Source organism: Streptomyces sp. NPDC049040, from assembly GCF_043197715.1.
GTDB lineage: Bacteria > Actinomycetota > Actinomycetes > Streptomycetales > Streptomycetaceae > Actinacidiphila.
In genome coordinates, this window is sequence record NZ_JBICTO010000015.1 from 110,950 (window position 1) to 157,098 (window position 46,149).

General features: G+C 73.1%; 38 protein-coding genes and 1 riboswitch (1 of these 39 only partly in view). Of the genes, 18 read left to right on the top strand and 20 right to left on the bottom strand.

The features are described 5' to 3' along the window. From ACGFMP_RS29115 to ACGFMP_RS29155, 9 genes are all read right to left on the bottom strand, one after another. A protein-coding gene (locus tag ACGFMP_RS29115; protein ID WP_393676008.1) for a PHP domain-containing protein crosses the window boundary here: on the bottom strand, positions 1-95 show its start. The gene continues 940 nt to the left of window position 1, outside the view; 95 of the gene's 1,035 nt are visible here — the first part of the coding sequence; it begins with the start codon at positions 93-95; the stop codon falls past the left edge of the window. Between the two features lie 51 nt (positions 96-146). Beyond that, on the bottom strand, positions 147-977 hold the full coding sequence (locus ACGFMP_RS29120) for a GH25 family lysozyme (RefSeq protein ID WP_393676009.1): 831 nt from the start codon (positions 975-977) through the stop codon (positions 147-149). Positions 978-987: 10 nt separating this feature from the next. After that, positions 988-1,692 (bottom strand): DUF4232 domain-containing protein, encoded by a 705-nt coding sequence (locus ACGFMP_RS29125; protein WP_393676010.1) that lies wholly within the window; start codon positions 1,690-1,692, stop codon positions 988-990. Between the two features lie 130 nt (positions 1,693-1,822). Further along, the gene (locus tag ACGFMP_RS29130) at positions 1,823-2,554 is read right to left on the bottom strand and encodes a DedA family protein (protein ID WP_393676011.1); all 732 of its coding nucleotides are present in this window, start codon (positions 2,552-2,554) and stop codon (positions 1,823-1,825) included. A gap of 113 nt (positions 2,555-2,667) precedes the next feature. Then, positions 2,668-3,789 (bottom strand): P1 family peptidase, encoded by a 1,122-nt coding sequence (locus ACGFMP_RS29135; protein ID WP_393676012.1) that lies wholly within the window; start codon positions 3,787-3,789, stop codon positions 2,668-2,670. A gap of 172 nt (positions 3,790-3,961) precedes the next feature. Further along, positions 3,962-4,879, bottom strand: coding sequence for a polyphosphate kinase 2 (ppk2, locus tag ACGFMP_RS29140; RefSeq protein WP_393676013.1), 918 nt, complete (start codon positions 4,877-4,879; stop codon positions 3,962-3,964). Positions 4,880-4,905: 26 nt separating this feature from the next. Further along, positions 4,906-5,136: a hypothetical protein gene (locus ACGFMP_RS29145; protein WP_393676014.1), complete on the bottom strand. Its 231-nt coding sequence runs from the start codon at positions 5,134-5,136 to the stop codon at positions 4,906-4,908. Positions 5,137-5,191: 55 nt separating this feature from the next. Further along, positions 5,192-6,340: an anion permease gene (locus ACGFMP_RS29150; protein WP_393676015.1), complete on the bottom strand. Its 1,149-nt coding sequence runs from the start codon at positions 6,338-6,340 to the stop codon at positions 5,192-5,194. A 240-nt stretch (positions 6,341-6,580) separates the two neighbouring features. Beyond that, the gene (locus ACGFMP_RS29155) at positions 6,581-6,901 is read right to left on the bottom strand and encodes a DMT family transporter (protein WP_393676016.1); all 321 of its coding nucleotides are present in this window, start codon (positions 6,899-6,901) and stop codon (positions 6,581-6,583) included. Between the two features lie 32 nt (positions 6,902-6,933). Continuing rightward, positions 6,934-7,000, bottom strand: a riboswitch (guanidine-III (ykkC-III) riboswitch). A gap of 237 nt (positions 7,001-7,237) precedes the next feature. On the opposite strand from ACGFMP_RS29155, the gene ACGFMP_RS29160 reads away from it, so the two are divergent. Continuing rightward, positions 7,238-8,932: a GDSL-type esterase/lipase family protein gene (locus tag ACGFMP_RS29160; RefSeq protein ID WP_393676017.1), complete on the top strand. Its 1,695-nt coding sequence runs from the start codon at positions 7,238-7,240 to the stop codon at positions 8,930-8,932. Positions 8,933-8,965: 33 nt separating this feature from the next. Here ACGFMP_RS29160 and ACGFMP_RS29165 read toward each other — a convergent pair whose 3' ends face one another. The 3 genes from ACGFMP_RS29165 to ACGFMP_RS29175 all read right to left on the bottom strand — a co-directional run bounded on the left by ACGFMP_RS29165 (position 8,966) and on the right by ACGFMP_RS29175 (position 15,084). Continuing rightward, entirely contained in the window at positions 8,966-10,576 is a 1,611-nt protein-coding gene (locus ACGFMP_RS29165; RefSeq protein WP_393676018.1) for a CocE/NonD family hydrolase, read from the bottom strand. A gap of 81 nt (positions 10,577-10,657) precedes the next feature. Further along, positions 10,658-13,528 (bottom strand): hypothetical protein, encoded by a 2,871-nt coding sequence (locus tag ACGFMP_RS29170; RefSeq protein ID WP_393676019.1) that lies wholly within the window; start codon positions 13,526-13,528, stop codon positions 10,658-10,660. A 491-nt stretch (positions 13,529-14,019) separates the two neighbouring features. Then, on the bottom strand, positions 14,020-15,084 hold the full coding sequence (locus ACGFMP_RS29175; RefSeq protein WP_393676020.1) for a LacI family DNA-binding transcriptional regulator: 1,065 nt from the start codon (positions 15,082-15,084) through the stop codon (positions 14,020-14,022). Between the two features lie 206 nt (positions 15,085-15,290). Between ACGFMP_RS29175 and ACGFMP_RS29180 the strand changes: the two genes are divergently transcribed. The 10 genes from ACGFMP_RS29180 (at position 15,291) to ACGFMP_RS29225 (ending at position 30,164) form a co-directional block, all read left to right on the top strand. Then, the gene (locus ACGFMP_RS29180) at positions 15,291-16,583 is read left to right on the top strand and encodes an ABC transporter substrate-binding protein (protein ID WP_393676021.1); all 1,293 of its coding nucleotides are present in this window, start codon (positions 15,291-15,293) and stop codon (positions 16,581-16,583) included. Between the two features lie 28 nt (positions 16,584-16,611). Continuing rightward, a complete protein-coding gene (locus ACGFMP_RS29185; protein ID WP_393676022.1) occupies positions 16,612-17,511 on the top strand; it encodes a carbohydrate ABC transporter permease in 900 nt (299 codons plus the stop codon). Then, positions 17,508-18,440 (top strand): carbohydrate ABC transporter permease, encoded by a 933-nt coding sequence (locus ACGFMP_RS29190; RefSeq protein ID WP_393676023.1) that lies wholly within the window; start codon positions 17,508-17,510, stop codon positions 18,438-18,440. Before ACGFMP_RS29185 ends, ACGFMP_RS29190 begins: the two co-directional genes overlap by 4 nt. Then, positions 18,437-21,199, top strand: coding sequence for a hypothetical protein (locus tag ACGFMP_RS29195; protein ID WP_393676024.1), 2,763 nt, complete (start codon positions 18,437-18,439; stop codon positions 21,197-21,199). The genes ACGFMP_RS29190 and ACGFMP_RS29195 overlap by 4 nt, the downstream gene beginning before the upstream one ends. 378 nt (positions 21,200-21,577) lie before the next feature. Beyond that, a complete protein-coding gene (locus tag ACGFMP_RS29200; protein ID WP_393676025.1) occupies positions 21,578-23,008 on the top strand; it encodes an MFS transporter in 1,431 nt (476 codons plus the stop codon). 276 nt (positions 23,009-23,284) lie between these two features. Beyond that, entirely contained in the window at positions 23,285-25,330 is a 2,046-nt protein-coding gene (locus ACGFMP_RS29205) for a DNRLRE domain-containing protein (protein WP_393676026.1), read from the top strand. Further along, a complete protein-coding gene (locus ACGFMP_RS29210; protein WP_393676027.1) occupies positions 25,327-25,812 on the top strand; it encodes a hypothetical protein in 486 nt (161 codons plus the stop codon). The genes ACGFMP_RS29205 and ACGFMP_RS29210 overlap by 4 nt, the downstream gene beginning before the upstream one ends. A gap of 200 nt (positions 25,813-26,012) precedes the next feature. Further along, positions 26,013-27,287, top strand: coding sequence for a benzoate/H(+) symporter BenE family transporter (locus ACGFMP_RS29215; protein WP_393676028.1), 1,275 nt, complete (start codon positions 26,013-26,015; stop codon positions 27,285-27,287). 177 nt (positions 27,288-27,464) lie between these two features. Beyond that, the gene (locus ACGFMP_RS29220; protein ID WP_393676029.1) at positions 27,465-28,514 is read left to right on the top strand and encodes a LacI family DNA-binding transcriptional regulator; all 1,050 of its coding nucleotides are present in this window, start codon (positions 27,465-27,467) and stop codon (positions 28,512-28,514) included. Positions 28,515-28,715: 201 nt separating this feature from the next. Beyond that, entirely contained in the window at positions 28,716-30,164 is a 1,449-nt protein-coding gene (locus tag ACGFMP_RS29225; RefSeq protein ID WP_393676030.1) for an MFS transporter, read from the top strand. 92 nt (positions 30,165-30,256) lie between these two features. Here the strand turns inward: ACGFMP_RS29225 and ACGFMP_RS29230 are convergent, their stop codons facing one another. The 8 genes from ACGFMP_RS29230 to ACGFMP_RS29265 form a co-directional block, all read right to left on the bottom strand. Beyond that, complete coding sequence (locus tag ACGFMP_RS29230; RefSeq protein ID WP_393676031.1) at positions 30,257-30,859, bottom strand: TIGR03086 family metal-binding protein; 603 nt, start codon at positions 30,857-30,859, stop codon at positions 30,257-30,259. Beyond that, positions 30,856-31,917 carry a sigma-70 family RNA polymerase sigma factor gene (locus ACGFMP_RS29235; protein ID WP_393676032.1) on the bottom strand — a complete coding sequence of 354 codons (1,062 nt, stop codon included), beginning with the start codon at positions 31,915-31,917 and terminating at the stop codon, positions 30,856-30,858. The genes ACGFMP_RS29230 and ACGFMP_RS29235 overlap by 4 nt, the downstream gene beginning before the upstream one ends. 99 nt (positions 31,918-32,016) lie before the next feature. Next, a complete protein-coding gene (locus ACGFMP_RS29240; protein WP_393676033.1) occupies positions 32,017-32,778 on the bottom strand; it encodes an SDR family oxidoreductase in 762 nt (253 codons plus the stop codon). A gap of 107 nt (positions 32,779-32,885) precedes the next feature. Next, positions 32,886-33,254, bottom strand: a complete 369-nt coding sequence (locus ACGFMP_RS29245) for a DUF427 domain-containing protein (RefSeq protein ID WP_393676034.1) — start codon at positions 33,252-33,254, stop codon at positions 32,886-32,888. Between the two features lie 59 nt (positions 33,255-33,313). Then, a complete protein-coding gene (locus ACGFMP_RS29250; protein WP_393676035.1) occupies positions 33,314-35,356 on the bottom strand; it encodes a GTP-binding protein in 2,043 nt (680 codons plus the stop codon). 273 nt (positions 35,357-35,629) lie between these two features. Beyond that, the gene (locus ACGFMP_RS29255) at positions 35,630-36,379 is read right to left on the bottom strand and encodes a succinate dehydrogenase/fumarate reductase iron-sulfur subunit (protein ID WP_393676036.1); all 750 of its coding nucleotides are present in this window, start codon (positions 36,377-36,379) and stop codon (positions 35,630-35,632) included. Beyond that, on the bottom strand, positions 36,376-38,325 hold the full coding sequence (locus tag ACGFMP_RS29260; protein WP_393676037.1) for a fumarate reductase/succinate dehydrogenase flavoprotein subunit: 1,950 nt from the start codon (positions 38,323-38,325) through the stop codon (positions 36,376-36,378). Before ACGFMP_RS29260 ends, ACGFMP_RS29255 begins: the two co-directional genes overlap by 4 nt. Before the next feature lie 30 nt (positions 38,326-38,355). Further along, a complete protein-coding gene (locus ACGFMP_RS29265; RefSeq protein ID WP_393676038.1) occupies positions 38,356-39,060 on the bottom strand; it encodes a succinate dehydrogenase cytochrome b subunit in 705 nt (234 codons plus the stop codon). Positions 39,061-39,154: 94 nt separating this feature from the next. Between ACGFMP_RS29265 and ACGFMP_RS29270 the strand changes: the two genes are divergently transcribed. The 7 genes from ACGFMP_RS29270 to ACGFMP_RS29300 all read left to right on the top strand — a co-directional run bounded on the left by ACGFMP_RS29270 (position 39,155) and on the right by ACGFMP_RS29300 (position 46,006). Next, positions 39,155-40,075 (top strand): LysR family transcriptional regulator, encoded by a 921-nt coding sequence (locus ACGFMP_RS29270; protein WP_393676039.1) that lies wholly within the window; start codon positions 39,155-39,157, stop codon positions 40,073-40,075. A 691-nt stretch (positions 40,076-40,766) separates the two neighbouring features. Beyond that, positions 40,767-42,134: a histidine kinase gene (locus tag ACGFMP_RS29275; RefSeq protein ID WP_393676040.1), complete on the top strand. Its 1,368-nt coding sequence runs from the start codon at positions 40,767-40,769 to the stop codon at positions 42,132-42,134. After that, entirely contained in the window at positions 42,127-42,576 is a 450-nt protein-coding gene (locus tag ACGFMP_RS29280) for a roadblock/LC7 domain-containing protein (RefSeq protein ID WP_393676041.1), read from the top strand. Before ACGFMP_RS29275 ends, ACGFMP_RS29280 begins: the two co-directional genes overlap by 8 nt. Then, positions 42,573-42,929 (top strand): DUF742 domain-containing protein, encoded by a 357-nt coding sequence (locus tag ACGFMP_RS29285; protein WP_393676042.1) that lies wholly within the window; start codon positions 42,573-42,575, stop codon positions 42,927-42,929. The genes ACGFMP_RS29280 and ACGFMP_RS29285 overlap by 4 nt, the downstream gene beginning before the upstream one ends. Then, entirely contained in the window at positions 42,910-43,506 is a 597-nt protein-coding gene (locus tag ACGFMP_RS29290) for an ATP/GTP-binding protein (protein WP_393676043.1), read from the top strand. Before ACGFMP_RS29285 ends, ACGFMP_RS29290 begins: the two co-directional genes overlap by 20 nt. Next, a complete protein-coding gene (locus tag ACGFMP_RS29295) occupies positions 43,503-44,762 on the top strand; it encodes a cytochrome P450 (RefSeq protein ID WP_393676044.1) in 1,260 nt (419 codons plus the stop codon). Before ACGFMP_RS29290 ends, ACGFMP_RS29295 begins: the two co-directional genes overlap by 4 nt. Then, positions 44,759-46,006, top strand: a complete 1,248-nt coding sequence (locus tag ACGFMP_RS29300; RefSeq protein ID WP_393676045.1) for a cytochrome P450 — start codon at positions 44,759-44,761, stop codon at positions 46,004-46,006. Before ACGFMP_RS29295 ends, ACGFMP_RS29300 begins: the two co-directional genes overlap by 4 nt. Positions 46,007-46,149 lie beyond the last annotated feature (143 nt).

Sequence of the window (46,149 nt, forward strand, 5' to 3'; positions counted from 1 at the left end):
GCGGCCGCGTTGCGGAACGCCCTGATGCGGTGGACGGGCGCGTCGGCGCGTTCCAGCAGGAAGGCGATCCGCTCCAGTGCCTCGATCGGCTGCATGCAGACCCGGTTCCCGGTCGGGCGGCCCGCGTAACGGCGCTGCCGCGCGGGTCACACGTTCGGGACGTGCAGCGCGTCCCAGGTCTCCTTGCCGGGCGGCCACTTCAGGGCGGAACCGGTCCAGCCCTTGTGGTGGTCGGTGTTGTACTTGCGCTGCCACGCCTCGTAGGAGGCCACGTCGCCCGAGCCGATGACGTCCTTGTTCGCGGAGCCGGCGTAGTGGTTGCAGCCGACCGCGACCAGCCGGTCGTGCATGGCGGCCACGACCGGTGAGCGGCGCCCCTTGGTGAACCAGCCGGCACCGGGGAAGGGCTCGTAGCGGGGGGCGGCGCCCTTGTTCGCCCAGGCGCGCAGCGTGCCGAGCCCGGCGAAATTCCCGACGTTGCGGTCCAGCCCGCCGGCCGAGCTGTACTGGTGGAACAGCCAGGGGTGCTCGACCCTCGGGTGGCCCGCGGGCGCGGAGGGGTCGGCGATCCACAGCCCGTCGGCGCACAGGGAGGTGCTGTCGCGGTTCAGCCAGAAGTCCCGGTTGCAGTAGAGGATCACCCGGTGGTCGGGCGCCTTGGCCTGGACGTGCCGCAGCCAGGCGTCCTTGTCGGCGCCGGACACGCCGGTGTCCTCCCAGTCGAAGGCGAGCACGTCGCCGGCCCGGGCACCGGCGTGCGCGAGGAAGTAGTCGGCCTGCGCGGTCATCGAGCCGGGCCGGGCGAAGTGGTAGTGGCCGACGACCAGGCCGTGGGCCCGGCCGTGGGCGATCTGCGCCGCGTGCCGGGGGTTGAGGTAGCTGGATCCCTCGCTGGCCTTGACCATCACGAAGTCAAGGCCGCTGGTGCTGTAGTCGTCGGCCTGGTAGGAGGCGACATCGATTCCGTTGACCGTCACGGCGGTCCTCTCAGTGCACGGGGCCGACGTCGAAGGTGTCGCCGCAGACGACCGGGTTCGACGTGGCGAGCGTCATGGAGTCGGTGGATCCCGGGGGGTAGACCATGATCAGGGTGGGCTTGCGCCAGCAGCTGTCGCCCTTCACGCCCTGGTTGAGCGTGTGGATGTCGGCCTGCACGGTCTGCCCCGGTCCGATGCGTACGGCGGCCGGCGCGCCGCCCTGGCGGCCGGCGGGCTTGCCGATGACGCTGCCGTCGCCGCGCAGCAGCGAGACACCGGGAAAGCCGTTGAGGGTGCAGGCGTGCGAGGTGGTGTTGGTGAAGTCGAGCGGATAGTAGACGCTACCCGCTCCAGGGTCGCCGCGTCCCAGGGTCAGCTTGAGCCCGGTGACCGTGCATCTGGCGGCCGCCTGCGGCTTGGCGTCCCCCGGGGTCGCGCCGGACGGCGTGGTGGCGGCGGGTGCGGACGGCCGGGTGGCCTCGGGTGCGCCGGTGGTCGTGCCGCCTGCGGTGTCGCCCGGGGTGCCGGACGTCGCCGCCTGGGACGAGGACGCCGGTGCGCCCGTGGTACCGGCAGGCGATCCGGAGGCGGCTTTGTCGCCGCAGCCGACGGCCGCGGCGGCGAGCAGCGTCACGGTCGCCGCGACGAGGACGGTCCTGCGGCGCGGGACCCGCTGCGGGTCGGCGGTCGCGGAACGCTGTGACGAGATAGGCATACTGCACGATTGCTCACAGTCAGCCCGTTTCGAACCTCCGGGGCCCTGATTGTTGCCGTCTCGGCACATTGTCACCGCACGGAACTCCGGAATCAGTACACACACACGCCTCACGAACACCCGTGCGGCATCAGTGGCGGCGGTCGCCGTTCCTGCCGCCGTCCCCGTCCGCGTCCGGGGACCTTTCCGCGCTGCCGCCTTCGCTTTGGCCCTCCTGCGCGCCGTCGCCGCCGCCCTTGTCCGCTCCGTCGCCCTTGCCGCGCCCGCGACGCCGCTTGCGGATCTGCCAGACCACCACCGCGACCACCACGACCGCCGCCACCACGACCGCGACCGCCGTGCCCGCCGTCTTCTCGACCTGCTTGTAGGCGGTGCCCGCGAAGTACCCCAGCAGGGTGAAGCCGACGCCCCAGATCAGCCCGCCCAGTGCGTTGAACAGCAGGAACGTCCGGTATGGCATCCGCGACATGCCGGCGAGCGCGGGCATCATGGCGCGGAAGAAGGCGATGAAGCGGCCGAGGAAGACCGCGACGGGCCCACGCCTGCGGATGAAGTCCCTGGCCTGGTCGATCCGCTCCTGGTGCCCGCGCAGCGGCTTGGTCTCCAGGATGCGCGGGCCGAAGCGCCTGCCGACCTCGTAGCCGACCGAGTCCCCCGCGATCGCGGCCAGCACGACCACGGCAGCCAGCCAGTAGACCGACACCCGCCCCTGCCCCGCGACCACCCCGCCGAGCACCACAGCGGTCTCGCCTGGCAGTACGAAGCCGAAGAAGAGCGCGTCCTCGCAGAAGACCAGTGCGGCCACCAGCGCGTAGACCGCGGGACCCGAGGAATGGCCGAGCCAGTCGGTGATGGAGTCCATGAGCCGAGCCTTCCCGCTGCGCCGCGTCCCTCACGGCAAACCGGCCGGTGACGCGCCCGCAAGTCCGCGCAATGGGCGCGGGACGGGGTGTGGCGCGCTCCGGGGAGCGGGGACTACCTCCGGTAGGCGTCCCGGTAGCAGGGGAACACGCCGCCCGGTCCCTCGACCGTCTCGGCGGCCAGTACGGCGTGCCGGACCGCACGGGTCAGGGCGTCGGCGCCCGCTGCCAGTACCGCGTCCAGCGCGCCCGCCTCGATGTGGACCCCGAAGGCCGGCTCGCCGGCGGCGGCCTCGCCGGGCGGCACGAGCGGGCGGCGGCAGGTGGCCATCGCGAAGACGGTGTCGCCGTCGGACAGCAGGTGCACCGGGCGGACCGCGCGGGCCAGCCCGTCATGCGCGGTGCCGGCGAGTCTGTGCGCCTGGGCGCGGGTCAGCACGGCGTCGGTGGCGACCACCGCGAGCGTGGTGTGCAGCGGCGGTCGCTGCCGGTCCGCGGTGGCCGCGGCCGCCGCCGCGAGCCGCCGCCCGGCCCGCGCCCGCACGCCGGGCGGCACGGGGCTGCCGGCGACGGCGGCGTCAGGGCCGGGCCCGCCCGACCTGCCAGGGCCGGCCCACAGGGCGCCGATGTCCGGGTCGACGACGGAACCCGAGGCGTTGACCACCGCGAGCGCCGCCACCGTGACGCCCGACGGCAGGACCAGGCTCGCGCTGCCCACGCCGCCCTTGAGGTCGCCCGCCACGGCGCCCGTACCGGCGCCGACGTTCCCCTGCGGGACCGGCGCGCCCTCGGCTGTCGCAGCCGCCGCCTCGACCGCGGCGCGGCCCATGGCCGGTCCTGGGCGGGCGCCCCAGTCGCCGCCGCGGCCGAGGTCGAACAGTGCGGCGGCGGGCACCACCGGCACCACCTGCCCGGGACCGCCGGCCAGGAAGCCGCGGCCCTGCTCCTCCAGCCAGGCCACCACCCCGGAGGCGGCGTCGAGGCCGTAGGCGCTGCCGCCGGTCAGCACGACCGCTTCGACGTGCTGGACCAGGTTGCGCGGGTCGAGCGCGTCGGTCTCCCGGGTGCCGGGGCCGCCGCCGCGTACGTCGACCGCGGCCACCGCGCCGCCGTCGGGGGCCAGGACGACGGTGGTCCCGGTCAGCCAGCCGTCCGAGGCCCGTCCCGCGTGCCCGACCCGCAGCCCCGCCACATCGGTCAGCGCGTCCGCCGCGCCCCGCCGTTCCCCGTCGCCCACTGGCCGCCCGCCTCCGTACCGCCGCCGCTGCCCCGGCCCGGCAGGTGTCCGGGCGGGGCCCCGGGTCACACCCTGCCACCGGGGGCGGCGCCGGGCGGCGAGCCCGGCACGGCGTGGCGGCCCGCACCGGGTACGGCGGCTTCCGAGCGCGGGGGGCGGCGCCCGGCGGCGGTCAGGGCTGGAGCCGGGAGTGGGCGGCGGCGTCCTCGCCGGCCTCCAGCAGGTTGGCGGCGGCGCCGACGATCAGCGGGTCGGGGGTGCCGACGACCTCGTCGTCGCGGTCGGTGTAGTCGAAGCGGGCCAGGACGCTGCGCATGGCCTCGACCCTGGCGCGCTTCTTGTCGTTGCTCTTGACCACCGTCCAGGGCGCGTACTCGGTGTCGGTCTCCTGGAACATCGCGACCTTCGCGCGGGTGTAGTCGTCCCACCGGTCGAGGGAGGCGAGGTCCATCGGGCTGAGCTTCCACTGCCGCACCGGGTCCACCTGGCGGATGGTGAAGCGGGTGCGCTGCTCGTCGTGCGAGACGGAGAACCAGAACTTCACCAGGGCGATGCCCTCGTCGACCAGCATCCGTTCGAAGCGGGGCGCCTGCCGCATGAAGCGGTGGTATTCGTCGTCTGTGCAGAAGCCCATGACCCGCTCGACACCAGCCCGGTTGTACCAGGACCGGTCGAACAGCACGATCTCGCCCGCGGTGGGCAGGTGGGCGACGTAGCGCTGGAAGTACCACTGCCCGCTCTCCCGCTCGGTGGGCTTCTCCAGCGCCACCACCCGGGCGCCGCGCGGGTTGAGGTGTTCGATGAAGCGCTTGATGGTGCCGCCCTTGCCCGCCGCGTCCCGGCCCTCGAAGACGATGACGATGCGCTGGCCGGTCTCCTTGACCCAGCTCTGCAGCTTGAGCAGCTCTATCTGCTGGAGCCGCTTGTGCACCTCGTACTCGGGACGCTCCATGCGCGCGTCGTAGGGGTAGTTCTCCCGCCAGGTGTCCACCACGGTGCCGTCGGGGCGCACCAGGACCGGGTCGTCCTGGTCGGTGTAGTCGACCCGCATCCCCGCGAGGAGTTCCGCGCCGGTGTCCGTGCTCGTCATGGTGCCGCCTCTCGTCCGCCGGGCCGTCAGTGGAACTGCGGGATGATCAGGTACAGCCCGTAGAGCACCGCGCCCGCGCACACCGCGAAGCACGCGCCCGCCGCGGTGGCCCGCGCCGTACCGCCCTGGCCCGCGGAGCGGGCCGCGTCGCGGCCGGCGAGTGCCTGCACACCCAGGGCGAAGATCAGCACCACCCCGACGGTGGCACCGAAGCTCACCAGGGCGACCTCGCCCAGGGATCCCCATTTCACGTCCATACGCTTCTCCCGGTCCTCTGCGTTCCCTTGTGCCCGCGAATGCTCGTTTCGGTCGTCATGCGGCGGCGCCGGCGTGCGCGGGCGGGCGGACGGAGGTGCTGGTGGCGTTGTTCACATTGTCGGCGTGCACCGGGTTGCGGCGCGACAGCACCACGATGACGGCGGCGACGGCGACCGCGGCCAGGGCGATCAGCACGGTGCCTGTGGTGCCCCCGTGCACGACGGCGCCCGCGGCCACCGCGCCGACCGCGGCGGCGGCGGGCAGCGTCACCAGCCAGGCCAGTGCCATCCGGCCCGCGGTGTTCCAGCGGACCTCAGCGAGCCGGCGGCCCACTCCCGCGCCCAGGATGCCGCCCGAGCAGACCTGGGTGGTGGACAGCGCGAAGCCGAGGTTCGCCGAGCTGAGGATGACCGCGGTCGCCGCCGACTCGGCGGCGAAGCCCTGCGGGGATTCGATGTCGACGATCCCCTTGCCCATGGTGCGGATGATCCGCCAGCCGCCCAGGTAGGTGCCCGTCGCGATGGCCAGCCCCGCGGTGAGGATCACCCACACCGGCGGCCCTGCGTCGTGGCCAAGCGCGCCGCAGGAGATCAGCGCGAGCGTGATGACGCCCATGGTCTTCTGGGCGTCGTTGGTGCCGTGTGCGAGCGAGACCAGCGAGGCGGAGGCGATCTGCCCCGCCCTGAAGCCCTTGGAGACCCCGTCCTTCGGCGCCCGGGCGGTGATCCGGTAGGCCAGGTAGGTCGCCGCGAGGGCGGCCAGGCCCGCCACCACGGGGGAGGCGAGCGCCGGGATGAGGATCTTCTCCACGACCTTGTCGAAGTGGACCCCGTGCCGACCCGCGCCGACCCACACCGCGCCGATCAGCCCGCCGAAGAGCGCGTGCGAAGAGCTGGACGGCAGGCCGAGCAGCCAGGTCATCAGATTCCACAGGATCGCGCCGACCAGGCCCGCGAAGATCATGCCGGGGGTGACCAGGGTGTCGTCCACGATGCCGCCCGAGACGGTCTTGGCCACCTCGGTGGACAGGAAGGCGCCCGCCAGGTTGAGCACGCCGCTGATGGCGACGGCGACCTTGGGGCGCAGGGCGCCGGTCGCGATGGACGTGGCCATCGCGTTGGCGGTGTCATGGAAACCGTTCGTGAAGTCGAAGGCCAGGGCCGTGACGATGACCATTGCCACAAGGAAGGTGATGTGGTCCATCACCCCAGGTAACCCGCGCCGGGCGTACGCCGGGGGAAGGGCATGTGAAGCTGCGGTACGCGCAGGAGGCGGCTGTGGTGCAGGTCACACGGAAGCCGCGTCCCCGGGCATATCGGACCGGGGACGCGCGGCACCCGTCGGGCCGGGCGCCGACGCCGGCCTGGCAGGGCCCGGCCGAAACTTCCGGGCCGGACCCTGCCGGTGTGCGGCCCGGGGCTCTTCGGCTGCTTCCGGCGCGGGTCAGTGGCCCGACGTCGCCTTGAGGCCCACGACGGCGACCAGCAGCAGGGCGACGAAGAAGATCCGGGCGGCGGTTGCGGGCTCGCCGAGCAGCAGCATGCCGACGACTGCCGCGCCGGCCGCGCCGATCCCGACCCACACCCCGTAGGCGGTGCCGATCGGAAGCGACCTGGCGGCCTGGGACAGCAGCAGCATGCTGGCGGCGATACCGGCGCCGGTGAGGACGCTCGGCCACAATCGGGTGAAGCCGTCGGTGTACTTCATGCCGATCGACCAGACGACTTCGAGCAGGCCGGCGACGATGACAAGGACCCATGCCATGGGGGCACCTCCGTGGGATGTGGACTTACGGGGGTGCGTCGTCTTTGCAGGGTCCCGGTACGACGCGCTCGTCGGGTTCCCGCAATTCTAGCAAATTCCGGCAATCCGGCCGGGGCGCACCAGGGTTGGACCGGGGGTGCGCGGCACGTCACCGGCAGTGGTGGCCCGCGGCACCGGGACCGGCGAGAGATCCGATGTCAGGGCCCGCATGGAGTCGAATCCGGCGGAAGATGCCGCGCAGATGATTCAGTCATCCGAACTCTTCGCTGGGCCAAGGGGATTGGCGCGAGCCGACAGCGGGATTACAGTTCCACTCCCCCACCACAGGAGGCCCCTGTGCAACGCCAAGCGCGCTCCCCGCGCCGCGCCGCCGTCCTGGCGGCCGCGATCCTGGCCGTCGGACTGTCCGTCTCGGCCCCCGCCACCGGTGCGACCGCCGCCACCCCGGCCGCACCCGACTCGTCCCCCGCCCGCACCGCCGGTTCCCCGCCCGCTTCGGTGCCCGCGGCCGCCCCCGCGGCCGCGGACGGCTGGACCGGTACATGGTCCGTTTCGCCGCAGAGCGGCGGCCCCTCGTACAACCGGCAGACGCTGCGGCAGATCGTGCACACCGGCATCGGTGGCACCTCGGCCCGGCTGCGGATCTCCAACGCCTTCGGCTCGGCGCCGCTGACCGTGGCCGATGTGCACGTCGCGCTGAGCACCTCGGGGCCGTCGGTGAACACCGGCACCGACCGGACGGTGACCTTCGGCGGGCAGACCTCGCTGACGGTGCCGGCCGGCGGTTCGGCGGTCAGCGACCAGGTCGCCTTCACCGTGCCCGCCCTGTCCGACGTCGCGGTCAGCCTCTACCTGCCGCAGCCCACCGGCTCGGCGACCTACCACCAGCAGGGCACCAGGACCAACTACCTGGCGAGCGGGGACGTCAGCGCGAGCGCCACCCTCAGCGGGGCGTCCACCACCGGCAGTTACTCCTTCCTCACCAACCTGGACGTGCAGAACCCGGCCGCCCAGGGCGCGGTCGTCACCCTCGGCGCGTCGATCACCGACGGGGTCGCCTCGGCGCAGGACTCCAACCGCCGCTGGCCGGACGACCTGGCCAGGCGGCTGGCGGCGGGCGGCCGCACCGTCGGCGTGCTCAACCAGGGCATCAGCGGCAACAAGCTGCTCAGCGACGGCGCCGGGCAGAGCGCGCTGGCCCGCTTCGACCGGGACGTCCTGGGCCAGCCGGGGGTGCGCTGGGTGGTCCTCTCGGACGACCCGATCAACGACCTCGGCTCGGGCAGTCCGCCGACCGGGGCCCAACTGATCTCCGGGATCCAGCAGTTGATCTCCCGCGCGCACCAGGCGGGACTGTCCTTCCTGTGCTCGACCCTCACCCCCTTCCAGGGCTCGGGCGGCTGGACCCAGGCCGGCGAGAACGCCCGCGCGGCGATCAACGCCTTCGTGCGCGGCTCGGGCAGCGGCTGCGACGGCCTCATCGACCAGGACACCGCGACCCACGACCCGGCCAACCCCGCCCGCTACCTGCCCGCTTACGACGCCGGCGACCACCTGCACCCGAACGAGGCCGGACTGCAGGCCATCGCCGACGCGGTGAACCTGTCGTACTTCGGGCCGCCCGGACAGCCCGTGGGCGACTGGATCGCGCTGCGCGCGCACGCCAACGGCAAGTTCGTGACCGCGCCGAACAGCGGCGCCTCCGCGCTGATCGCCGCTTCCGCATCGGCGGACACCGCCGCGCAGTTCGACGAGCTCGACCAGGGCAACGGCCTGATCGCCCTGCGCGCGCACGCCAACGGGATGCTGGTGACCGCGGAGAACGCGGGCGCGGGCCCGCTGATCGCCAACCGCACGGCGGTCGGCCTGTGGGAGACCTTCCAGCTGATCCGGAACCCCGACCACAGCGTCAGCCTGAAGGCCCAGGCCAACGGGAAGTACGTGACGGCCGAGAACGCGGGCGCCGCGTCCCTGATCGCCAACAGGGACGCGATCGGGCCCTGGGAGGAGTTCGACCTGGCCGCCCCCTGATCCGCCGCCCGGCCGCCGTCACCGTGCCGCCGCTCACCGCGGCGGCGCGGTGAGCGGCAGCACGACCTGTGACGGGCGGGCCGCGTCGCGGAAGACCGTACGGGTGCCAGGCGGGCCCGCGACGTCCCAGCGCGGGTGGCTGCTGGCGGCGATCTGGAGGCGCACCCGGTGGCCGGGGCGGAAGACGTGCGCCGTCGACCACAGGTCGACCCGCACCTCGCGCTCACCGGCAGCGTACGTCCGCGTCACGCCGTCGGTGAGGACGCGGGAGGTGCCGTCGGGGGCGACGTCGCAGAGCCGGACCACCCAGTCGGCGGGCCCCGCGTCCGCGCCGACGGTGAGCGTGGCGCGCACCCGGCCCATCACCTCCAGCGGTCCGGCCAGCGCCTCACCGGTGTGCACCAGCACATCGCCCCTGGCCTCGACGGGGCGCTGATCGTACGGGCCCGCCGGATATCCGGAGGTGAGCAGCAGCGCGCCGCCGCGGGTCGGCACCGGGTCGGCGGGGTCGTGCAGGAAGCCCGCGGGAGGCTCCGCGGGGCCGGGAGGCACCGGTGACAGGGCGGCGTCCGCCCGCAGGTACCAGGGCGTGGGCGTGGCGGGCGGCGGCCACTGCTCCAGCGGGCGCCACTCGTCCGCGCCCATGACGAAGACCAGCACGGGGGTGCCTGCAGCGGCCGCTCCACCGCCAGGGGGCGCGACCCCCGGGTGCGGGGCGCCCGCCAGGACCGCCGTCAGCCAGTCCAGGGTCCGGTCGCGCAGGGAGGAGCCGCCCGCGAGCGCCGCCTCGCCGGCTTGCGGGCCGAAGTCGTGGGCGCGCGTGCGGCCGGTGCGGTCGTCGTGGGTCCAGGGGCCGACGATCAGTGCCGCCGTGTGCCCCGCGGCGCGGGCCGCGGCATGGTTGTCGAGGCTGCCCTGGAGGAAGGCGTCGTACCACCCCGCGACCGTGAGGGTCGGGGTGCGCAGCGCCGTGTGGTCGGCGGGGACCGCACGCAGCGGCGGGCCGCCGGGCCGCCCGGGGCGCGGCAGCGCGTGCAGGACGGAGGGGCGCGCCGGCGGATCCCACTCCCCCGCGCACAGCCGGTCCTGGACCGCCGTCAACTCGGCCAGCGCGCGGGCGAGTCCGCGGCCGGTGCGGGTGCGGCGCAGCACCTCGCGGCCCAGACCGAGGGTCCACTGGTCGAGCAGGCCGCGCTCGGTCGCGCCGCCTCTCGCCACGAGTCCGTCGCGGGGGTCGGCCCAGGTGAACTCGGGTGCGGCCGCGAGGAGTTCCGGCGGTGCGGCGACGATCGCGGCCCACTGGGTGTGGCCGAGGTAGCTGGGCCCGTACATCACCACCCGCCCGTCGGCGCCCGGCAGCCTGGCCGCCCAGCGGACGGTGTCGTGGCCGTCGTCGTACTCGTGGACCAGCGGCTCCCAGTCGCCGTCGGAGCCGAAACGGCCCCGGGTGTCCTGGACGACCACCAGGAAGCCCCGCCGGGCGGCGGCCGGCGGGTCGAGCCTCGCCAGGACGCCGGGGTCGCGCCTTCCGTAGGGGCTGCGGGCCAGCAGTACCGGCCAGGGCCCGCCGCCGGGCGGGGGCCGGTAGAGGTCGGCGCGCAGCACGGCGCCGTCGCGCATGGCGGCCTCGGCCTCCTCCGGCACGGCTGGGCTTCCTCTCCGGCTCTCGGGGTCCCCGCCGTGGACGGCACGGCGGGGACCGGTCAGGGGGTGGGGGCAGGCAGATCAGTTGATCGTCAGGTCGTCCACGTAGCCGCGGTAGCCGCCGGCACCGCCCGGGTGGTCGTAGCCGATCAGGACGCGGGCGATCTGCTTGCCCGCGTTGTCCGCCGCGAGGTCGACGGTGACGTGGTTCCAGCTGTCCGGGGTCAGGTGGCCGCACTGGTGGGCGGGATGGGCCTGGTTGCCGTTCTGGTCGGCGGCCCCCGAGTCGCGCAGGGTGCTGCCGTCGGTGAAGACCAGGTCGACCGCGACGCACTCGCTCTCGGTCGAACCGGCCGGCACCCAGGGGGTGGTGGCGTGGGACTGCGGATGGATCCAGTAGCCAAGCGTCTTGGCGCTGCCGACGGCCAGTGGCGACGCGCTGAGGTCGTAGACCTTGAGATAGGCGTGCGGGCTGCTGCCGGTGGCGCTGCCCGAGTACATCAGCGAACCGCTGCCGGTGCGGGCGGTCTCCCCGGTGCGCGGCCCGGTCTGCGGCCCTGCGGAGTCCGAGTTGATGCCGGCGACGCCGTTGACGCCGCCGCCCGCGGTGTCGACGGTGTCGGTCCAGGCCGGGGCCGGGTCGCCGGCTTCCGACCCCGAGGCGAAGGTGGTGCTGGTGCCGCCGGTGCCGGCACCGGCACCGAGGGGCTGGGCCAGCTGGGTCTGCACGGTGGCGTAGGAGGTGCCGGGCGGAGCCAGGGTGACGGTCTCGCCCGCGGAAGTGGCGAGCGTGATCTTCGTGCCCGAGACGGTGCCCGCGCCGGAACCGCCGCGGTAGACCTGCACGCTGCTGCCCGGCCAGGGGTTGGTGAAGGTGAGGTTGCCGCCCTTCTGGCTGATCGCGCGGACGTACTGCACGGAGTTGCCGGCCCTGCTGCTGGAGATGAGGAAGCCGCCGTCGGCGAGCAGGTCGCCGTACTTGGCGCTGGTGTTCACCGGCCAGTCGGGGAAGACCTTCACATCGTGCTGGAAGGACTGGAGCAGCATCTCGTCCAGGCCCGATGTGGTGACGTTGAGGTTCTCGATGCCGCCGCCGCTGTGGTGGATGCCCAGGTTGGCGTACGCGTTGCCGGTCGCCTCGGTGTGCAGGTTGGACAGGATCGCGGCCGGGTCGTAGCCGACCCGGGCGGCAGCGGCGTAGAAGGTGGCGGGGGCGTTCCCGCCGTGCCAGGCGGCGCTGAGCTGGCCGACGGTGTTGCGGGCGGTCTGCAGCAGTCCGGCACTGCTGTCCAGGCCCACCTGGCCGCCGGGGTAGACGGCCTGGATGTCGATGTCGTTGCCGTCGTTGACCCAGGAGGCGCCGGTGGAGGTCTCGCGGAAGACGGTCTGCCCGTTCTGCGTCATCGTGGGCAGCGGCGCCAGGTGGGCGTCGATGTCGCTCCAGGTGGCGCGGGTGCCGGAGTCCTGGCCGAGCGCGGTGGAGATGTCGACGAGCCCCTGCATGAGCAGGTGGACCAGGCCGAGCGAGAGGATGCTGTTGGTCTGCGGGTAGGCGTTGTCCTCCTGCGGCGCGTCGTTGGTGATGGTGTAGGTGCCGGACGCGTCCTTGGTCAGGTAGTTCTGCCAGAACAGCCCGACCTGCTTGAGGTAGGGGTAGACGGTGCTCGCGTAGCCGGTGTCGCGGGTCTGCTCGTAGCGCATGACCATGTCGCTGGCCAGGTTGACCGCGTTGGACTTCTGGTTGTGCAGGTTCATGTCGGCGCTGGTGCCCTTGGGCGAGATGCCGACCGGGTAGAGGACGCCCTGGAAGCCGTTCTGCGCGGCCAGTTGCTGCCCGCGGGCCGTCCAGTCGAGCACCGGCTGGTCGTAGGAGGCCATCTGGTCGATGTGGTTGGTGGTCAGGGCGGCGTAGAAGGGCGCCTGGTAGTTGTAGTTGGTGTGGTAGTCACCGTTCCAGTTCATGTTGCCGGTGATCCAGTTGCCCCACAGGCCGGGGGCGTACTTCCCCGGGCGTGACACGCAGCCGAGCAGGTACAGCGAGCCGTACCAGCTCTTCTCCACCGCCTTGTCGGGGATCTGGACGTAGGACTGCGACCAGTAGGTCTGCCACCAGCCGCGGTGGGCGGACTTGCGGCTGTCGACGTCGGCCTGGGTGAGGGTGCCGACCAGGCCGTCGGCGGCGGCCTGGTAGCCGGAGGTGTCGATGCTGCTCTGGATGCCGGCGACCAGGGTGGCGGTGGTGCCGGGCTGGACGGTCAGGTTGACGGTGCTGCCGGAGACCGTCTGGCTCTGGCCGATGGTGCGGGCGGCGATCCTGGCTCGCGGGTCGCCGCTGCCGCCGGTGTCGGCGACCACGTCGGCGTCGAGGTCGTTGCCGCTGGTGCTCACCGCGGGGGTGCCGCCGGAGCCGTTCTGCAGGGTGATCGTGATGTGCTGGGTGCTGCCGCCGGTCAGGGTGAAGGAGGTGACCAGGACGTTTCGGTTGGCGTCCACCCAGCTGGTGGTGCTCAGCGTCTGGCCGCTCTTGGTGTACGTGCCGCGGACTTCCGCGTGCTGGATGTCCTGGACGACGTTGTAGGACGCGCCGGCCAGGCCGCCGGCCGCCACGACGATCCGGCCGAGCGGCTTGACGGCGTGGCTGGTGGCGGAGAAGAAGTCGTTCTTGCCGAGGTAGAAGGTCTGGTTGTCGATGCTGCCGCCGACCGCGACGCCGACGTCGCCGTTGCCCATCTCCGGGGCGTCGACGGTGCCGCCGCCGGTGAGCTGGGTGGGCGGCGACGTCCACACGCCCTGGTACTGCCCGACGGTGTTCATGCCCTGCGCCGCGGTGATCGGGTCGGCCGCGGCGGGCCGGGCCAGCGCGGTGGTCAGGGCGGTGGCCAGCAGGGCGCCGGCCAGTGTCGCCGCGGCTGCCGCGCTCCCGCTTCCGCGGGCCCGCAAGGTGAGCCTCATAGGGGCTGCTGCCTCTCTTGTGACGGATGCCGCCGCCGTCCCGTCCCCGCTGTGCCGCCGGCTCCGCTGCCGGAACGCTGCTGCCATGCCTGTGGGCCCGCAATACATCGGATGACTATTGCAGGGTGTCCACGGTCGCCATGACAGCGTTGTCGGTCGCCGCTCATGCCCAAGGCGGCGACAACCCCGCCCACCGAGGTGGGCCGGGCGGCGCGGAACCGGCGGAAAGCCGGGTGAAACCGGTCGGGAAGGCGGTGCGCATCGTGGGGGGAGTTGACGGGAAACCAGCAGGAGGACGCAGGCGGCTCGCCGGGCCCTCCGCACGCTCCAGGGCGGCTCGCATGCCCGAGAGAACGTTATCGTAGGATGTCTGGCACGTTTATAGAGGTGCCGCAGCGTGTTGTAAAGGGGGTACCACCCAACTCCCGGTCACCGCCCCGCCGTCCCCCGCCACCCCCGGCCGGCCCCGGCCCTCAGCGGCCGGGGCCGGCTCACGGGCCGATCTCGCCGGAACCCCTGGTGATCAGCGACGTCGTGACGATGACCGTGCGCACCGGCCGGGCGGGCTCGGCCAGCCGCGCCCTGAACAGCTCGATCGCCGTGCGCCCGATCTCCATGTCGCCCTGCGCCACCACCGTCAGGCCGGGCCTGAGCAGGTCGGCGAGCCCGAAGTCGTCGAAGCCCACCAGCGCGGTGCTGCCGAAGTCGGGTCCCAGCGCGCGGATGACGGCCACCGAGGTGGAGAAGTTTCCCGTGACGATCGCCGTGGCCGGCTCGGGACCGCGCCGCAGGCCGTCCAGGGCAGCGGCGATCCGCCCGTCCTCGATCGGCCCCGGGTGCACCATCCCGTCGAGCGGCGCGCCCGCCGACCGCAGGCAGTGCCGGAAGGCGGCGGCGCGCTCGTGGCCTGTGTAGATGCGCTCGTCGTCGCCGATGTAGCCGATCCGCCGGTGGCCCTGGGCGGCCAGGTGCGCGAAGGCCTGCCGGATGCCGCCGCGGTTGTCCGAGAGCACCGTGTCGACCTCGACGCCGGTGGCCGGCCGGTCGAAGGCGACCACCGCGAGCCCCGAGTCGATCTCGGGTTGCAGATACTGGTGGCCGTCGGCGATCGGCTCGATGATGATGCCGTCCATCCGGCGCCCGCACATGGACATGACGGCCTCGCGCTCGCGCTCAGGGTCGTCCTCCGTGGACATCGCCACCACGGTCAGGCCCGCCCCGCGCGCCGATTCGTCGACCGCCCGCAGCACCGGATGGGCGTCGGCGATGTGGCGCACCGCGGCGCCGATGGTGCCGGTGCGGCCGCTGCGCAACTGCCTGGCGCGCACGTCGGGCCGGTAGCCGAGGTGTTCGATGGCCGCCGTGATCCGCCGGGCGAGTTCGTCGCCGACCGTCGTGTCGCCGTTCACCACCCGCGAGACCGTACGCAATGCCACGCCCGCCTCGCGGGCCACGTCGACCATCGTGGGCCTGCGGGGCCGCGGCAGTCCGCGGCTGTCTGCGGGCCTGCCCGCGGGCTTGTCACCGGGCTTGCCCGCGGCACCAGGACCAGGCACTTCGCTTCCCTTCGCCGGTTGTCTCATCAGCCGCCCCCGGTGTCCCGAGACCGGTCCGTGATTGTGCGGGGGCTTGACTTGCTGTCGCGGAACCTTACTGTACTCGGCGAGATAACGTTATCCAGCCGTCGGACGCACACACCTCCCGTGTCCGGGGCGGCCCGGTCATGTGTCTCCCCGACATTCCACCCTCGAAAGGGACGGTCATGTTCAGACGAAGTGCCGCGTTCAGGCGCAGTGCCGCCACCGCCGGCGCCGCGGGGCTGCTGCTGCTCGCCGCGTGCTCCAACTCCGCCTCCAGCGGCGGAAGTTCGGCGGGCGGGTCGACGCTGACGTATCTCACCTTCAACACCCCCTCGCTGACGCCGGCCTTCTGGAAGGACTCGATCGCCAGGGCCGAGAAGAAGGCCCCCGGTGTGACGGTCAAGCAGGTGGTGGCGCCGAGCACGGACCGCGACTCGTACGCCAAGCAGCTGCAGGCCTCCGGGCAGTTCCCCGACCTGCTGCAGTCGATCACGCCCTCGCAGTACACCGAGGCCGGCCTGCTCACCCCCTACGACCAGTCCTGGATCGACGCCAACTTCCTGCTGCCGCAGGGCAATGCGATCAAGGGCAAGGTCTACATCCCGCCGACCAACTCGCAGATCATCCCGCTGGTCTTCTACAACAAGTCGCTCTTCACCAAGGCGGGTGTCCAACCGCCCACCACATGGGCACAGTTCCTCCAGGTCAACGACAAGCTGAAGGCCGCCGGCATCACCCCGATGGAATTGGGCGGCAACGACCCGTTCGCCGCCGCGATGCCGCTGACCGGCGCCATCAGCGCCGACGTGCTGGGCAAGAACCCGCAGTGGCTCCAGCAGCGCTACGCGGGCAAGGTGAAGTTCGGCGACGCCGACGTGGTCACCGCCGCGGGCAAGATGCGCACCCTGGTGGAGAAGGGCTACTTCGAGCAGGGCGCGCTCAATGTCAGCTACGCCGACTCGATCAAGAACTTCAACGCCGGCAAGGCCGCGATGTACCCGATGGGCAGCTGGTACCTGGGCTCGATACCCAAGGACCAGTGGGACAACATCGGCGTCTTCCCGTGGCCGACCGACGACGGCTCGGTGGTCGTGCCGTTCGCGGTGGGCGGTTCCATGGCGATCAGCACCAAGGCCAAGGACGTCAAGGCGGCCACGTCCTTCGCCCAGGCCTGGTCCCTCGACCCAGACAACCTCAAGGCCCTGATCGAGGGCGACGGCGCCTACCCGATGCTCAAGAACAAGACGCTCAAGGACTACGGCGTCACGGTCAGCCCGGCCTTCACCGGCTCCTACGGCTACGTGACCGCCACCAACACCAAGGTCAGCTCGATCGGTTGGAGCACCAACGACGACGCGCTGCCCGGCTCGCTCAACAACGACTTCTACGCCGCCGCACAGGCGCTGTTCAACAGCTCGGATGTGAAGGGCCAGATGTCCAAGCTCGACAAGGCCTGGAACACCGCGACCAAGTGAACGGGCGCGCCAAGAAAGGACAGTGCCGGTGAAGCCGCTCTCGCACTGGTTTCGCGACACCTCGCAGGATCTCGGGCTGCGGCTGATCGCCGCCCTCGGCCTGCTGCTCTACCTGGTCTTCATCGTTGTGCCGGTGTTCATGAGCCTGCGCAGCAGCTTCACCGACGAGAACCCGCTCAAGTCGGGCAGCAACTGGATCGGCCTCGACAACTACTCGGAGATGCTGCACGACAGCCAGCTGCGTACCAGCGTCGTCTTCACCCTGCTGCTCGCCGTCGGGGTGACGGTGGTGGCGAACCTGGTCGGGCTCGCCTTCGCGCTGCTGCTGAACCGCACCGACCTGAGCTACCGGGTGCTGCGGACCGTCGCCTTCCTGCCGCAGGTGGTCTCAGGGGTGATCGTGGGCTTCGTCTGGAAGACCATCCTCACCCAGGACGGCCTGCTCAACACCGTGCTCAAGAGCCTGCATCTGGTCCACCAGCCGGTGGACTGGCTGGGCAAGCCGCACCTGGCGCAGTTCTCGGTCGGCGTCGTGGTCGCCTGGGTGCTGTCCGGCTTCACCACCGTGGTCTACCTGGCCGCGCTCCAGAACATCCCGCGGGAGCTCTACGACGCCGGGTCGATCGACGGCGCCGACACCGTCCAGCAGTTCCGGATGATCACCCTGCGGATGGTGGCTCCGGCGACCACGATCGGCGTCACCATCTCGCTGATCACGGTGCTGAAGCTTTACGACGTCATCCAGGTGCTCACCTCGGGCGGACCGGCCAACGCCACCCAGTCCACCGCCCAGTACATCGTGAAGATGGCCTTCACCGACGACAGGTTCGGCTACGCCTCGTCCATCGCCATGTTCCTGCTGGCGCTGTCCGCGGTGATCGCCCTGTCCGTCACCAGCATCCTGCGCCGCAGGGAGGTCGACCTGTGACCGTCCAGAGCACATCCGCCCGCAGGCCCGCGGCCCGCGGACCCGCCACCCGGCGCCCGGCTCCCGTCCGCGGGGACGGCTCCGCCGCACCGCGTCGCGGCAGGCGCGGGCTGCTCAGCCCGGCCCGGCTCACCCTTGCCGTGGTCCTGGTGCTGGTCTTCGTCAGCCCCATCTACCTGACCGTCGTCAACGCGTTCAAGAAAGAGGACGACATCGTCGCCGATCCGGCGGCGCCCCCGGTCCATCCGACGCTGGACAACCTGTCCACCGCGCTGCACCGGCCGGACCACCTGCTGCAGCTGGGCCTGCGCAACTCGCTGATCGTCGTGGTGTGTTCCGTGCTGCTGCTGATCCCGCTCGGGTCGGCGTTCAGCTTCTGGATCTCCCGCAGGCGCACCCGGCCGCGCGCGGTGGTGCTGGCGGTGCTCGCCGCCGGGCTGATGATCCCGCCGCAGGTGGTGCTGCTGCCGACGATCCGCATCCTCACCTTCCTCGGCCTCGACCACAGCTATCCGGGGCTGATCCTGTCCAACCTGGGCGGCGGCTACTTCTCCTTCGCGGTCTTCGTCTACGTCGGCTTCATGCGCGCGGTGCCGGACGAGGTCGTCGAGGCGGCCAGGCTGGACGGCGCCGGCGGGCTGCGCATCTGGTGGACCATCATCATGCCGCTGGTGCGGCCGGCCACCGCGACCGTGGCCATCTTCCTCTCGCTGTGGATCTGGAACGACTTCCTCAACCCGCAGTTCATCCTCGGCCCGTTGCAGGGCCAGACCATCACCACCGGTCTCTATCTCTCCGTGGGGCAGTTCCAGATGGATTACGGACAACTCTTCGGCATCATGTTCCTGGCCGGAGTGATCCCGGTCGTCGGCTACCTGGCGATGCAGAAGCAGTTCATCGCCGGCCTCACCGCGGGATCGGCCAAGTGAGCGCGGCTCCGCAGGCCGAGCGGCGCGGTCACGGCGGGCCGCTGCCCGCGGACACAGTCTCCGACTCCGACACCGACACCGGCACGGTCACCGGCGATGACACCGCAGGACCGGTGGGCCGGGGCGTGCCCGCGCTGGACGACCTGGCGGGCGGCTGGATGCCGGCCGGCGAGCTCGCGCACCTTCCGACGCTGCGCAACCAGTGGGGCCAGGGGCACGTCAACCGGGACCTGACATCGTTGTCCTGGCTGGCTTTCGCACCGTACAGCGGCGGTTACCACACCGGTGTGCTGCGCGTGGACGGCGAACCGCAGGCCGCCGAGCGGATGCGCTGGTCGCCGTGGGGCGTGCAGCGGTCGGCGGCCCGCGGGCCGCTGACGGTGCGCACCGAGGTCAGGATGGGCTACGAGCGCAGCCGGGTGCTGTGGCGGATCACGCTGCACAACGCCGCGGCCCGCCCCCGGCCCGTGGTGGTCGAGCAGGAACTGCTGGCGATGTTCGCGCACCACGAGACGGACTGGGGGTGGCTCTACGGCACCCCGTGGAACTCCGGCCACCACCACGACTTCTACGCCACCGAACGGCTGCGCGCGGAAGTCCTGGCCGACCGCCCCCGGCAGGTGCAGACGCTGCCGCACGGCGAGCGCTGGATACGCCTGGGCTCACCGCGGATCCCCGGCATCCAGCGCGACGAGGACTCGGCGCCGATGCTGCTGGAGTCGGAGCTGCCCGACCACTCGGCGCCGGACTCCGGCCGGGTCAGGGCGCCCGGCGCGCCCTGCCTGGTGCGCAGGCTGCGGGTGCTGCGGGCTGACGGCGGCGCTGCGCCGGTCGGCGACCCGGCGGCGGCGTACACGGTGCGGGCCGGCACCGACCTGCGGGTCGGCACGGTCGCGCTCGGCGCGGGCGACGGGCTCGGCTTCGAGGTGCGGGTCGACCAGGCCGGGGTGACAGGCGTGGTCGCCACCCACGGCAACCACCCGGACTCGGCCCAGGTGGCACTGGCCGGCGGCCGGATCAGCCTGCGGATCGGCGGCGAGTACGCGGTCGCGGCCGAGCCGCTGCCGGTGGGCTCCTGGCACCGGGTGGCGCTACGGGTCGGGGAGCAGGGCGCGGAGCTGTCGGTGGACGGCGCCGCCGCCGCCCGCACCGAGCCCTGGTGGGGCGGCAGGCGGTGGACGGCGACGGCGGCGGGCGGCGCGGTGACGGTCGAGGACCGGCACAGCGCGGCACGCTCCGCGTACGCCTTCACCACCCCGCCCGACGTGCTGAGCGCGCAGGGGGCGCGGGCGGTGGCCCGCTGGGACCTGCTGCTCGCCCCCGGCGAGAGCCGCGAGCTGGGCTTCGTACTGGAGATCGGCTCCGGGTCCGACGAGGTGCGCTGGGCCGCGACCACCACCGCGGACGCCTTCGGCGTGGCCTTCGAGCAGATCGCGGAGCGCTGGCGGGACACCTGGCGGCAGGCCTTCACCCCCGGCGGCCCGGAATTCTCCGGCTACCTGCCGACGCTGGTCACCGAGGACACCGACCTGGCGCGTACCTACTATCTGGGCGCGCTGCTGGCCGTCTACCTGCGCAACACCCGGGTGTCGCGGACCGGTCCCGTCTTCCTGACCGGCGGCCCGCGCCTCGGGCCGACCACGACCTACTTCTGGGACCAGTCGGAATTCGCCAGGACCGCCGCCATGCTGGAGCCCGCGGGGATGCGGGCCTGGATCCTGGCGGCGCTCGCCCAGCCGTACGACCACTGCCACTCCTTCGACACCCGCAACCTGCTGCCGGTCGGCAACCACTACGCGGCCAACGACCACGCGCTGTTCCGCACGGTGACCGCCTACCTGGCGGTGACCGGCGACACCGGGCTGCTGGCGCAGCACGCGGGGGGCCGCAGCGTCCTCGACCACCTGCGGGCGATGGCCTACCGGCCGCGGCAGCGCAGGGCGGGGTTCGGGGAGGGTGTACTGGTCGACCTGGGGCGCGACGCCTGGGAGTTGCTGGAGTGCGTGCCCAACTACCGTGACGCGGTGGTCTCCTTCAACGCCGGTTACGCGGGCATGCTCAGGTCGCTCGCGACGCTGCTCGACCTGCTCGGGGAGCCCGCGGAGGCGGCGCGGGCCCGCGCGGACGGCGACGCGCTGGCGCGGGCGGTGCTCGGGCAGTACGCGGGTGACGGGCGGTGGCGGATCGGCCACCCCGAGGGGTCCGATGTCATCGGCCACTGCCTGGACTTCGCGCTGGTCGCCGCCGACCTGTCCGGCGACCTGCCGCCGGAGCACCGCGCGCAGATGGTCGACTTCGTGAGCGGCCGGCTGCTCGACGGCGACTGGATGCGGGCCCTCGACCCGCACGACCCGGTCGCGCCGCTGTCCGACCGCCCCGACCACGGTGCGGCCGGCGCCTTCGCAGCCTGGCCGGGCGCGACCGCGTACGGCCTGTGCCGTCTCGGCCGCCCCGACATCGCCGCGGACGTACTGCGGCGCGCCCACCGGGCCACCTCGGGCGGCCTGTGGGGCCAGGCGATGGAGGTGACCGCCGACGGGGGCTACCGGGTGGCGGAGCGCGGGGTCTCCAACCGGGAGAGCGTGGCCGCGGTCGCCGTCACCGAGGCGGTGATCGCCGGCCTGTTCGGCATCGAGGCCGGCCTCGGCACTCTCGCGGGGCGCCACGAAGGCACGGTACGCGGCGAGTTCGGCGAGTTGCGCGGGGTACGCGCGGTCGGCTTCGACCTGGAAGGAGTCCGGCCGACGACCGGCACCTGACCCGCGCCGCCGGTCGTCGTGCCGGCGGCGCGGCCCGCGCAGCCGTCCGCTGGCGGCTCCCCCGCCGCAGGTGCTCGGCGGGCCGCCCGCGCGGTGCGCGGGCACTCCCGGCTCCCCCGTCGCACGCAACGCCGAGGTCGGCTCGGGCGCTGCGGCGGCGGCAGGCGCCGGGGCACAGGGCCGGGGAGGGGCTGCCGCAGGCGCAGCCCCTCCCCGGCCCGCTCCGTGCCGTCCATCGGCGCCCCGACCAGTTTCCGCGGCCGGTGGTGTCCACCCATGACGACAGCCCGGGACACGAACGCGGGCCTGCGGGCGGCCGCGGGCCGGTCCCGGGGCGACGTGGGCAGAGGGAGAACGGTGGAAAGCGACAAGGGACGGATGACGTCGGCACAGGCATGGGTGCTGGGCCTTGCCTCGGTGGCGTCGTTCATGATGGCGATGGACAGCATGGTGGTGTCGACGGCACTCACCACGATCCGGCAGGACCTGACGGCCTCGACCGAATCACTCGAGTGGGTCGTCAACGCGTACAACCTGGCGTTCGCGGTACTGCTGCTGACCGGAGCGGCACTCGGCGACCGCTTCGGCCGCCGGCGGATCTTCGTCGGCGGGCTGGCGATCTTCACCGCCGCCTCCGCGGCCTGCGCGCTGTCGTCCGACATCGGCGCGCTGATCGCCTTCAGGGCACTGCAGGGAGCGGGGGCGGCGATGGTGCTGCCGCTGTCGCTCACCATGATCAGCGCGGCCTTCCCGGCGCGGCGGCTGGGCCGGGCGATGGGGCTCTACCTGGGCTTCACCGGGCTCGCGACCTTCAGCGGCCCCTTCATCGGCGGTGTCATCGCCCAGGGGCTGGCCTGGCAGTGGATCTTCTGGCTGAATCTGCCGGTCGGCCTGGTCACCACCGTCCTCACCGCACGGCGCATCGACGAGAGCGTCGGCCCGAACAACCGATTCGACCTCGTCGGGGTGGTGCTGGTGACGCTCGGCGCCTTCGGCCTCGTATGGGGTCTGGTCCGCGGCAACTCGGCGGGCTGGGGCAGCGCGGAGGTGCTGGGCTCGTGGGCGGCCGGTGCCGCGCTGGTCGCGGCCTTCGTGCGCTGGGAGCAGCGGACCGAGGCACCGATGCTGCCGATGCGCTTCTTCCGTGCCAGGGCCTTCGCCACGGCCAACCCGGCGAATTTCCTGCTCTTCGCCTCGCTGTACGGCACGCTGTTCTTCCTGGCGCAGTACTTCCAGACGGTGCTCGGCGCCGGTCCGCTGGGCGCCGGGCTGCGGCTGATGCCGTGGTCCGCGACCCTGATGGTGTGCGCGCCGATCGCCGGCCGGCTGGCCGACACCTTCGGCGAGCGGCCCTTCGTCATCGGCGGCCTGCTGCTGCAGAGCGCCGCGATGGCGTGGATCGCCCTGGTCGCGGACACGGATACCAGCTACCTCGCGCTGCTGCCGGCGCTGATCGTCAGCGGCATCGGCCTGACCATGGCGATGCCCGCGACCCAGCGGGCGGTCGTCGGCGCGGTGCGGCCGCGGGAGATCGGCCAGGCGTCCGGGGTGTTCATGATGCTGCGGATCCTCGGCGGCGTCTTCGGAGTCGCCGTCACGGTCGCCGTCTTCTCCGGCCGCGGGGGCTACGCATCCCCCGAGCGGTTCACCTCGGGCTTCACCGCGGCGATGGCAGCGGTCGCCGGCTACGCCTTCCTCGGCGTGCTGGTCGCCCTGGGGGTGCCGCGCCGCCGGCCCGTCCCCGCCCCGCCGCAGCCGGTCGACGGCGAGCCGCGGGAGGAGCCGCTGCCGGCCCGCACCACACCCTGAGCCGGCGGCGCGGGCCGGCCCCGGTCCCCGGGGGGCCCGCCGCGCCCTGGCGACGCGGTCCCTCCCGGACCTGCGGGGCGGGTGGTGCCCCTGGGCCGGGCCGCCCGACCGCCAGCCGCACAAAGGAGGAGGGCGGTGACCGGCCATCGGCGTACCCGGCCCGGAGGCGTGCTGCCGGAACAGCGGAGTCCGGTACCCGAAAGGGCAGCGAGCGCTAACCTTGCCACCTGTTGCGGCCCTTCGGCGGCCGCGGGTCGGGTGGGGGCAGGGGGGCACATGAGGCGATGCAGTGCGGGGGTGGTCGCGCTGGGACTGGCGGCGGCCTCGATGGTCGGGTTCACGTCGGCGGGGCCGGCGCGGGCGCTGACGGCGCCGGTGGCGATGACGGCGGACGATCTGCCGACCTGGCAGACCAACGGCGTGGTCTGGGCGCTGGCGCAGGCCGACGGGGTGGTCTTCGCCGGGGGGACGTTCTCCTCGGTCAGGCCGCCGGGGGCCGCCGCCGGCACCGGCGAGCAGCCGGCGCTCAACTTCCAGGCCTTCGACGCCGCTTCCGGCGCGCCGACCTCCTGCCGGCTGTCCTTCACCGTCGGCAGCGGCACCGCGACGGTGCGGGCGCTCGCGGTGTCGCCCGACAAGTCGACGCTGTACGCGGGCGGTACGTTCGGGGCGGTGAACGGGACGCCGTCCAGCAACCTGGCGGCGATCGACATCGCCACCTGCACGGTGCGGGACGACTTCAAGGTGTCGGTGTCGGCGCAGGTGCGCGGGATCACCGCAACAGCCGACACCGTCTACTTCGGCGGGAATTTCACCTCCGCGGGCGGCCAGGTCCGGCAGCACTTCGCGGCCGTCGACACCACCGGTGCGCTCAAGTCCTTCGCCCCGGCCGCCGACAAGAACGGCAAGGCCCTGCTGGTGACCCCCGACGGCTCGAAGGTGGTGCTCGGCGGCGACTTCGACACCGTCAACGGCGCCGCCTCGCACGCCCTGGCCGTGGTCGACGCCACGACCGGGGCGAACGTGCGGACGTACCCCGGCTTCATCGGGGCGACGTCGACCGTCCAGGACCTGGCGTCGGACGCCACCGGCTTCTACACGGGCAACGAGGGCACCGGCGGCTTCGACGGCCGGATCGCGGTGGACTTCAGCACCCTGAACGAGCGCTGGCGCGACACCTGCCTGGGCGCGACGCAGGCGGTGCAGGTGTACAAGGGGGTGCTCTACAGCGCCTCGCACGCCCACAACTGCTCCAGCATGGGGCAGTTCCCGCAGATGGACGACCGGCAGCACCTGCTCGCCGAGTCGGTCGGCAACCCCCGCCCGCTGCTCGGCTGGTTCCCCGACACCGACGACGGCCCGGCAGGCACCGAGCAGATCGGCCCGCGGGCGCTGACCACCGCCTCCGAGGGCGGCACCGACTACCTGTGGGTGGGCGGCGAGTTCACCCGGATCGCCAGCAACGGCAACCGGCCGCAGCAGGGCCTGGTCCGGTTCGCCGACACCCCCGACACCCGCAGCCCCTCCGTACCGCAGCAGGTCACCGCGACGACGGTCAGAGGCGGTATCAGGATCGGCTGGCAGGCCTCCCTCGACCTCGACGACTCGGCGCTGACCTACACGGTCTACCGCAACGGCGCCAGGCTCGCCACCATCGGCGGGAATTCCACCTTCTGGATCCGCCCCACGCTCGGCCTGTCCGACACCGGCACCCAGCCGGGGACGACCTACGCCTACCAGGTCGCGGTGAGCGACGCGGCGGGCAACACCAGCGCGCGGTCGGCGTCGGCGAGCGCGACCACCCCGGGCACTCCCACCTCGACCACGCTCACCGTCGAGAGCAGCGCGGACTCCTACGCCAACGCCGGTGCGCCGAGCACCACCTACGGCGGCAACCAGCAGCTGGCGGTACGCGGCAGCTCCGCGTACATCGCCTATCTGCGCTTCGACCTGCCGGCCGCGCCCCAGGGGATGGTGCTCAAGAGCGCGCAGCTGACCGTCCGCACCAGCTCCGACGCGGTCGCGAACTCCACCGACCCGATCAGCGTGCAGCATGTCACCGACGGCTGGACCGAGGAGGGGGTCAGCTGGACGGCCAGGCCCGCGCTCGATCCGGCGGTGATCGGTACGGTCCCCGCGCCGGCGGCGCTGCAGACCGACTACACGGCGTCCCTCGACCCGGCCCAGCTCACCGCGGCACTCGGCGGCGCCTACGACCTCGCCCTGACCGCGACCGGCACCGACTCGGCGTGGTTCTGGTCCCGCGAGGCGCCCGGGACCTCGGGCCATCCGCAGCTCGCGCTGACCTACGGGCAGCCGTGAGGCCGGGACGCCGCGGCGCCGCGCTGGTCCTCACCACCGCGGCGCTGCTGGCCGGGCTCACCGGCTGCGGCAGCGGGGGCGGGGGCGGGAACCATACGCGGCAGGCGGGTCCTGCGTCCGCGCCGGCGGCCACCGCCGAGCGCCCCGCCTCCTCCGCCCCCGGCGTCGGCCCTGACGGCAGCGCGGAGCCGTCCGCGGAGGGTACGCAGGCGGCTGCGCCGAAGACCGTGCCCAAGTCCCGGCTCACCCCCGCCACCGGCACGTTCACCGAGCCGCAGAAGGACTACCTGGTCGGCAAGGTGCCGGTGGGCATGGACCCGGCGGCGGTGCTCGAGGCCGGGCAGACCGCCTGCGAGCGCATCGCCACCACCGAGGACGAGGACCGCGCGGCGGCCCGCCGGGCGGTCGAGGACGGCGAGATCGCGCACGCCCGGGACGCGATCACCTACCTCTGCCCGGCCTACCGCGACCTGCTGGACTGAACTCCCCCGCCGACGGGCCCGATCCGGCGGCGGCACGGCCCTCGTGCCGCCGCCCGTTCCGGTGCCGCCGCACGGTCGGCGGCGGGCGCCCGTCAGGTCCCGTCCGGCCCGAAATGCGCGAGCCCCGGAGTGCGGCAGCGGTTTAGGATGCGCGGATTGCCCGGGGACGTCGCCCGGGGGGGGCGGATCGGAGGGCTCTGGTGGCCGTTGCAGCACCGGTGGGCACGGCGGAGGGTGCGGGCGAGGGATCGGGCGGGATGTGGCGGGCGGCGACGGCCGGTGTCATCGCCGCCTTCGTCGGCTTCGCCAGCTCCTTCGCCGTCGTCCTCGAAGGCCTGACCAAAGTGGGCGCCTCGCACGCGCAGGCCGCGTCCGGGCTGATGGCGCTGTCGCTCGCGATGGGGGTCTGCGCGATCCTGCTGAGCCTGCGCTCGCGGCTGCCGATCAGCATCGCGTGGTCGACGCCGGGTGGCGCGCTGCTGGCCGGCTCCGCGATACCGCACGGCGGGTTCCCCGTGGCGGTGGGGGCGTTCATGGTCACCGGAGTGCTGATCGTCGTCTCCGGGCTGTGGCGGCCGCTGGGCCGCTGGGTGTCCGCGATCCCGGCACCGCTGGCGAACGCGATGCTGGCGGGCATCCTGCTGCCGCTGTGCCTGGCTCCGGCCCAGGCCGTCCGCTCCGACCCCGCCATCGGCCTTGCCGTGGTGCTGACCTGGGCGGTCGTCGGCAGCGTCCGCAAGGTCTACGCGGTGCCGGCGGCCGTGGTGGTGGCCGTCGTGCTGATCGCCACCACGACCCACATCACGACCGCGGAGCTGGGGCCGATGTGGCCGCACCCGGTGGGGGTCGTACCGCACTTCACCGTCGCCGCCGTGATCGGCATCGCGCTGCCGCTGTACGTGGTCACCATGGCCTCGCAGAACATCCCGGGCATCGCGGTGCTCGGTGCCAACGGCTACCACCCGGAGCCCGGGCCGCTGTTCGGCTGGACGGGCGCCTTCTCCCTGCTGTCCGCGCCCTTCGGCGGGCACGCGGTCAACCTGGCGGCGATTACCGCGGCCCTGTGCGCGGGCGACGAGGCGGGGCCCGACCGGAGCAGGCGCTACCGCGCGGCGGTGACCGCCGGGGGTGTCTACATCCTGCTCGGCCTGGCCGCGGGCGCGGCGGTCGCGCTGGTCAACGCGGCGCCGCCGCACATCATCGAGGCGGTGGCGGGCCTCGCGCTGCTGGGCGCGCTGGCCGGCTCGCTCACCGCGGCGATGGCCGACCCGGGGCAGCGGGAGGCCGCGGTGGTCACCGTGGTGGTCACGGTGTCAGGGGTGACCTTCTTCGGTGTCAGCGGCGCCTTCTGGGGGCTGCTGGCGGGCGGCGCCCTCTACGCCGTGCGGCACTGGCAGTCGCGCCGGGCGCCGGACACCGCGCCGGCGCGGCGGATCGCGCAGGGCGGCAAGGTCCCGGAGCCGGACCGCAGCTGATCCCTCGGCAGCTGCGGTCCGGCCGGTCCCGGGCACCCGCGCCGACAGCCTGAAACGGTGTGTAACGTTTTCCCGGATGCACCGGGTGGAGATCAAGGACACCGCTTGCCCCCCGACCATGTCAACTGCCTTATCAGCGGCGCTAGGCTGTACTCATGAAACAGTGCGGTGTAACGCGTGGCTAGGCAGCCGGGGTCCAGGGCCACGGTCCGGGCCATCGCGGCTGAGGCGGGCGTGTCGATCGCGACCGTCTCCCGGGTGATGAACGGGCAGGCGAACGTCGCGCCCGACACCCGCGAGCTGGTGCGCCGGGCGGTGGCCCGGCTGGGGGCGCCCGCTCCGGCCAGGCGCGGTACCGCGGGCGGTGCGATCTACGTACGCTGCCCGTACGTCCTCAGCGACTACTTCGGGGTGATCGTCTCCTCGATCGCCGAGACGCTCGACCTGTACGGCAGGCGGTTGCTGCTGAGCGCCGGCGACGCGGCCCGTGAACTGCAGGTGCTGGGCGACCTGCCGGGCGACCCCGGCGTCGCCGGGGCGATCCTGGTCGTGCCGCCCGAGCCGGAGAAGGACCTGGAGGCGCTGCGTGCCGCCGACTTCCCTTTCGTGGTGGTCGACCCGCGCACCCCGCTGCCGGAGAACATCGCGTCGGTCTCGGCCGCCAACCTCACCGCCGCGCGCAATGTGAGCGCCCATCTGGTGGGCCTCGGCCACCGGCGGATCGGGGTGATCGGCGGTCCGGGCGACTGGCTGGCCAGCCGGTCCCGGCTCGCCGGCCACACCTCCGCGCTGGCCGACGCCGGTGTGCTGCCCTCCCCGGAACTGCTGCGGAGCATCGAGCCCACCGCCGACTGGGGCTACGACGCGGCCTGCGAGCTCCTCGACCTGCCGCTGCGGCCCACCGCGCTCGTGGCGTTCAACGACAAGGCGGCGGTCGGCGCGCTGCGGGCCGCGTACGAACGCCGCCTGCGGGTGCCGGAGGACCTGTCGATCACCGGCTTCGACGACATCGACCTGAGCCGCAGCACGGTTCCCCGGCTCACCACGGTCCGCCAGCCCCTGGAGGAGATGGGGCGGATGGCGGTCTCGCTGCTGATGCGGCTGCTGGAGCGCCACACGGTGGACGCGCTGCACGTCGAGTTGGCCACCCAGCTGGTGCTGCGCGGCTCCACCGGGCCCGTGCCCGGCGGCGCCCCCGACCCGGCGGGCCCCGGCACGGCCGCCTGACCCGTCGGGCCGGTGTGGCGCGTGTGCCCGCCGGCGACCGTCCGCGATGACTTTCCGCGAACGCCCTGGTCTTTATACCCGAGGGCCACGCCCGCCCCCTCCCCCGCGAAGCGCCTCGACGGCGCCGCCCGGGACGGCGGGGACAGGGCCGCCCACGGGTGCCGCCGGCTGTCGGCCGGGGCCGGACTGGAGGTTTTTCAGGTGACAACACGCACGGAACCGCCCGCGTCCCCGCGGACGGCGTGGACGCTCGTCCTGGCATCGCTGGGGGCGTTCCTCACCTCGCTCGACGTGGTGGTCGTCTCGACCGCCCTGCCGACGCTGCGGACCCATCTGCACGCGAGCCTGGCCGACCTGGAATGGACGGTGAACGGCTACAACCTGGTGTTCGCCTGCCTGATGCTGACGGGTGCGGCGCTGGGTGACCGCTTCGGGCGGCGGAACATGTACGTGCTGGGGGTGGGTGTCTTCACGCTGTCGTCCATCGCCTGCGCGACGGCCGGATCGTCGTCCGCGCTGATCGCCGCCAGGGTCGTCCAGGGCGCGGGCGCGGCGCTGGTGCTGCCGCTGACCCTCACCCTGATCAGCAATGCCTTCCCGCTGGAGAAGCGGGGCGCCGCGATCGGGATCTGGGGCGCCATCACGGGCCTCGGGGTCGCGGCGGGGCCGGTGCTCGGCGGGCTGATCATCCAGGACGTCGCCTGGCAGTGGATCTTCTGGATCAACGTGCCGGTGGGCGCCGCGGTCATGGTGCTGTGCATGGTGATGCTCCAGGACAGCCGCGGTACGCGCCCGCAACTCGACCTGGTCGGTGTGGCGCTGGTGAGTGCCGCGCTGTTCGCGCTGGTGTGGGCGCCGGTCCGGGCGCCGTCCATCGGTTGGGGCGACCCGCAGGTGATCGGCGCGCTGGCCGTCGGCGCGGCCCTGATGACGGGGTTCCTGGTGTGGCAGGGCAGGGCGCGGTATCCGATGCTGCCGCTGCGGTACTTCCGCAACCGCGGCTTCTCCGCTGCCAACGGGGTCGCCTTCTTCATGCTCTTCTCGCTGATCGGCTCGCTGTTCATGATCGCCCAGATGTTCCAGCTCGGCCTCGGATACGACCCGTTGCAGACCGGTCTTCGGCTCCTGGTGTGGACGGGCATGCCGATGCTGGTGGCACCGCTCGCGGGAGTGCTCTCCGACCGGTTCGGCAACCGGCCCTTCATGGTCGCGGGCCTGCTCCTCCAAGGCGCCGGGCTGCTGTGGCTCGGGCTGGTCTCGTCGACTGATGCCGGTTACGGGAAGCTCGTCGTGCCGCTGGTCGTCGCCGGCGTCGGCATCTCGATGACCTTCCCGACGGTGGCGAACGCGGTGGTCGGCTCGGTGCCGCTGGAGGACGCGGGTGTGGCCGCGGGCACCAACAACACCGTCCGCGAGGCGGGCGGTGTCTTCGGCGTCGCGGTGCTGGTGGCGGTCTTCGCCGCGCACGGCGGCTACCGGACCCCCGCCTCCTTCATGGACGGCTTCCGGGCCGCCGAGTTCGTCGCGGCCGCCGCGGCGGTGATCGGTGCCGGGATCGCCCTGCTGGCGCCGGGCAAGCGGCAGGAGGACGCGGCCCGGGCGCATGGCGCAGGTACGGTCGCCGCCGCCCCGCAGACCGAGAAGGTCTGAGGCGGGCGCGCGGGCCGCGCAGTCGAGGAGACCGCCGCAGCACCAGGACGGTGCTGCGGCGGTCTCCTCGGTCGCGCGTCCCGGCCCGCGGTCTACCCGGGCTCCGCCGCCGCGTCGCCGCACGGGGTCCTGCCGAGCAGGGCGACCAGCCGGTCCCCGGGGCAGGCCAGCGGTGAGACCGGCACCGGCGGGGCGAAAAGCGCCGCGTGCCCGGCCCCTTCCGTGAACAGCGGGGCCCGGCGCAGTATCGCCCGGGCCAGCGGCACCGGGATGGGGCGCGGGGTGCCGCAGGACCGGGCGATGTCCCAGCCGTGCACGGCGAGTTCGACCGCGGCGATGAGGGCAACGGTGCCGCCGGGCAACGGCATGCCGCCGACCGTCACCTCGGCGGGCTCGCGGCCCGGCCGCACCGCCCGGTCGCGCCAGCTGTCCAGCAGGTCGCGTGCACCGCGGCGTACGGCGGCGACCGGGTCGGCGGGCGGCGGCTCGGCGGGCAGCAGGGCGACCTCGCCGGACTCCGATGCCTCGCGGAGGGCGCACACCGACTCGTACAGATGGCACAGCAGGGCGTCCAGGTCCCAGCCCGTGCAGGGCGTGGGCAGCAGCAGCCCGCCGGGCGGCACCCGGTCGACGCAGCCGAGCCCGTAGTCGACGGCCTGTTCGAGCAGCGGCAGCGCGCCGTCAGGGCCGGTCATCGCAGCAGCGCCGGCGCGGTCGGGGCCGCTGGTCCCAGCCAGGCGGGCGCCCGCGGCGTGTCCTGGTCCAGTTCCGTGGGCAGCCCGAAAGCGGCGAAGTACGTCGTGTCGCGGAAGGCGATGATCCGGCTCACCCGGTGCCCGCGCAGGGTCAGCACCTGGAGGGCGTGCGGGCGGAAGCGGCCGTCGGCTTCGCGCCAGTACGTCGCAAGCGCCGGCTGGCCGTCGTTGGCGGTGGTCCCCAGCAGCCGCTGGTCGCCGGCGATCGGGAAGACCCGGTCGGCGAGGAAGCCGAGCACCACCGACCGGCCGGCGAACCACACCGGGTCCGGCGGCATCTCCAGCCGCACGTCGTCGCGCAGCAGTCGCGCAAGCGCCGCGACGTCGGCGTCCTCGAAGGCCCTGGCGAACCGGTCGACCAGGGCGCGGCCGTGCGCGTCGAGCGAGTCCTGGACGCCGTCCTCGGTGGCGGCGGCGTGCTCCAGCTGGACCCGGGCGCGCTGGAGCGCACTGTTGACCGCGGCGGGGGTGGTGTCGAGCAGCTCGGCCACCTCGGCGGCACGCCAGGCCAGCACGTCGCGGAGGATCAGTACGGCCCGCTGCCTGGGCGGCAGTTGCTGCAGCGCGACGATCAACGCCAGCCGCACGCTGCCGCGTTCGGCCACCACCGCGGCGGGGTCGGCCGGCCCGTCGGGCATCGGCTGGACCCAGGGGATCTCGGCTCCCGCCGGGTCGAGCGGCGCCCCGGGGTCGTCGCTCGCGGCGCCGAGGCCCGCGGGCACGAAGCGCCTGCTGCTGTGCTGGAGCGCGGTCAGGCAGGCGCTGGTGGCGATCCGGTAGAGCCAGTAGCGCAGCGAGGAGCGGCCCTCGAAGGTGCCGTAGCCGCGCCAGGCCCGCAGGTAGGTCTCCTGGACCAGGTCCTCCGCGTCGTGCACCGAGCCCAGCATCCGGTAGCAGTGGGCCAGCAGTTCCGGCCGGAATTCGGCGGCCCGCCGCAGGAAGGCGTCGCTGTCCCGCGACGCCGCCTCGGCGGGCTTCCGGCCACTCGACGTGTTCACTGATGTCTCCGGGTGCTCGGGGGGTCCCTCCGCAAGTAGAGACCCGGCCCGAGCCGGAAAGTCATCGCGGTGCGTCATTCCGGCGCCGCGGCGCCGGCGTCACACCGGTTGCAGCCCGCCGGCCGAGAGCGTGTACGACACGGCGTCCTGCGCCTGGTCCCGCGCCGGGTCCGCGGCCAGCGCCACCATCACCTCGCCGACCTTCTCCGGGGTGAGCAGCGGGCCCATCGCCCTTACGAAGGCGTCGGCGGCGACGCCCTGGTAGGCGGCGTAGGCGGCCGCCGCCTCGGTGCCGAGGTCGGTGGTCGGGGACAGCGCAGGCAGGACGGCGCGGAAGCGGATGCCGAGCGCGTGCCGCCGCGACTCGGCGGCGGCGTATTCGGACAGGAAGCGCACGGTGGCCTTGGCTCCCGCGTAGCCGCCGCTGAGCGGGGAGCCGCGCAGGGCGGCACCGCTGGAGAAGGCCACGACCGTGCTGCCGGGCGGCAGCGGCATCAGCAGGGCCGCCCGCACCCAGTGGAAGACCTGCCGCACGTCGACCTCCCAGTTCGCCCGGAAGGTGTCCCAGGTGTGGTCCTGGACGGGCCGCATGACCGGCGCCGCGCCCGCGCTGAGGACCACGGTCGCCGGTGTGTGGCGCCGCAGCAGCTCGGTGGCCAGGTCGGGGTCGGCGGCGTCGCCCCGCACCGGCAGGAATGCGTCGCCCAGCTCCGCGCGCAGCTTCTCCAGCACCTCCACGTCCCGGCCCAGCCCCACGACCCGCGCTCCGGCACTGACGAAGGCGGCGGCGGTGGCCCGGCCGAAGCCGCGCCCCACGCCGGTGACGACGGCGGTGGTTCCCGCCTGCTCCTTGACGGACATGATGTCTCCTCGGTTGCCGGTGATGCCTCGTCAATACAGACACCGGCGTCCGGGGGAATTCATCGGCGGGCGTGCGGCACGGCGGGCGGGCCGCACGCCCGGCAGGGTCAGGCGTCGGCCACTTCCACGTGCTGCGGGTAGAAGGCCACGTGCCCTGCGATCCCGGCGACGGCGTCGTAGGGCTTGTCGTACGTCCACACCGCGTCGGCGACCGTGCCGTCGGCGGTGACCAGCGAGAAGTACGAGGCGTCGCCTTTGTACGGGCAGTAGGTCCTGCTGTCGGTGGACTCCAGGGCGCTGGGCTCCACGTCCGCGAGCGGGATGTACTGCACCGGCGGATAGGACGCCTCGCGCAGGGTCAGCGCGCGCGTGGTGTCGGCGACGACCCTGCCGCCGGCCCGCACGACGACTCGCGAGGGGTTGGCCTCGACGGTGATGGGGTGGTCGGGGCCCGGGGTCTTGACGGTGCGTTCCATGGCATCTCCGTACGTGTATGGGCGGCCCTGTCGACCGTAGGCAGATCGTCCGAGGAGCGTCAAGCACGGCCCGCCGTGGCGCCGGCCGGGGTCGCCCCCAGCCGGCGCTGCACCTGGAGCAGGTACTCCTTGCGGTCGAGCGGGTCGGGGCCGCTGCGGGGGCGTACCGGGATCTCGCCGCGGACCGGCGCCCAGTGGTCGAAGACCGTGTCGAGGGCGCCCTCGCCCCGCGTCAGGGTGGGCAGTTGCCGTTCGAGGTCGTGCACGCGGGCGGCCGGGATGTCGCCCTCCAGCAGATAGCCGCCGGGCCCGGCCGGAGCCGGGCTGCGGGGCACCCCGCGCAGCCGGGACAGCACGGGCAGGACCGCGCCGAGCGTGTCGGCCGGCAGCTCGATCCGGAAGCGGTGCATCGGCTCGTGCACCCGGGTGCCGGCCCGCCGCAGCGCTTCCATCAGCACCATCGGGGTGAGGTTGCGGAAGTCGCCCGAGGTGCTCGACATGCTCTTGTCGAAGACGGCGTGCGCGTGGCTCTGCCGGGCGCTGTAGCCCGAGTGCGTCATGGTGACGGTGCAGTCGGTGACCTGCCATCCGTGCAGCCCCTGCGCCAGCGTGGCCGCCGCCGTCTCCTCGACGGCGACGAAGAACGCGTAGGGCAGCGAACCGAGTTCGACCTCGCGGCGGAAGGCGACGCCGCTGCCGGGCGGCGCCGGGTCCACGCGCAGGCCCACAGTGGCCAGGAAGGGGTTGGGGTCCTTCTTGTTGAACTCCACCGCTGCCCCGGTGCCGGTGACCCGCTCGATGTGGATGGTGGTCGTCTCCCGGAAGTCGACGTCCACGCCGTAGTCGTCCGCCAGCGTCGCCTGGATGACCTCCTTCTGCACCTCGCCGTAGAGGGAGACGGCGATCTCCCCGCGATCCTCGTCCCGCCGCAGGCCGATCAGCGGGTCCTGCTCCGCGAGCTGGCCGAGCGCGCTGTGCAGGGCGCCCCGGTCGGCGGCCCTGCGGGCGCGGACCACGGTCTCCAGGCTGGGCGGCGCGAAGTGGTGGGCGGCGCCGCGCTCCGGTGCCCCCTCCCCGACGGTGTCGCCGATCCGCACCTCGCCCAGGCCCCACACCCGGGCGATCCGGCCGGCCGCGGCCGTCGGCGCCGGCGCGTCCGTACCGTGGTCGAAGACGCTGATCGCGCTGATCCGGCCCTCGCCGACGGCGGCGCCGTCGCGGTGGACCGGCGGCCGGTCGCGGACGTGCAGCGTGCCCGAGGCCAGCCGGAGGTAGGCGATCCGCTCGCCCGCGGGGCCGCGCTCGATCTTGAACACGGTGCCGGACAGCGGTCCCGCGGGGTCGCCGCCCGAGCGCGGCAGCAGTTCTGCGATGCCGTCGACCAGCGCCTCCATGCCCGCGCCGGTGACGGCCGAGCCTGCGTACACGGGGTGCACCAGTGCCCGCCCGGTCTGCCGGGCCAGCGCGCGCCGCAGCAGCGGGTGGGGCAGGGCGGCGCCGCCGTCGCGCACCCAGGCGGCGAGCAGGTCGTCGTCGTGGCCCGCCAGCACTTCGGTCAGCCGGGCGGTGAAGCCGGCGTCGGCCCCGGTGTACGGGACGGCGGCGGCGCCCTTGGTGCCCTGCGCGGAGGCGGAGGCCAGCGGGACGATGTCGGGGGTGAGCCGGGCGGCGACGCCGGCCAGCGTGCGGTCCAGGTCGGCGCCGCGGCGGTCGAGCTTGTTGACGAAGACCAGGGTCGGGATACGCAGCCGGCGCAGCGTCCGCATCAGGACGGCGGTCTGCGGCTGGACGCCTTCGACGGCCGAGACCACGAGCACCGCGCCGTCCAGCACGCCGAGCACCCGCTCGACCTCCGCGATGAAGTCGGGGTGGCCCGGGGTGTCGATGAGGTTGACGGTGGTGCCGCCGAGGGTGAAGGAGACCACGGCGGACTTGATGGTGATGCCGCGCTGCTTCTCCAGCGCGAGGGAGTCGGTCAGCGTGCTGCCCCGGTCGACGCTGCCGATCGTGTCGATCACCCCTGCGGAGTACAGCAGCCGTTCGGTGAGGCTGGTCTTACCTGCGTCGATGTGCGCGAGAATGCCGAGGTTGAGCGAAGGCACAGCCGGTCATGTCCTCGAGATAGGTGGGTGTTCCTGTCTGGGCGGGCATGACGGGACCGCGCATGATCACTGCTCCCTGTTCGGCTGCGGCTGACCTGCCGACTACAGCAGAGCGGCGCCGCGGCGGGCAACCGCATTTCGCGGTGGCAGCCACCGCGAACGGCAGCTTGCGCGGCCGGGGGCGCGCCCGGCAGGTGGGGACGCGCTCCCCCGCGCGCACGCCGGCCCGGCCGGGGGGCCGACCGGCCTGCCTGGCGAGGCAGCCGGGGTTTCTCAGCTCCTGGGGACCTTCCGGGCCGCGCGCAGCCACTCCTTGTTCATGGCGGTGATCGAGGTGAGCGGAATGCCCTTCGGGCAGGCGGTCGCGCACTCGCCGGTCAGGGTGCAGCCGCCGAAGCCCTCGGCGTCCATCTGCGCGACCATGTCGAGCACCCGGGTCTCGCGCTCCGGCGCGCCCTGCGGCAGCACGTTGAGGTGGTTGACCTTCGCCGAGGTGAAGAGCATCGCGGAGCCGTTGGGGCAGGCGGCCACGCAGGCGCCGCAGCCGATGCACTCGGCGTGCTCGAAGGCGCTGTCTGCGGCGGCCTTGGGCACCGGGGTGGCGTGCGCCTCCGGCGCGGAGCCGGTGGGGACGCTGACGTAGCCGCCTGACTGGATGATCCGGTCGAAGGCGGCCCGGTCGACGACCAGGTCGCGCACCACGGGGAAGGCCGCGGCACGCCAGGGTTCGACGTCGATGGTGTCGCCGTCGCGGAAGGACCGCATGTGCAGCTGGCAGCTGGTGGTGCGCTCGGGGCCGTGCGCCTCGCCGTTGATCACCAGGCTGCACGCGCCGCAGATGCCCTCCCGGCAGTCGTGGTCGAAGGCCACGGGGTCCTCGCCCTCGACGGTGAGGCGTTCGTTGAGGGTGTCGAGCATCTCCAGGAACGACATGTCGGGCGAGATGCCGTCGATCTCGTAACCGACCATGCCGCCGGGCGCGTCGGTGTCGTGCTGGCGCCAGATGCGCAGGGTGAGCTTCATGCGTAGCTCCGCTGGGTGGGGTGGACGTACTCGAAGGCGAGTTCCTCGCGGTGCAGTACGGGTGGGTGGCCGGTGCCGGTGAACTCCCATGCGGCGGCGTAGGAGAAGTCCTCGTCCCTGCGGGCGGCCTCGCCCTCGGGGGTCTGCGACTCCTCGCGGAAGTGGCCGCCGCAGGACTCGGTGCGGTGCAGGGCGTCGAGGCACATCAGCTCGGCGAGTTCGAGGTAGTCCACGATGCGGTTGGCCCGCTCCAGGGACTGGTTGAACTCGCCTTCCGTGCCGGGGACCTTGATGCGCCGCCAGAACTCCTCGCGGATCTGCGGGATGCGGTCGAGCGCCTTGCGCAGGCCCTCCTCGTTGCGCGCCATGCCGCAGAACTCCCACATCAGCTCGCCGATCTCGCGGTGGAAGGAGTCGGCGCTGCGGTCGCCGTCGACGCCGACCAGCCGGTGCAGCCGCTCCCTGGTCTCGGCCAGCACGGCGGCCACCGCGGGGTGTTCGGGTCCCGGGGTGTCGTGCTGCGGGTGCCGGGCGAGGTAGTCGTTGACGGTGGCGGGCAGCACGAAGTAGCCGTCGGCCAGGCCCTGCATGAGGGCGGACGCGCCGAGCCGGTTGGCCCCGTGGTCGGAGAAGTTGGCCTCGCCGATCGCGAAGAGGCCGGGGACGGTGGTCTGGAGGTCGTAGTCCACCCACAGGCCGCCCATCGTGTAGTGCACGGCCGGGTAGATCCGCATCGGGACCTCGTAGGGGTCCTCCGCGGTGATCCGCTCGTACATCTCGAAGAGGTTGCCGTACTTCTCCTCGACGGCCTTGCGGCCGAGCCGGGCGATGGCGTCGGCGAAGTCGAGGTAGACGCCCTGGCCGCCGGGTCCGACGCCGCGGCCCTCGTCGCAGACGTTCTTGGCCGCGCGGGAGGCGATGTCGCGGGGCACGAGGTTGCCGAAGGCCGGGTAGACGCGCTCCAGGTAGTAGTCGCGCTCGTCCTCGGGGATCGCGGCGGCGGGGCGGGTGTCGCCCTTCGCCTTGGGGACCCAGATCCGGCCGTCGTTGCGCAGCGACTCGCTCATCAAGGTGAGCTTGGACTGATGGTCGCCGGTGCGCGGGATGCAGGTGGGGTGGATCTGGGTGAAGCAGGGGTTGGCGAAGTGCGCGCCGCGGCGGTGGGCCCGCCAGATCGCGGTCGCGTTGGAGTTCATGGCGTTGGTCGACAGGTGGAAGACGTTGCCGTAGCCGCCCGAGGCGAGCACCACGGCGTCGGCGATGTGGGTCGAGATCTCGCCGCTGACCAGGTCCCGGGCGACGATGCCGCGGGCGCGGCCGTCGATGACGAGCAGGTCGAGCATCTCGGTGCGGGCGTGCAGTTCGACGTTGCCTGCCGCGATCTGCCGGGACAGCGCCTGGTAGGCACCGAGCAGCAACTGCTGCCCGGTCTGGCCGCGGGCGTAGAAGGTGCGGGAGACCTGGACGCCGCCGAAGGAGCGGGTGTCGAGCAGGCCGCCGTACTCGCGGGCGAAGGGCACGCCCTGGGCCACGCACTGGTCGATGATCTCGACCGAGATCTGCGCGAGGCGGTGGACGTTGGACTCACGGGAGCGGAAGTCGCCGCCCTTGACGGTGTCGTAGAACAGCCGGTGGATCGAGTCGCCGTCGTTGCGGTAGTTCTTGGCGGCGTTGATGCCGCCCTGTGCGGCGATGGAGTGGGCGCGGCGCGGGGAGTCCTGATAGCAGAACTGGACGACGTGGTAGCCCTGTTCGGCGAGCGTGGCGCCCGCGGAGCCGCCGGCGAGGCCGGTGCCGACGATGATCACGGTGTGCTTGCGGCGGTTGGCGGGGTTGACGAGCTTCGCGGTGAAGCGGCGGGTGTCCCACCGCGCTTCGATCGGTCCCTGCGGCGCCTTGGTGTCGGCCAGCGGTTCGCCGGTGGAGTAGCGGATGTAGTCGGTCATGTGTCGGTTCCCTCGGCTCACTCGGCTCGTTCAGCTCACAAGCCCGGTCATGACACCGACGGGGACGGCGACGAAGCCGGCCGTCAGCACCAGCGCCAGGGCGTTGGCGGTGCCCTTCAGCACCCGGTCGCGGGTGGCGCTGCCGGCACCGAGAGTCTGGGCGGCGCTCCAGAATCCGTGCCTGATGTGCAGGCCGAGGGCGAGCATCGCGGCGATGTAGAAGACGTTGTTCCACCAGTCGTGGAAGGCGGCCACCACGTTGTGGTACGGGTGGCCTGGCACGAAGCCGCGCTGGACCGTACCGGTGGTCAGGTCGAGGAGGTGCCAGACGATGAACAGGGCGAGGATCACCCCGCCCCAGCGCATCGTGCGGGTCGCGTAGCTGCTGCGGGCCCGGGTGTGCACGTAGCCGACCGGCCGGGAGCGAAGGTCGCGCCGGCTGAGCTGGTAGGCGCAGACGCCGTGCGCCACCACCGCCGCGACCAGGCCGACCCTGATGATCCACAGCGCCCACTCGTAGTGCAGGAACGGCTCGCCGATGGTGCGCAGCCAGTGTGCGTAGCCGTCGAACGTGCCGGGGCCGAAGAAGATCTTGAGGTTGCCGAACATGTGGACGACCAGGTAGAGCAGCATCACCAGGCCGCTCACCGCCATGACCGCCTTCTTGCCGACGGTCGATCCCCAGACCGTACGGACCGCGGACGGCCGCCGGTCCATCCGTGTTGCCAGTGCCATGGACACGACGCTACGGCCGGGGATGACCAGTGGTCCAAGACATGATCGACCTGGACTCCATAGGCGGTTCCTATGGACGAGGTACCCTGGCACCATGCAGTTCCAGCAGCTGGCGTACTTCGTGGCCGTGGCGGACGCCCGGCACTTCACCCGGGCCGCCGAGTCGGTCCACGTGTCGCAGCCGTCGCTGTCCCAGCAGATCAGGGCACTGGAGAAGGAGCTGGGGGCCGCGCTGTTCAGCAGGGCGCGCGGCAACATCACGCTCACCGACGCCGGTGAGGCGCTGCTGCCCCTGGCCCGGCGGATCCTGGCCGACGCCGACACCGCACGGCACGAGGTGCTGGAGCTCGCGCAGCTGCGCCGCGGCCGGGTGCGGCTCGGCGCCCCGCCGAGCCTGGCGACCGGACTGCTGCCCGACGTGCTGCGCACCTTCCACGACCGGCACCCGGCGATCCGGCTGATCGTCGAGGAGGGCGGCTCGCACGACCTCGTGCGCCACCTGGCCCGCGGGGCGCTCGACCTGGCGCTTGTGGTGCTGCCGCTGCCGAGCCCTTCGCCCGCGCTGACCACGGTCGAACTCTTCCAGGAGGACCTGGTGGCGGTCTCGTCGGCCGACGACGAGGCACCGGCCTCGCCCCTGCGGATCGCCGATCTCGAAGGGCGGCCGATGGTGATGTTCCGGCACGGCTACGACCTGCGCGACCTGACGCTCGCGGCCTGCAGGGCGGCGGGATTCGAGCCGTACTTCACCGTCGAGGGCGGCGAGATGGACGCGGTGCTCGGCTTCGTCCGGGCGGGCCTCGGCATCGGGGTGGTGCCGGCCACGGTCGCCACCCGCGCGGGCCACGGGCTGCGGGTGACGCCGCTGGCGCGCCCGGGGCTGCGCAGGACCGTGGCCCTCGCGCACCGCAGCGACGTCGCCCCGCCCCGCGCCGCCCGTGTCCTGCAGGACGTCCTGCTGACCGCGGCGGGCCGGGCGGTGACCGGCCCCGGCCTCCATCCGGCCCGCTCGTAGAAAGCCTGCCCGCGGGAATCCCGCCGGCAGGCGGGAGCAGACTCGGAAAAGGCCCGGCGAATTTCACGCGCATCCGCCTCCCCACTCCGCCGGTAAATGATATGGCCGGTGCACGATCCGGGCATTCACGCACGCCTCCACGCGCATTCACCCATGCCCTCGTGGAAGTCCTCCCCTATTACGGGGCGGGTCAGGTCCGCCGGCCGCCGGAATCCGCGATTCAGGGTCGACAACCGGCCAGGAGTGGCCGAATTCCGGAGCGCCGCCTGGCGGGTGACACCCTTGCCGCGCCTGGCCTCCGGGGGGCATGGTTGCCCTGACCTCCGCGCACTTCCGCGCTTCCGTTGATTCACTTGATTTCACAGGCAAACGGGTATGACATCTTCCATTTACGGGAAGTCCGCAACCCTGCCGAGGGTGGTATCGTGCGTGATCGAAATCCCGAACACGGCCTGCGGGCAGGGATACGCGCACTCAACGGTCCGCAAATCGACACTCACCTGCTCGGACCTCCACCGTGTGCGCCCCTGTCATGATTCCGTGCTCATTTCCGCGTCCCCGGCCCGACCGCCGTCCGCTTGGCCCCCGGTCACCCACGCCGGCGGTGCGGGGGTGGCGGAGAGGCCGGACCCGCCCCCGCACGTCCGGCCCACCCCGCCCTCCCGCCGACCACGCCGTACAAGGACCCCACATGATCGAGCCCCTGGTGACCACTGCCACGCTGCTGGGCGGCGGTCTCGCCGCCACGGCGGCCGGCCTCGTCGCGCAGACCCGCGCCAAAAGGACCGCGGTCGCACGGGCCGGTGAGCTGGCGGACCGCGTCCACGCGGCGGAGCGGGCCGCGGACGCCAGGGCCGGCGCCCTGAACAGGCGCGTCCGCGCCGCGGAGCAGCAGGCCGCGGCCCTCGCGGCCGAGATCCGGCACCTCGCCCGGGTGCGCCTGCCGGCTCTTGTGGACACCGCGGCACGCGGCCACCGCGGGGTCACCGTGCCGGGACTCGCCGACGAGGCGCTGAAGGGCACGCCCGTCGACGAGCAGCACCAGGCCGTGCTCGACCTGTGCTCCGAGGCGATAGGGCTCACCCGGGAGACCATCGGCCTCGCGGCCCGCTCCACCGTGCGCGACCTCGTCGACGAGGCCCAGACGTACCTGGTCCGCTGCCAGATGGCCGTCATCGACGAGATGGACAAGGTCCCCGAGGCCACGGCCTTCCAGCAGGGCCTGATGAACGTGGACCACCCGCTCACCCGCTCCGTCCACACCCTCCAGCGGCTGCGCATCCTGGCCGGCTCCTGGCCCGGACTGCAGCGGGCCGACTGCACGTTCGCGGAGATCGTGGAGTCCGCCCGCGGCCGGATCGACCCTTACCTGCGCGTCCACTACACCCACGAGCCGAGCACCGGCGGCGTCTGGGTGGAGGGGCGGGTCGTCGAACCGGTCACCATCGCGCTCACCGAGCTGCTGTCCAACGCCACCTCGTACTCCGACGGCAAGGTCCTCGTGGAGGTGCAGCAGACGCAGACCGGCTGGTGCGTCCTGGTGGACGACAGCGGGCTGAACATGAGCCCGCAGCAGCGCGCCCAGGCCGAGCGGCTGCTCTCGAAGCACACCGTGCTCGACGTCACCAGCGTGCCGGACACCCTGAGCCTGGGCTTCCCGGTGATCGGCCGGCTGACGGCCGCGTACGACTTCCGCGTGGACGTCAGCTCCACCTCGCCCTACGGCGGGGTCCGCGCCGTCCTGCACGTGCCGCGCGAACTCCTCGGCGCCGGACCCACGCAGGAGGAGCAGGCGGCGGAGCGCCAGACGGCACGCAGCGCGATGGGCGTACCGGTCCGCGACCTGCCCGCGGCGCCGCAGACCCGGCCGGAGAGCGGCCGGGGACTGCCGCAGCGGCGGCGGCACCGGTCGCGGCCTGCGGCGCCCGCGGGCGGCCGCACCGGCGCACCGGCACCGCAAGAGGACCCCGAGGCGTTCAGCGAGGGCTTCGCCGGCTTGGCGGCGGCCATCCGCGACGGCGAGGACCAGCACCCCGAAGGAGAGCACCCCGATGACTGAGCAGCAGCCCACGGCCGACACCCACGACATGAGCTGGGTGCTCGAGCACCTGAAGAAGGAGAAGGGCGTCCTGCACGCGGTGCTGTTCTCCGCCGACGGCCTGGTCCTGGCGGCCACCTCGGAGCTGGAGCGGGCGGTGGCCGAGCGGACGGCCGCCAACGCCTGCGCCGCCTTCGCGCTCGGCAGGAGCATCAGCGAGTTCGCCGCGATCGAGGGCACCGCACCGCGCCGGATCATCATCGACCTGCCGGAGCACTGCATCCTGGTGTTCAGCGCCGGCCACGGCGCCGCGCTGGCGGTGGCCGTGGACGCCGAGATGACCAGCCCACAGGTGGCCGTGGCCTCCGCGGCCACGGTCAAGGCGGTCAACGGGCTGCGGGACGCGCTGTCGGCCCGGGAGCGCAGGAGGGCGGCGTCCGCACCGGGGGCGGTGTCGTCATGACGCCCCGAGGCCGCCGCCGCACCGGCATGGTGCGGCCGTACACCCCGGCGGACGGGCATGCCGTGCCGACCCGCAGGAGCCTGGACCTGGCCACCATCCTGATCGCCGACCGCGACATGCCGCTGCTCGGCCTGGGTCCGCACGCCTACCGGGTGATGGAGCACTGCCTGCCGGGAGCGCTGTCGGTGGCCGAGGTCAGCGCCGACCTCCAACTGCCGGGCGCCGTCACGAAAGTGCTGGCCGCGCGCCTCGTCGACAGCGGCCACCTCATCTGCCGCAACCCCGCGCCCGCCGCTCAGCAGCACGACAGGGCGCTGCTGGAGAGGATCCTGAATGCACTCGAACAGCTCTGACGGCCATTACCTCGACCCCGGGGTGACCCCGGTGAAGCTGGTCGTCATGGGTCCGTTCGCCGTCGGCAAGACGACGTTCGTCGGCGCCGTCTCGGAGATCAGGCCGGCCTCGACCGAGGAGAGGCTCACGCGGGCGGGCGAGCTCGTGGACGACCTGCGCGGCCTGGAGGACAAGGACACCACCACCGTCGCCCACGACTTCGGGCGGCTCACCCTGACCGACGACATCGTGCTCTACCTTTTCGGCACACCGGGCCAGGCCCGGTTCGCGGCGATGATCGAGGACCTGATGTACGGCGCCCTCGGCGGGGTCGTGCTGGTCGACACCCGGCGCGTGGCCGAGTCCTGGGACGCCATGGCGCGGCTGGAGGAGGCCGGGCTCGCCTACGTCGTCGCCGTCAACGCGTTCCCCGACTCCCCCGCCTACACCGAGGCCGAACTGCGCGCCGCGCTCGACCTGGACCCCTGGACGCCGCTGGTGATCGGCGACGTCCGCGAGCCGGGCTCCGCCAGGACCGTGCTCATCGCGCTCGTCTCCCACCTGCTGTCCCGCCCCAGTCTGGAGCCTGCCTCATGACCACCGCCCCCGAACTGCCGGTCTCCGCCCGGGGATGCCCGGTGCTCCACGGCGAGTCGTTCGCCGCGCACTCCCGGCAGGTCTACGAACAGCTGCGGGAGCAGGGGCCGGCCGGCTGGGCGGAGATCGCCCCGGGGGTGCACGCTCTCGTCGTGACCGCGCGCCGCGCCGCGGTCGACATGCTGAACGACCCCGCCACGTACGCCAAGGACTCCCGCCTGTGGGGCGACCTGGCATCCGGCCGGGTCCCGGCGGACAGCCCGGTGCTGCCGCTGATGGGCTGGCGTCCCTCGGTGCTCTACGCCGACGACGAGGTGCACGCGCGGCTGCGGTCGGCCATGGACGACTGCATCGCCAGGATCAGCCCGCACCGGCTGCGCGAGATCACCCGCCGCAGCGCCCTCACCCTGGTCTCGCGCATCGCGGAGCAGGGCAGGGCCGACCTGATGGCCGACTTCGCCGACACCCTCCCCCTGCTGGTGTTCGCCGAACTGCTGGGCTGCCCCTCCGACATGGCCGCCCGGATGGTCCGCTCCTGCCAGATCCTCATCAGCACCAGCCCGGACGCGGCCCAGGGCGCGATCGACTTCGCCGGCCTGCTCTTCGAGCTGATCCGGCTGCGCCACCAGGAGCCAGGCGACGACCTCACCTCCTGGATGCTCGGCCACGACGCCGGGCTCAGCGACGAGGAGACGCTGCACCAGCTGTACTGCGCGGTCGGCGCCGGTGTCATCCCGACCGCGGCATGGGTCGGCTGGGCACTGCACCTGCTGCTGCGCGACGACTCCTACGCCGGCTCGCTGGCGGCCGGCACGGTGACCGTGCGCCGCGCCCTGGAGAAGGCGCTGTGGGTGCGCAGCCCGATGGCGAACTTCTCGGTCCACTACGCCCGCAGGGACACCAGCCTGCACGGCGTCCCCGTCCCGGCGGGCGCGCCCGTCCTGGTCAGCCACGCCGCGGCGAACACCGACCCCGCGCTGCCGGCCGACCTCGGCTACGACAACCGGTCCCACCTGGCCTGGTCGGCGGGCCCGCACCGCTGCCCCGCCGTCAGCCAGGCCACGGTGATCGCCCAGACCGGCATCGAGACGGCGCTCGACCAGCTCTGGGACATGCAGCTGGCCGTAACGGACGAGGAGGTCCCGCTCCGGCACGGCCCGTTCCACCAGTGCCCCGTCGCGATGCCCGTGACGTTCCGCCCGAAGTCCGCGGCGGCCATCGCGGCCGCTGCCGCACCCGAAGGAGGTACACAGTGACCAGCGCAAGTACCGAGGTGACGCTCGACAGCGCAGGCGGCAAGCGCCTGTACGCGCAGGCGGACGAACTCCGCACGGCCGGTCCCGCCGTCCGCGTCCGGCTTCCCGAGGGGGTGTCGGCGTGGTCCGTCACCCGCGGCGACGTCATCAGGCGCCTGCTCTCCCACGACGCGGTGTCCAAGGACGCCCGCAAGTCCTGGCCCGGCTACGTCCCCGGCGCCATACCGTGGCTGTACACGTGGGTCGACGTCAAGAGCATGTTCACCTCCGACGCCGGTGACCACCAGCGGCTCAAGCAGCTCATCGGCCGCGCGTTCACCCCTCGCCGGATCGAGGACATGCGGCCGGTGCTCGAAGGCATCGTCACCGACCTGCTCGACGGCCTCGAGGACCGGGAATCGCGTGCGCCCGGCACGGTGTTCGACCTGCGCGCCGACTTCTCCTACCAGGTCCCCACCCGGCTGATCTGCGACCTGTTCGGTGTGCCCGCCGACCAGCGGCCCGCGATGCTCGGGGTCATCGACCGGGTGCTCACCACGGACGTCACCCCTGAGGCCGCCGCCGCGATCGGCCGCGACATGGGCGCGGCCATGTACGCGCTGCTGGAGACCAAGCGGCGCGAGCCGGGCGACGACATGACCAGCCTGCTGCTGAACGCGCACGAGGAGGACGGCGACCGGCTCAGCGAGACCGAGCTGATCTCCACCCTCATCCTGATGATCGGCGCGGGCAGCGAGACTGCCGTGGCCCTGATCGGGCACGCCGTGCGGGAACTGCTGGCCCACCCGGAACAGCTCGCCGCGGCGCAGCGCGAGCCGGGCCGCTGGGCGGACGTCATCGACGAGACGCTGCGCCTGCACCCGCCGATCATGCACATGCCCTTGCGGTACGCGACGGCCGACATCGACCTCGGCGAGGGCGTCGTCATCGCCTCCGGCGACGCCATCATCGTCGGATTCGGCGCGCACGGCCGCGACCCGCGGATCCACCGGAGCCCGGAGACCTTCGACATCGACCGCGAGGACAAGAGCCACCTCGCCTTCGGCTACGGCATCCACTACTGCCTCGGCGCCCCGCTCGCGAAGCTGGAGGCGGAGGTCGCGCTTCCCCGGCTCTTCGACCGCTTCCCCGGGCTCGCCCTCGGCGTCGACCCCGAGCAGCTGCCCCCGCACCGCTCGTTCATCGGCAACGACATGGCCCGGGTCCCCGTGGTCCTGGACGCCAAGGCCGGCCGCGCAGGTTGACCGGCAGGCCGGTCGGTACCGCCCGGCCTGCCGGGGCCCCGGGGGGGGGGGGGCCCCCCCCCGCCCCCCCCGCCCCCCCCCCCCCCCCCGGGGGGGGGGCGGGGGGCCGGGCCCCCCCCCCGCCCCCCGGGCCCCCCCCCGCC

Bases quoted from the DNA above. Each gene is read 5' to 3' on its own strand.
- ACGFMP_RS29200 (WP_393676025.1), top strand. From the start codon at position 21,578: ATGACGTCGGCACAGGCATGGGTGCTGGGCCTTGCCTCGGTGGCGTCG.
- ACGFMP_RS29280 (WP_393676041.1), top strand. From the start codon at position 42,127: ATGACTGAGCAGCAGCCCACGGCCGACACCCACGACATGAGCTGGGTG.
- ACGFMP_RS29145 (WP_393676014.1), bottom strand. From the start codon at position 5,136: ATGGACGTGAAATGGGGATCCCTGGGCGAGGTCGCCCTGGTGAGCTTC.
- ACGFMP_RS29285 (WP_393676042.1), top strand. From the start codon at position 42,573: ATGACGCCCCGAGGCCGCCGCCGCACCGGCATGGTGCGGCCGTACACC.
- ACGFMP_RS29275 (WP_393676040.1), top strand. From the start codon at position 40,767: ATGATCGAGCCCCTGGTGACCACTGCCACGCTGCTGGGCGGCGGTCTC.
- ACGFMP_RS29240 (WP_393676033.1), bottom strand. From the start codon at position 32,778: ATGTCCGTCAAGGAGCAGGCGGGAACCACCGCCGTCGTCACCGGCGTG.
- ACGFMP_RS29245 (WP_393676034.1), bottom strand. From the start codon at position 33,254: ATGGAACGCACCGTCAAGACCCCGGGCCCCGACCACCCCATCACCGTC.
- ACGFMP_RS29170 (WP_393676019.1), bottom strand. From the start codon at position 13,528: ATGAGGCTCACCTTGCGGGCCCGCGGAAGCGGGAGCGCGGCAGCCGCG.
- ACGFMP_RS29150 (WP_393676015.1), bottom strand. From the start codon at position 6,340: ATGGACCACATCACCTTCCTTGTGGCAATGGTCATCGTCACGGCCCTG.
- ACGFMP_RS29125 (WP_393676010.1), bottom strand. From the start codon at position 1,692: ATGCCTATCTCGTCACAGCGTTCCGCGACCGCCGACCCGCAGCGGGTC.
- ACGFMP_RS29205 (WP_393676026.1), top strand. From the start codon at position 23,285: ATGAGGCGATGCAGTGCGGGGGTGGTCGCGCTGGGACTGGCGGCGGCC.
- ACGFMP_RS29255 (WP_393676036.1), bottom strand. From the start codon at position 36,379: ATGAAGCTCACCCTGCGCATCTGGCGCCAGCACGACACCGACGCGCCC.
- ACGFMP_RS29295 (WP_393676044.1), top strand. From the start codon at position 43,503: ATGACCACCGCCCCCGAACTGCCGGTCTCCGCCCGGGGATGCCCGGTG.
- ACGFMP_RS29155 (WP_393676016.1), bottom strand. From the start codon at position 6,901: ATGGCATGGGTCCTTGTCATCGTCGCCGGCCTGCTCGAAGTCGTCTGG.
- ACGFMP_RS29265 (WP_393676038.1), bottom strand. From the start codon at position 39,060: ATGGCACTGGCAACACGGATGGACCGGCGGCCGTCCGCGGTCCGTACG.
- ACGFMP_RS29230 (WP_393676031.1), bottom strand. From the start codon at position 30,859: ATGACCGGCCCTGACGGCGCGCTGCCGCTGCTCGAACAGGCCGTCGAC.
- ACGFMP_RS29130 (WP_393676011.1), bottom strand. From the start codon at position 2,554: ATGGACTCCATCACCGACTGGCTCGGCCATTCCTCGGGTCCCGCGGTC.
- ACGFMP_RS29260 (WP_393676037.1), bottom strand. From the start codon at position 38,325: ATGACCGACTACATCCGCTACTCCACCGGCGAACCGCTGGCCGACACC.
- ACGFMP_RS29180 (WP_393676021.1), top strand. From the start codon at position 15,291: ATGTTCAGACGAAGTGCCGCGTTCAGGCGCAGTGCCGCCACCGCCGGC.
- ACGFMP_RS29270 (WP_393676039.1), top strand. From the start codon at position 39,155: ATGCAGTTCCAGCAGCTGGCGTACTTCGTGGCCGTGGCGGACGCCCGG.
- ACGFMP_RS29290 (WP_393676043.1), top strand. From the start codon at position 42,910: ATGCACTCGAACAGCTCTGACGGCCATTACCTCGACCCCGGGGTGACC.
- ppk2 (WP_393676013.1), bottom strand. From the start codon at position 4,879: ATGACGAGCACGGACACCGGCGCGGAACTCCTCGCGGGGATGCGGGTC.